Below are 57,084 nucleotides of genomic sequence, written 5' to 3' on the forward strand. Positions count from 1 at the left end.
TAAAAAAGGAATATAATTTCACATTTGACCTTTCAAAATATCCCTCCATTATCATTAAGGAAATCAAAAATCTGGACGCTGTGGGATTGCAGTTTGATGCCGAAAACATTTCTATTCACGGTATTCCAACACAGGCAAATACAACTCAAATTGAAATTGTTTTCTTTAATAAAAATGATGAAAATTTACAGGAAGATATTAAAATAATTCCCTTTATTGTAAACGCCGATCCAAAGGATTTATGGCTTAACAAACCCAGCCCTAAAGACAGCAGATTTCCGAAAGAAGATAATGTTACTTTTAAGTCGGAATTTTTAGATAAAAAAATTGTTATCGCTTCTAAAAGAGGTAGGTCACATGCTCATGAAGGTACTTTCCGCGATGATGATTTTTTAATGAAAAACTTACCAGATGATTGGGCAATTGTAGCTGTAGCAGATGGCGCAGGTTCGGCAAGATTTGCGCGTGCAGGATCTCAGTTTGCAACAGAATTTATTGTTAAAACTTTTGACGATGAATCTCTTTTAAATAAATTATCAGATGCTGTCACTGTTTATTTTTCCAAAGAAACCAAGGAAAATTTAAATGAAGAAACTGAAATAATCGACGAAGACTCAAATAATTCTGAAAATTCTTTAAGTTCAAATCCTGCAGGCGATGAAAAAATAAAAAGCAAAAGTCTTATCATCAATTCTCTTTATCACAATGTAAAAAATCTTCACAGCGGGCTTTCTCAACTGGCAACTGAAGAAAATGCATCATTAAAAGATTTTCATACAACGTTGATTTTCACTTTGGTGAAAAAATTTGATTTTGGATATGTTGTTTTAAGTTTTGGTGTTGGAGACTGCCCTATCAATGTTTTGGACAAAGAAAATTCCAGTGTAAAACTTCTGAATTTTCTGGATGTTGGCGAAAGCAGTGGCGCAACGCGTTTCATTACAATGCCGGAAATTTTCGGTAAAACTGATATGGTTAACCGCTTTAAAATCAACTGTTTTAAAGATTTTTCTAAACTTTTATTAATGACAGACGGCATTTACGATCCAAAATTTGTTGTAGAAAGCAAACTGGAAAATCTGGAAACCTGGAAGAATTTTTTACGAGATTTAAATGGTGAAAATGAGGACGAGACCAAAGTTGATTTCGTGGATGATTCAGATATTGAAAACCAGCTGTCAGCCTGGATGGATTTTTGGAGTAAAGGCAATCACGACGACAGGACTTTAGCCGTAATTTATTAAAAGTATGAGTGTAGTAAAGGTAAAATCAATCATAGATTCCTCAAAAACATATGAATATGTTGACGATGGAAATCCGAAAAAAGGCGGTGTAAAAGATGTTTATTTTTCACCAGACAGAAAATATGTGGTGGCATTTTTCAGAGATCCGCTGGACTTTAATCAGAAAGACAGAATCAAAAGAATCGTATCTCTATACCTCGAAAATATAAAGAAAGGCAACAGTGCAGATTATTTTTTAGATGAAATTTTCAGGTGGCCTTACGATGCGGTTGAGCTCAATGGCAAAACCGGCGTGATTGTACCTATTTACAATGCAAAATTTTTCTTTAAAAAAGGATACAAATCCAACGAACTGATAAAAGGTGGCGAAAAAGTTGGGAAATGGTTTACCACACCATCTTTCCGAGACAGTCAATATCCTTTATCGTTAGATAAAACCGAACTTGGGGATTGGCTCAGTTATTTTCAGATTGCCATTAATATTTCCAGGGGTGTGAAAAAAATGCACCAGATGGGTTTGGCTCATTCTGATTTATCCTACAACAATGTTCTGGTAGATCCGGTGACAAAATCTGCTGCAATTATCGACATCGACGGCTTGGTTGTTCCCGGTTTATTTCCTCCTGAAGTGATTGGTACAGCCGATTTTATCGCTCCTGAAGTTTTAAAAACAAAACATCTAAAATTACAGGATCCCGGCAGAATTTTGCCTAACCAAAAAACAGATTTACATGCTTTAGCCATTCTTATTTACATGTATTTGCTGAGAAGACATCCCCTTCGTGGCGGAAAAATCTGGGATTTGGAATCCGAAAAAGACGAAGTTTTGTCAATGGGTGAAAAAGCCTTGTTTGTGGAACATCCCACAGATCCAACCAACCGAGTGAAAGCAGATCATCTGAAAGTCTGGAATAAATTTTGGGGTGATCCGTCTAAAATTCCGTATACTGTAACCGGCCCGTACCTGAGTGAATTGTTTAAAAAAGCTTTTATAGACGGTCTGCACAATCCTATACTTCGCCCAATTGCCAATGAATGGGAAACGGCTCTGCTGAAAACAGTTGATTTAATTCAGCCCTGCAGCAACCCGAACTGTGATGAAAAATGGTATGTTTTCGACAATACTTCCAAACCAAAATGCCCTTTCTGCGGAACTCCTCACAAAGGAACTTTGCCTGTGATTGATCTGTACTATAAATTTAAAGACAATGTCTGGAAACCTGAAAATCACAGATTAATGGTGTATCATAATCAGTATCTTTTCAAATGGCATGTATCAAAAAAAGTGATGAGAAACGAAAGTCTGACTGCAATTGATAAAAAACCGGTTGGATATTTTATTTTTTACCAAAATAAATGGGTGCTTGTAAACCAAAATCTTCAGGCAATGAAGGATATCACTGAAGACAAATTAATTCCCGTGAACTCAATGGTAGAGCTAACTGACGGTAAGAAAATCATGCTTTCTGATGAGGAAGGTGGCCGGTTGATGTACATAACATTGACGAATAAATAAAAAAAAATTCAAAAAACAGCCAAAACTACGGCATCACGTAAAATAATTTAAAAAAGCCTTATTACCTTTGTCAGAGAAGATTCTGAGAATCTGAAAACACAATACATATAAATAAAAGCACAAGTGATGAAAAAATTCCGGTTCATTATGAGCCGGAATTTTAATTTTATACATCATGAAGAATATACTTTTAATTTCATTTGTTGCCATCCTGAATCTGAATGGAACTTCAGTAATAAAATCTGATGTTTACCTTTGCGACAGTCCTGGCGGAAAGAAATACCATTATAACAAGAGCTGCCGTGGATTATCCAACTGCAAACATGAGATTATTAAGGTGAGTCTCAAAAAAGCGCAGAATTTAGGGAAAACGCTTTGTGGATTTGAAGATTAATTTATCCTAAAAACTCCTCCAAAGAAACTGTTTTCTGTTCGCCAGCTTCCAGATTTTTAAAGGTAACCGTTCCATTCTTAATTTCTTCTTCGCCCAAAAAAACAAGATTCCTGATTCCTTTCTTTTCCGCGTAAGTAAATTGTTTGTTGATTTTTGCATTTTCAGGATAAAGCTCTGCCGAAATTCCTTTTTCTCTTAACTGAATGATTAATTTTAAAGCTTCGATGGTTTCTTCACCTCCAAAATTAGCGAAGAGATATTCTACGTTGGACGTAGCATCTTCAGGGAAAAGATTCAACTCTTCCATCACTAAATATATTCTGTCCAGACCAAAAGAAATTCCAATTCCTGGAATATTTTTCACGCCAAAAACTTCGGTTAGGTTATCATAGCGACCGCCACCACCGATAGAACCCATTTGTGCTTCATCAGCTTTCACTTCGAAAATTGCTCCGGTATAATAATCTAAACCACGGGCTAAGGTGATATCAAAAACCAAATTCTTAATGTCAATTCCTAAATTTAAAGACTGAGTAATGACAAATTCCAGTTCCTCTACACCTTTCAAACCGATTTCGTTTCCGACAAATTTTTCTTTTAACTGACGAAGATTTTCCAAAGCATCATTAGATTGTGTGAAAAGAAAATCCAGTTTATCAATCGATTCCTGAGAAATATTTCTCTCCAAAAGTTCTTTTACTACTCCATCTTTGCCGATTTTATCAAGCTTGTCGAGAGCGACAGTAAAGTCAATCAGTTTATCTGTAATTCCGGCGTATTCTGCCAAACCGGAAAGGATTTTTCTATTATTAATATGAATTGTAACGGAAACTTTTAATTCAGCAAAAGATTTTAGATACAATTGCACCAATTCAACTTCCTGCCAAAGACTTTCACTTCCGACAACATCCGCATCGCACTGATAAAACTCTCTGAATCTCCCTTTCTGAGGACGATCAGCTCTCCAAACCGGCTGAATCTGATAACGTTTGTACGGGAAAGTCAATTTCCCGTGATTCATGGCTACAAATCTTGCGAAAGGAACTGTTAAATCATAACGAAGAGCTTTGTCTGTAAGACTTTCGGCACTGAATGGCTTGTCTAAAGCTTTCTGAAAATCAGTCATCATCTGAGTTTTTTTCTCGTCTTTCGCTTCGTTGATGCTTGAATTTAAAATTTTAAAAATCAAACGGTCACCTTCTTCCCCATATTTCCCTGTTAAAGTAGACAGATTCTCAAAACTTGGCGTCTCCAAAGGCTGAAAACCAAAAAGTTCGAAATTTTTCTGTAATATATTGATGATGTATTTTCTTCTTGAAACTTCCAGTGAAGTAAAATCTCTCGTTCCTTTTGCTAAGCTTGGCTTCATATTTTATAAGTAATGAATAATGTGTAATGAGTAATTGCCTGCAAAAATAAGCAATTGAAAGGACTTTTAAATCAATAAAAAAGCCACAGAACGTTCCGTGGCTTCCTAACAATTTATTTTCATCATTTAATTTTCAGAATCATACGCTTTCCAGAATTTCTATAATTTCTTCTCCGTAATTTTCTATTTTATGTTTTCCGAAACCTTTGATATCAAGGAGTTCCTGTTTCTTTGAAGGCTTGTATTTGGCAACAGAAGTCAATTCTTTATTGGTTGCAATAAAATAAGTGGGCAGATTCTGTTCTCTGGCTTTTTCTGATCTCCACATCTTCAGAGCCTCAAAGATTTTGATTTCACTGTCTGTTAAGACATCATCTTCAGCAGAATATTTCTGGGATTTTGTTTCTTTCACAAAATTTGCGGTTTCCGGAAACCTTCTGTAGTACAGAATTACTGACCAGGACTGATCTTCTGTCACGAAAGCCGTTTCAAATTTCACTACTTCATTTTCGACAAGAAAATGATCTACTTTTTGCTGATCGCCCATGAGAAATTCTTCTGCAATTCTCACTTTAAAAACTTTAATATGCATGGCTGAAATATTTTAAATTTAACCCTGTCTGTTGCCTAAAAGCACCAGCTCATCCACTCTTATTTCTGTGATGAATCTTTTGTTTCCGTCTTTATCGTCATACGATTTGTACACTATTTTCCCTTCCACCGAAATCTCTTTTCCTTTCTGTACATATTTTTCCATAATATCAGCCAGCTTACCGTTGGCAACAAGATTGTGCCATTGCGTTTCTTCTACTTTCTCACCTTTTGCGTTGGTGTAGTAATCATTCGTTGCTAAAGATACCTTTGCGATTTTTCCTTTTTCGAAGTTTACGATTTCAACTTCTTTTCCTGTGTAACCGATCAATGTTACTCGATTTCTTAGTGACATAATTTTGTATTTTATTTTGGTTAACTTATTCAGATAAGAGAGCTTCACTTTGTTTCTCAAATCTCTGTTGCAAAGATTCATCATGTTTGGAAATTTATTCGGTATTAAACTGTTTAAATTCGTTTGTAGTCGTTTGAAAACGGATATAATATTGAAAATCAAAATATTATATAAATAAAATAATTTTTATAATCTTTGATTTATTGCGTAAATTTAGCCGTTATCAGAAAACATAAACCAATAATCCGCAAAAAATATGTGCGAAATAAGCAATCAACTCAAATTTTGTACTTGTCTCGACGAAAAGAGCATTGAAAACATTAACTTTCAGAAAAAGCTAGAAAAATTATATAAAAAACAACTTCCTAAATCCAAAGAACCTTTTAGTTGGATTCTCTACGAATATAAAGGAAGTGAGGATAGTGGAATGATGGGTTTGTTAAATATGCCAAGTGAGAAAATTGGTTTTAGCCTATCAGAGGGATTTGTTTTAGATGAAATTAATAATAAAAACTGTTTTGACTTTGACTATAGGCCAAAGGAAGGTGATAATTTGCAAATAAATTTTCAGAGAAATAAATATTGGACAGAATTTTTGTCTTTTATTTTCAGAAATGGTAACTGGGAAGCTGATAGTTATTATACATTTACTGAAATAATTGAACCGAAAAACTACGGAATATTAAAGGTAAACAAATAATGTCTTCTGCTAAAAATGATTTTGTGACAGTGGGCGAATCCCGAAAGGTGGGACAAGATTTGCAAAGCTCAACGGTATTTCTTGTATTAAACTTTTGTAAGAAATTAAAAATCCCCACTTCAATTTCCCCGTATTCGGCAATACCCAAAACGTTCACAGCAGTATTAAATAAAAACCTCAAAATGAAAAATAGACTTTTACTTACCTTGCTTTTGTTTGGACAAATCGCTTTTGGACAGACAGAAAAACACATCAAAGTTTCAGGAACAAAATGTAGTTTGGTTCCACCATCTGGTTTTGTAGTAGCAACAAATTTCAGCGGTTTTCAAAATACTGAAACCGGAGCTTCGATAATGATTAACGAACTTCCCGCACCTTATCAATCTCTTATAGATGGTTTTACAGCTGAAGCTTTAAAATCAAGAGGGATGAACTTGATAAAGAAACACCCTATTAACTTCAACGGCTCTGAAGCTACTTTACTAGATCTTACTCAGTTAGCAAATGGAACAAATTACATAAAACAAATGCTTGTTTTTGGTGACACAAAAGGCACTGTTTTAATAAATGGCATTTATCCGGAAGCATCAAAAGCAATTGAAGAAAAGATTAAAGATGCATTGCTTTCAACTGTTTGTAACAATTCCCAAAACGACAATCCACTTGAGGCAGCAACTTTTACGATTGATATCAAAGACACAGATTTCAAACTGATAAAATATATGTCAGGCAGTTTACTTTATTCTACTGACGGAATAATGCCAACTGAAAAACCGACCTTAATTGTTGGTAATTCACTTGCAAAAGTTCCAACTCAAAATCAAAAGAAATATGCAGAAGAACGACTTAAAAAACTTCCGAGAGGCGAGCATAATACCATCAAAGAAATTAAAGAAATAATTATTGACAATTTAAAAGGATATGAAATTGTTGCCTACGGAAAAACTAAAGATGACAAAGTAGAATTAGTTTATCTGGTGATGCTCTTTAATGAAAATGGTGACTATTACATTATTGTTGGACAATCCAGGGAAGACTTTGAAAAATATTTGGAAAGCTTTAAAAAAATTGCAAAAACGTTTAGGCGTAAGTAAACAAAACTGATAACATCTTAATGACAGACCTGATTCCCACAATAAACAAAACTATTAAGTATGGACTTCAACCAAACTTTAGTTTGGCCGACAGAGAAAAACTGCTGCAAAAGCATCTTGTGAAAATTTACAGCCTGTATTTCGACATTAATTGCACGTTTGACGAAACAGAATACTCTGAAATTAATGAAGTTGATTATTCTGACATAAGAAAAAATGTAACAAGTAATTTTCCAGAATTAGGTTTTTACAAAACTATTCCCAACATTAACGACCTTTACAATTTCACTGATTACGCTACTGGGGACGCATTAGACGACCTTTCAGACATTATTCTACATCTTTTAGAAGTAAAATGGAGAATAGAAAATAATAGTTTAGCAAATGGTTTGTGGTATTTTGAGTTGATTTTTCGTGGTCATACTCAACAGCATATTCTTGATTTATTAAACTATTTGAAACAAAAAAAGGGATAAAAATTTGATGTTAGAATAGTTGAGTGGAACGGCAAAGTTTAACAATGGTTTTATTAATTTGCAAAATATAAAGTTCATCAGACGTAGAAAGCGCTTGCTAAACGAAAAATAAAAGTTCATTGTTAGGTTTTTCGAAGAAATCTTATTATAATTAAACATTTCAGCAAAAAACTTATCGGATTCAGCAATTTTCAATAGATTAGAAAAACATCTCAGATATTAATAAAATGCAATCAACAGGGTCAAACTTGAAACTATGAAGTACAAATTTATAACAATTTCATTCACCTTCCTATTGTGCCAGATCAATGTATTGGCTCAGGATATTAAGGTTAAAAGCAGTTTTGATTATGTTGTCAGAAGTGAGGAAGGAGACTTAAATAATGACGGAAGAAAGGATAAAATTACAGTAGAAATGGATACTGTTGACAGTACACGTCCTCTACGACTGCAGATTTTTCTTTCAAAACCAAACGGAAAATTGGCTTTAGCGGTATCTTCTACGCAGATTATTGAAGCTCAGTATCCTCCGGAAAAAAAGGGAAAGTACAATGGATATCAAATTCCTGATTTTAGAATTGAAAATGGAAATCTTTTAATGTGGAGCGAGATAAAAAGCGGAAATATAACCTATGAATTCAGATATCAAAAAGGGAATTTTGAATTAATAAGTGTAGAAAAGCTTACCAATAATTCGACACAGGGATATATTGATGAAAATACCGTATTTACTGAAACTAAATTTAATCTTGTCACCGGACTAAAAATCGAAAAGGACGATACCAATTCGGAAAAAATACTGAAAAATAATATCCGGAAAAAAACAGTTTTGATCAGACCTTTACCTAAAATACAGGATTTTAAGTATTCTGATAAAGACCGATTTTAACAATAGTGTTGTACCGGGAATCTGCAAAGATTCAAATAACTGAGTTCAAAGAATTCTGAATTATTTCGGAGAATGGTTTAAATTCCGACGTCACTTTTCACTTTAATTCTATCAGGAATCTCTATTTTTGCAATTCAAAAAAAATCTTGTAAAAGCATTATAACCTCACACCATCGAAAACATGACGACAGGAAAATTTGTAATATCTCTGGACTTCGAATTGATGTGGGGCATGAGAGATATAGAAAATACAGCAACTTATGGTCAGAATATTCTTGGCGTACACAGGGTAATTCCCAAATTGCTGAGTGTCTTCCGGCAGTACGGTATAAAAGCCACATTTTCCACCGTCGGATTTTTGTTTTTTGAGAAAAAAGAGGATTTAATCGCCTCAATTCCATCACTTACCCCAACCTATCATGATCAGAATCTTTCACCTTATCTGGGTTATATCGATGAAATAGGACAAAATTATTCCAGTGATCAGTTTCATTTTGCTCCAGACCTGATCAGGGAAATTCAAAAATATCCTGAACAGGAAATTGGCACTCACACATTTTCTCATTATTACTGTCTGGAATCCGGGCAGACGCCCGAAGCATTTAATGAAGATCTGAAAAGTGCTGTTAACATCGCAAAACTTTATAATGTAAATTTGACTTCTCTGGTTTTTCCCCGGAATCAGTTTAATGATAAATATCTGGAGTTATGTGCAGAACATGGTATTCTTTGCTACCGTGGCAACGAACGGTCATGGATTTACAAAGCCACAAACCGAGAAAATCAAAATCTATTTCGCCGTGGTATGAGATTGTTGGACGCATACTTCAATATTTCAGGGCACAACTGTTATTCAGATCAGGATCTTAAAGGTAAATTACCTGTAGACATTCCATCTTCAAGATTTCTCAGACCGTTTTCAAAAAAGATCCAATTTTTGGAAGGGTTAAGACTTAGAAGAATAAAAACGGGAATGACGCATGCTGCAAAAAACAATCTGACGTATCATTTATGGTGGCATCCGCACAATTTTGGTTTAGATCAGGATAAGAATTTTAAATTTTTGGAAGAAATTATGAAACATTATCAATATTTACATTCTGAATATGATTTTCAAAGTTACACCATGACCGCTTTGGCTAAATTAATTCTTAATGAAAAGTAAAAAAATAGTTTTATTAGCAGGAAAAGGTATTTCTACCAACATTGTTTTTAATTCCCTTAATCAGAATTTTGCAGTTGTAACTGCAATAGTTGAAGAGCCTGAAAACCGAAAAATATTTTTAAAAAGACGGTTAAAAAAGCTCGGGTTTGCAACGGTTTTGGGTCAGGTTTTATTTCAGATTTTAATATCAAAACCTCTTTCAGTTTTATCTAAAAAAAGACATCAGGAAATCATCAGCCAATTGGGATTAAATGTTTCCGAAATTCCGGCTGAAAAAATGGTTACGGTAAAGTCTGTAAATTCTAAAACGACACTAGAATTATTACATGAGATAAATCCAGACCTTGTCATCGTCAACGGGACGCGGATAATTTCTAAAAAGGTTTTGTCGTCCATCAATTGTAAATTCATCAACACCCACGCAGGCATTACCCCAAAATATCGCGGTGTACATGGTACTTACTGGGCTCTTGTCAACAATGATCTGGAAAACAGCGGTGTAACAGTTCATTTTGTAGATGAAGGAATTGATACCGGAAATATAATCTATCAAAGTGCTGTTGTTCCTACAGAAAAAGATAATTTCTCTACTTATCCTTTGCTTCAGCTTGCAGAAGGTTTAAGAATTTTGAACCGCGCCATTCAGGATTTTTTGGAAGATAAGCTTGTTGTACAAAAAGAAAAACAACTGGAAAGTCTTCTCTGGTACCATCCAACCTTGTGGAAATATGCGTATCACAGGATATTTAAAGGTGTAAAATAATGTATTTGTTTATCTGAATTCATCTGTAAAAGACTCACAATAAAATTCATTTTGTTTAAAATCTCTTCTGAAATTAGCATGCTGCGTTGCCGTAAAATAATCACAGAAAATCTGATACATTGCAGAATCTTTATGCGTTGCCCGAAGTCCCAGCTGAAAATAAATTTCTAAAATCTGATGCGACAGTTTCTCAACTAAATCGGTTCCGAAACTGTGAATTTCAGTTTGCTTTTCGGGAGGAACTGTTTCAAAATCATTTAGGATATTTTCAATTTCATTAGCAAAATCAATTGTTTTTTCCAGCTCATTACTTATCATTTTGTTAAATGAATCCAAGAGAAGATTAGGCCGTATTATAATTGCTTCCTCAGAAAAATGTGACGCTATACCAAGATAATTGACGAGCAAAGTTAAATCTGCAAAAATCCTGAACGGAATTTTATCTAAAACATCATCAGTAAAAAAATCATCGTACACAAAACTGTATTCTTCCGAAACTTCAACATTTTCTACTTTAAATGAAAACGTTCCCGTAGCCTTCATCCCCATCGATTTCCAGTTCGGGATAATTTCAACTTCATTTTTAGAAATTACAAATGACCGGATGATCTCAGAACCAAATTTATCCAGCAGAGGAATTCCTTTTTCAGTCAGTTTTGCATTCAAGGTAAAATGACTTAAATGTGGTGCTCCCGTTGCAAAATGCCAAAGTCCGTTGATGATAAAGGTTCCGTCATTCTGTTTTTCTGCAGTCCCGCCAATCATACCACTTCCTCCGAAACAGGTTTTTGAATTTGAAAAAAGTGTTGTTGCAATTTCTGGTTTTAAATTTCTTGAGAAAAAATTAGCTCCCGAACACAAAGTCAGCATCCAGCCCAGACTTCCATCTATTTTAGACCAATCGAAAAGGATTTGTAAACCCTGATTTAAACGAAAACCCAATCCACCGTATTTCTTGGGAACCCAAATCTGAAGCAACCGTTGATCATGAATGAGATTCATAATTTGTGGCGAAACTTCAGACGCTCCCAACATTTCATTTTTAATTTCTTCAGGCGTAATCATGACTCTGTTTTCGTTTTGAATGGATGTCTTTGTCATTTGGATTTATGGCTTTTTATTTTTTTAATCTCCCGCTGATTAAGCAGATTCTGCAAATAATAAATCTGAACCATCTGTTGAAACTTCGTGAAGATTTAAAATCAAGCGACTTTTAAAGACTTAGATTTAATAATTTTTCTCCATTCTATATAACCCGAAATCGCTACGATGAACAGGAAAGCTGTCAAACCCGCATACAGATACAACTCTTTATGAATCAACAAAGGAATTGCGATGATGTTGCTCACATTCAGTAAAATCCAGTTTTCAATTTTCCGACGGGCCATCAGCCACATTCCAGCCCATGCAAAAGCACTGACCAGTGAATCTAAAACCGGAACGTCGGAATCGGTAAAACGTGTAAGAAAAATGTAAAAAAGACTGAATGTTCCGACCACAATTCCTGCGGTGATCAGTTTTTCCTGATTAGTTGTTTCAGAAATCTTTGTTTCAGACTGCTGCTTTCCGAATTTCCAGTAAAGCCAGCCGTAAATGCTCATCACCAGATAATAGAGATTGAGTGTAAACTCTGCATACAGTTTAGACTGCATCATTACATACAGCGTGAGTGAAATTCCGGCGATACCGAAAAGATAATTGTTTGAATTGTTTTTTCGGGCCAGTAAAACCTGAAAAATTGAAAAGAAGACCCCGAACCATTCAGGCCAGGTTGTCTTAAGTAAAATTTCCTGCATCAAATTAACTTGTATAAATTAAATGATGAGATGATAAATCAAAAAATCCCTACGTCGGCATTATCCGAATCAGGTGTGGAAAAATTTCCCGGGTATCATCTCAGCCGCAATCTTGCAGCACCCCATTGATGGCGCAAATGTGAGGATTTTTTTTGAAAAATGAAAGGTTTCTATGAGCGATATTTGCATTTCACGCAAATCTTAACAGTTCGTTTGTCATTCTGAAAGAATCTAAGTAACGATGTCGGGATGCTTTCAGCATGACAAAAAGCTGTGTTTACATTCCTCTACTTTCTGAAAGTATTTCCTGTAGATTTACAGCAAAAGATTCTCGCAGTCGTTTACAAACGGATAATTTTTGTATATTTAAATCATAATATCAGAAACTGTGAAGAAAACGTTGCGAAGAACTTACCGTGTATCAAAATATGTAATTTACAGGGAAACGCTCGTCGATTACAAAGAACATTTCTGGTCTTTTCTCGGTGCTTTTTTCGGTATTGGAATTATCGCTTTTCTGCAGTCACAATATCTTTTGGAACAGGAAAATATCTTTCTCATCGGTTCGTTTGGTGCCTCCAGTGTTTTGATTTACGGAGCAATTCAAAGTCCATTGGCGCAACCGAGAAATCTTGTCGGAGGCCATGTGATTTCAGCATTGGCCGGAGTGACAATTTACCAAATTGTTCCGGATATTTTATGGCTTTCCGCACCTTTGGCAGTTGCGTTTTCAATAATTTTAATGCAATACACCAAAACGCTTCATCCACCAGGCGGGGCAACAGCATTGATTGCAGTTACTTCTCCGGGGAAAATTGCTGATTTAGGCTATTGGTATGTGCTTTCCCCAGTTCTGTCGGGTTGCATTATTTTACTTATTGTCGCCTTGATTTTTAATAATCTCACCAAAAACAGAGCTTATCCTACAAGTACAAAGTGGAAACAACTTTTGAATAAAAAACACAAACACAATCTGAAAAATTAATTATTATGGAATGCCTTGAATGTGGCGAAAGAATCATTGGACGGTCCGACAAAAAATTCTGCAATGACGCCTGCAGAAACGCCTTCAACAATAAGCAGAATAAAGATTCCAGCAATCTGATGCGGAATGTAAACAACAAGCTGCGTCGCAATTACCGGATCTTGAGCGAGACCAATATTGAAGGAAAAACCAAAATAGCCAAAACGAAATTGACTGGCTTAGGATTTGATTTTAATTATTTTACACAGATTAAAGTTTATAAAAACGGTTCTGAATACAAATTTGTTTATGACCAGGGATATAAACTTTTGGATGATGATTATATTTTGATCGTTAAGAATTAAAAAAAATATCCAAAATCAATACATGAAAGAAGTCGTAGTAATCACCGGAGCCGGCGGATCGGTCGCAAAAGTTTTAGCAAAAAAACTTGAAAACGAATATACTGTTCGGTTCTTAACACGCACCAAAAGACATGAAAATGATTTTGAATGGAATATTGAAAAAGGAACGGTCGATGAGAGAGTTTTTGATAATGTAAGCCATATTATTCATCTTGCCGGAGCCAATATTTCAGAAAAAAGATGGACAGACGAGCGCAAAAAAGAAATCATTTCCAGCCGTGTGGATTCTGCCCAATTGATCCTGAAAACTTTACAGGAAAAAAATATAAAACTTAAATCGTTTATTTCAGCTTCAGCCGTTGGAATTTACGGAGCGATTACGTCCGAAAAAATATTTAAGGAAGAAGACGAAAAAGGTAAAGACTTTCTCAGCGAAGTTGTCATTCTGTGGGAAAAGGCTGCTGATGAATTTTTAGAAAAAAATGTTGCTGAAAGAGTGGTAAAAGTTCGGATTTCCATTGTTCTTTCTGAGAAAGAAGGTGCCCTGAAAAAAATGGCTGTTCCTGTGAAATTCGGAATTGGCTCTCCGCTTGGAACGGGAAGACAGTACATTCCGTGGATTCACATCGACGACCTCAGCTCAGTATTTGAATTTGCATTGAAGAACGAAAACGTAAAGGGTGCTTACAATGCATCTGCGCCACAACATACCGATAACGAGAATTTCACAAAGGAAATTGCGGAAGTTTTAGATAAACCGATGTTTATGCCCAATGTTCCGGGATTTGTAATGAAACTGATCTTTGGAGAACTCTCTGTGGCGTTACTTGAAGGTTCGCGGACATCATCAGAAAAATTGCAGAATGAAGGATTTCAGTTTAAATTTCCGGGTCTAAAAAATGCTTTGGAAGACTTATTAAAACGCAATTAATTACAATTGAAAGATTAAAAAATTTATGCAAAATACAACCATAAAAGTTGAGAAAACTGAGATCCTTTCGGATAACTGGTACACTTTAAAAAAGATCACTTTTACCGTTCAGAAAAAGGACGGAACCACCGAAACCCAAAGCAGAGAAGCCTACGACAGAGGAAATGGAGCCGTGATTTTATTGTATAATACCAGTACAAAAAACGTAATTTTGACCAGACAATTCCGAATGCCCACTTTTATTAGCGGAAATGCGGACGGGATGATGATCGAAGCCTGTGCAGGATTGCTGGATGATGACCATCCTGAAGAATGCATTATCCGTGAAACTGAGGAAGAAACAGGTTACAGAATCACCAAAGCAGAAAAAGTTATTGAAGCCTATATGTCGCCCGGATCTGTAACAGAAATTCTTCACTTTTTCATCGCCGAATATGCTGAAAATATGAAGATCAATGAAGGAGGCGGACTGGAAGATGAAGGTGAAGATATTGAAGTTTTGGAAATCGGAATCGACAAAGCGCTGCAGATGATTGAATCGGGTGAAATAAAAGATGCGAAAACCATTATGCTGCTTCAGCATGTCAGGCTTAAAAATTTAGTGTAGATTTATTTTAAAATTAAAAATATGAAATTGCAATTTTCTTTAATACTTTATCTTTTATTTTCTGCCGTTGCATTTGGTCAGAAAAAAGAAGTATTAAGTTCAAAGGATCAACATGCTGTAGAGCATTTTAAAACGGAATACAAAAAGAAAAATTATAAAAAATTCGAAGGAAAAACAGTCCCAACTGCCAACCAGATTCTTTTTGATGATAAGTTAGTTTTTATTGACAAATCTGATAAAATGACCGCTTCTGTCATGTTGCAAGGTTTGATCTACCCGCAATTGCTTACAGATTATCAGATGCAGAAATTTCTGGATGAAACTACAGACAGAACTCAAAAAAGATTTTTAAAACTTCAGAAAGATCCCAAAGCTTCATTTGACGTGAATAATATTTTGGTGAAAATTACTGAGCTTCCTTTTTTAAATCCAACTGACAAGGTAAGGAGATTTAGATTGACCACGAAAAACAAAAATCTTCCAAATTCAATTAATTATTTTATTGAACTTACAAATTCTAAAGCTGTTAAAAATATGAATTTTGAGGAGTTTGTGAAAGATGCAAAGCTGACGTATCTGGATCAGGAATAGAAAGATATTGTAACGATAAAGTCAATGAATTATTTGGAAAAGAAAGGTCAGAGAAGAACTCTTTCTATTTTTGCTGCCATTTTATTGGTAAATTTGAGTACTATTTATCTGTATCATTCGCCCCGACCGGAAATTGACCTTCAAAAATTAATCTCACAGATCATCCGCTTTTTCCTGACCGCAGGACTTCTGTATTTAGTTTATATTGGTAAAAACTGGGCGAGGATTCTGTCAATAATCTTATTTGCAATAGCTGTTATTTTGGCACTCTTCTTCATATTTTCATCAAATTTCACTCCTGTCCAGGAAATTCCGTTTTACGTAATGATTTTTATCTACTTAGATGCAATTTATCATTTTGGGTTTTCCGAAAATTTTAAAGCATTTATCGGGTATCAGAAAAGAGTTAAGAATGAAAATAAATAGTATCGACCATCTTGTTTTAACCGTCGGTGATGTTGATAAAACAATAGAATTTTACACTGACATTTTAGGTTTCGAAGTTGTAACATTTGGAGACAACAGAAAAGCTCTGACTTTCGGAAATCAAAAAATCAACCTTCATCAAAAAGGAAAAGAATTTGAACCGAAAGCTGAACACCCAACTTCTGGCTCAGCAGATTTATGTTTCATTGCAGAAACAAATATTGAGGAAATTGTAGAAGAACTAAAAGTAAAAAACGTTGAAATCGTCGAGGGAATCGTTGAGAGAACCGCGGCTCTGGGAAAAATCAAATCGGTATATTTCAGAGATCCCGATTTCAATTTGATTGAGGTGAGTAATTATTTTTGATATTCACTTTCCTAAATACTCAATCCATGCGTATTCTTCACCTCCGCCATTACAAAAGTGCTGTGCGTGCTTCCGATAGAATCTACTGATCCCAGTTTATTGAAAACAAAATCCTGATAATGTTTCATANCCGTACCTGAACTTTCAGCAGAAAATCAAAATCACCTGAGATGTTGTAGCATTCGGCAACTTCATCAATTTTATATCTTGAGTTGAGCGGTAAATGTTTAATTTTATTATTTTTACGGAAAGGATACAAATCAAATGACTCCAATAGAAAAATATCTTGAACATTTGGACAACATATTCCAGCAAGAACCTGAATTTTATAATAATGAAAGTTTAACTGAAGGAATTAAAGGTGTAACATCAATTGTTTACAAAAATATTCCGGACGAAGGCTTCATAACAGCCATAACTTATGGCCTTTCATTGGTTACCCATCCTGATTGGAAATCTGGCAGACCTGAATTGTGCATCTCCGTGGAATCTGAAAATCTTGATTGGGGAATTGTTGCAGGTTTTATAGCCAATCAGCTGAGAGGACAATGTCCTTTTAGTTATGGAGAAGTAATTGATTTTGGAGAGCAAATAAGCGAAGATTCTGAAATGGATGCATTTTTAATATTTGCACCGAGCACTTTATCAAAAGAAGATTATTCGGATGTTGATATTGGGGCAGATTACAAAATTAATATTGCTGGACTTTATCCCATTTATTCATCAGAAATTGCTGTTTACAATGAAATAGGGCTTGAAGAATTTTGGTTTCATCCAGATTTTGACAATTATAGCACTACGAGAAAAAAAATAGAAGGTTGAATAAATTAGTAATTCTTCCACATTTCTTCATAATCCTATCACTTTCCTAAATACTCAATCCATGCGTATTCTTCACCTCCGCCATCACAAAAGTACTGTGTGTGCTTCCGATAGAATCTACTGATCCCAGTTTATTGAAAACAAAATCCTGATAATGTTTCATANGCGCACCTGAACTTTCAGCAGGAAATCAAAATCGCCTGAGATGTTGTAGCATTCGGCGACTTCATCAATTTTCAAAATATCTTCCACAAACTGATTTCCTACCGAACGGTCATGAATTTTCAGTTTGATCTGACAGAAAACCGTAAAACCACGGTTGAGTTTTTCAGCTTCCAGAACAGCTGCGTAATGTTTGATAAAGCCGTCCTGTTCGAGTCTCTTTACTCTCTCAAAAACTGGCGATGTCGAGAGATTTACTTCGGCTGCAAGTTCTTTGACGGTCAGTTTTGCGTTTTTTTGAAGGATTCTCAGGAGCTGAATATCCTTCTCATCTAATCTTTCCACGGAATAATATTCTTTTTAACACTATAATTTTCAAATGTAAAGAATATTAATCTGATTTAAATAATTTAAACCAAACAATATCCTTTATTTTCCAATTTTAACCAATCAATTCACTTAATAATTATCTTTACCAAAGAAATTGTTCTTTCACATACTTCATCAAACGGAAAGGTTTTATATAAAATAAATGAAAAGGGAATCGTGTGAAAATCACGAGCTGTCGCGCAACTGTAAGTAATATCCCAAAAGTTTCTGTCCACGAATATCCACTGTGAAAACGGGAAGGATGACAGAAACTGTTACAAGTCAGGAGACCTGCCTTTACCGAATGATCAGTGCTCTCGCGGTTGGAGTTTTTGGATTGATAGATGGTATTGAATATATTGAGTTTAAATTTAAACGCAAAGATTTTTTATTGTAAACGCAAAATTTTAGGGAGCAAAAAGTTGCGATTTAATCGCTGATGAAGCTCATTTATAAACACAAGCTTTATCAAATCAATTTATTGATTCGGTCTTTGTCTGCTTAAATATTTTTAAGTTTAAGTTAAAACTTTGCCTTTAAAAAGCATAAGATTAAAAAACCAATTAAAGAAATCTCCTCTATTCAAAGTATCTAAATTCTCAAAAACTCCTACTAACAAAGCATTTCGAAGCATCTGAAGAACTTTTAAAATCATTAATTATTAAAAGTTTAAAAGAAAATGCAAACACACATTCTTGGCTATCCGCGTATTGGTAGCAACAGAGAACTCAAAAAAGCCTGCGAGCAGTATTGGTCGGGCAAAATTGTTTTGGACGAATTACTGGAAGTCGGAAAAACCATTACTCAAAACAACTGGAAATTACAGCAGGATACAGGAATAGACTGGATTCCCTGCAACGATTTTTCATATTATGATCAGGTTTTGGATATGACTCTTACAGTCGGAGCGATTCCGGAGCGTTATCAGGAAATTGCTTTCAAAAAATCTGAAACTGATCTGTATTTTGCGATGGCAAGAGGCTTTCAGAAAGAAGGTTTGGATATTACGGCAATGGAAATGACCAAATGGTTTGACACCAATTATCACTACATCGTTCCCGAGTTTCAAAAGAATCAGGAGTTCAAATTATTCTCCCACAAAATCATTCAGGAATTCATCAGTGCCAGACAGGCTGGAATCAATGCAAAGCCCGTAATCATCGGTTTACTGACTTATTTATTATTAGGTAAAGAAAAAGAGGAAGGTTTTGATAAATTAGATTTAGCACAGAATTTATTGCCGGTTTATATCCAGATTTTAAAAGAACTTGAAAATCACGGTGCGGAATATATTCAGTTTGATGAGCCGTTTTTAGCTTTAGATTTAAATGAAAAAGCCAAAGAAACGAATCAGTTCATCTATGCTGAAATCAGAAAAGAGTTCCCGAATCTTAAATTCATCGTGGCAACTTATTTCGAAGGTTTAAAAGACAATCTTTCATTAGCGACTTCCCTGCCGATCGATGTTCTGCATATTGACCTGGTGCGTTCGCCTGAACAGTTGGATGAAGTTTTAAATTCAATTCCAAATACTTTAAGTCTTTCGCTGGGAATCGTTGACGGAAGAAATATCTGGAAAAATGATTTCACACAATCTTTGCATTTCATTAAAAAAGCAGTTGAGAAAATCGGCTCGGACAGAGTTTTTATTGCACCTTCCTGTTCATTGCTCCACTCTCCTTTCGATTTGGATTCAGAGAAAAACGAAGATATTCTTTCTCCTGAGATTAAACAGTGGATGGCTTTTGCCAAACAGAAAGTTTATGAAATCGTAAACTTGAAAAAATTAGCGTCAGAAAATCCGGATTACAATACTTTGCAGAAATTAGCCGAAAATAAAAAGGCAATTGAAAACCGTAAAACATCTTCATTAATTCACAATCAGGACGTGAAAAACCGTGTTACTGTGACGACAGAAGAAGATGCGCAGAGAAATTCTCCATTTAACATAAGAAAAGAAACTCAGCAAAAAGTATTGCAGCTTCCTCTATTTCCAACGACAACGATTGGCTCGTTTCCGCAGACAAAAGAAGTGAGAACGTGGCGTTCGAAATTTAAAAAAGGAGAATTAAATGCCGAACAGTACGATACTTTACTGAAACAGGAAACCGAAAGAACCATCCGTTGGCAGGAAGAAATCGGAATCGATGTGTTGGTTCACGGAGAGTTTGAGCGAAACGATATGGTGGAATATTTCGGCGAACAATTGGCGGGATTTGCATTTACTCAAAACGGTTGGGTTCAAAGTTACGGAAGCCGTTGTGTGAAACCACCTGTGATTTTCGGAGATGTTCACAGACCGAATCCGATGACGGTGTACTGGTCTGAGTACGCTCAGTCTTTGACTCAAAAATGGGTAAAAGGAATGTTGACGGGACCTGTAACGATTCTTCAATGGTCATTTGTGCGTGACGACCAGCCACGTTCGGTAACCTGTAAACAGATTGCTTTGGCGATTCGTGATGAAGTGAATGATCTGGAAAAAGCAGGAATCAGAATTATTCAGATTGATGAACCTGCGATTCGTGAAGGTCTTCCGTTGAGAACATCAGACTGGCAGAATTATCTGAAATGGGCGGTTGAAGCTTTCAGAATTTCGGCAAGCGGTGTGGAAGATGCCACGCAGATTCATACCCACATGTGTTATTCAGAATTCAATGATATCATCCAGAATATCGCCGACATGGATGCCGATGTCATTACAATTGAATGCTCCAGAAGTCAGATGGAACTGCTGAATGCTTTTGCAGATTTCAAATATCCAAATGAGATTGGTCCTGGAGTTTATGATATTCACTCGCCAAGAGTTCCGTCAAAAGATGAAATGGTGGAATTGCTGAAAAAAGCACAAGCCGTCATTCCGGCGCAGCAACTTTGGGTAAATCCTGACTGTGGTTTAAAAACCCGTCATTGGGAAGAAACGGAAAAAGCACTGATTGCAATGGTAGAAGCTTCGAGGGAAGCATCTGAAACTTTTGAAAAAGAAAGAAATTTAGTTCAGTAAATTACTAAGGCAGGAGTTTAAAAAACTCCTGCCTTTTTTAAACTTAAAAATCTTATTTTATCTTAATCACCACCTTTCCTTTTGCACGGCCACTTTCAACATATTTTACGGCTTCATTGGTATTTTCAAATGGAAAAACTTTATCGATGACAGGTTTTATCTTACTTGCTTCTATCAGTTTTGTAATTTCTGCCAACTGTTTTCCATCAGCTTTCATAAAGAGAAAAGAATAATTCACATTTTTTTTCTCTGCAATTTTTCTGATTTTACTGCTCATCAGTTTTATTGCAAATTTTACATACCATGGAAGATTAAATTCTTTTGCAAACACAGGCGTTGGCGGACCGGAAATGGAAATTATTTTACCGCCGGGTTTTACAACATGAAAAGATTTCTCAAGCGTTTTGGGATCCTGACTGTTCAAGACCATATCGTAACCGCTCAACAGATCTTCGAAATTCTGTTTTTTATAATCAATCAGAACATCGGCACCAAGATCTTTTAAAAACTCATAACTTTTTTCACTGGCTGTGGTTGCTACCGTCGCTCCCAAATGTTTTGCCAACTGAATGGCGAAGCTTCCCACTCCACCCGATCCGGCCTGTATGAAAACTTTCTGACCTTTCTCAATATTGGCTCCTTCAACCAAAGCCTGCCAAGCCGTCAACCCAACCAAAGGAATGGAAGCTGCCTCCTCCATCGTCAGGTTTTTTGGTTTTAATGCAACATCTTTTTCATCGATCGAAATAAATTCCGAAAAAGTTCCGATGTGAAAATCTGCAGGTCTGGCGTAAATTTCATCACCCACATTAAAGCTTTTCACTTTTGAACCGACTTTTATGATGACGCCTGCCACATCGTGACCGAGGATCAACGGCAATTTGTACGGGACAATCAATTTGAACTCGCCACTTTTTAATTTTGAGTCTAAAAGATTAACACTGGCAGCGTGAATCTCCACCAGAACTTCATTTTCTTTCAATACCGGTTCCGGAACATCCACCAATTGCAGGTCACTGTCTTTTTTGTAACGGCTGATACTAAATGCTTTCATGTTTTCAGTTTTGTTTTAAAATTTGTTCCTGATTTTTTGGATTGACCAACCCGAACGTTAATTTAGGGAAAAATCGGTTCAGATAATACACCAACTTCGCATCACCGATTCTGATGGTGAACTGATCTTTTTTTAATCCATTGATCAAACCTTTTACCAATTCTTCAGTTGTGATTTTTTTATCTTTTCTGGCAGCAGTCATTTCTGTATTAACGACCGGAGGAAGCAATTCAAATATTTTTACTTTGCTGTTGCTTATTCGCAGATGTTCTCTGAGTGATTTTGTATAAAACGCCAAAGCCGTTTTGGATGCTGAATAGGTTGCTTCAACCAATGACGGAACATAACTCAGAATCGAAGTCGTATTAATAATCGCTGTTTCTTTTCTGGACTGAAGCATATTCAGGAAAATATTATTCAGCCGGATGACGCCCAAATAATTGATTTCCATTTCGTAAGCAGCGTTTTCCAGATGCTTTTCGTTGGGAACTCTTAAGTTTATAGGAGCAGATCCCACACCAGCATTGTTATACAGAATATCAATACCGCCAAGCTGAGAAACTTTCTCAAAAAGCTCCCGCGCATCTTGTGCCACCGAAACATCACTTTTGATCACCGTAAGATTGGGATACTGTCTTTTAGCCAAATCTAATCTCTGCTGATTCCGGCCTGTGATGATGACTTTAGCTCCGATTTCTGAAAACTGCTTTGCTGCTTCCAGACCAATGCCGGAAGCTCCTCCAGTAATTAAAATTGTTTTTCCTTTTAGTTCCATGATTGAATGTTTTTGAAGTTCACGTAATCCGTCAGTAAACTTAAATTGTATCTAAAAATTTCATCCAAATTATTTTCCCCGTCCCTAAAGGGTGTAATTTCGATGAAATTTTCAAAAGAGAATTTTTCTCAGTAGATTAAGCTAATTCTTTTGCGAAAAACTGTTTGGTATCACCTACCGGAACATCAAACTGATTTTTTTCCAGTGCCAAAAAGAACTCATCCGCAACTTCCGAAGCCGGAATTCCGTTAGCTCCACCGATTTCTGCTGAAAATTCTGTATTGACTAATGGTGGGTAAACTTCATAAATCTGAATATTTTCCCGGTCTTCATAAGTCTTTCTCAGAGCCTGGGTGTAGCTGTGCAGAGCTGCTTTCGTCGCGCCGTAAGTCGGCAACATTTTGTGACTTCCAAAGACTGCAATCGAAGAAATATTGACTACCGCTGAATCTGTTTTCTGAAGCAGATGAGGAAGTAAAAGCTCAGTAAAATGAATGACGCTGAAATAGTTGGTGTTCATTTCGATCGCTGCTTTTTCGTGTGCATTTTGGGTTTCGTTCAGCAAATAGGTAAACGCTGCTCCTGCATTATTGATGATGATGTTGACTTCGGGATGATTGTTTTTTAAATCTTCTGCGATTCTTAATCTGTCTGCCTCAATTGAAAGATCGCCCTGAATAGCTACCGCATTATCCAATTGTTGTACTGCATTCTGAAGACGTTCTTCATTTCTTCCGTTGATAATTATTCTGTTGCCTTCCGCATTCAGTTTTTTTGCGATGGCTAAACCGATTCCGGCACTTCCGCCGCTGATGAAGACTGTATTTCTTTTTGTTTTCATTTTTTTGTTTTGTTTGAATGTTGTGTATTGTGGTTATGGTAGGGTTTGCGACAGGGATTGCAGCGGCATCCTTTTGTGAAACAAAAGATACAGCGGAAAGCCCGGCCGTTCGCCCAAATTATTTTAATTGTTTAGAGTCGGATAATCGGTGTAGCCCTTTTCGCCCGGCGTGTAAAAAGTCGCCTGATCCGGTTGATTGAGTGGCGCATCAGTCTTGAAACGCTCTACCAGATCGGGATTAGATATAAAAGGAGTTCCGAAAGAAACCAAATCTGCATCGCCATCCTGTAACACCTTTGTGGCAGTTTCTTTGTTGAAGCCTCTATTGATAATGATGGTTCCGTTGTAGATTCTACGGAAATGTTTTACGACTTCCTGAATAGCATTTGAATTTCCTGAAACGTCTGTAAAAGGCTCTATCAAATGTAAATATGCCAAATCATAATCATTGAGACGGTTGACTATGTAATTGTAAAGTTCAATGGTTTCGTCATCTACTAAGATTCCCATAATTCCATTGAGAGAAGGGTTTAAACGAAGTCCAACCTTGTTTAAATCTGCAACTTCTTTGATGGCATCGAGAATTTCGAAAAGAATTCTTGCTCTGTTTTCTACCGAACCACCATATTCATCGTTGCGGAGATTGGAATTTTTGCTGAAAAACTGCTGAAGCAGATAACCATTCGCCCCGTGAAGTTCTGCTCCATCAAAACCGGCTTTAAGAGCATTGAGTGCAGACTGCTTGAAATCATTCACGGTCTGTTTGATATCAGCAGTAGTCATCGGTTGAGGCTCTTCGCTCGTCTGAAAACCTGTAGCCGTAAAAATCTGTTGCTGAGGATTGACGTTTGACGGAGCCAAAGGCTTTTGACCGTTGTGCAAATCAGGATGAGAGTATGCGCCTGTATGCCAAAGCTGGGCGAAAATTTTCCCTCCTTCCCGATGAACTGCTTCTGTAGTCAATTTCCAGCCTTCGATTTGTGCTGAACTGTATATTGCGGGAACATTGATGACACCAACTGCTTCCGGACTGATGAAGGTGCCTTCTGTAATAATCAAACCGGCGGAAGCTCTCTGTTGGTAGTACTTTGCTGTAAGTTCGGTCGCTTTATTTTCTGGATTATCTGAACGGCTTCTGGTCATCGGTGCCATCACGATACGGTTTTTCAGATCTAAGTTTTTACTCTTGTAAGCATCAAAAAGAATGTTTTCCATTGTATTTTAAATTTAATTCGGTAAATTTGCTTGCGTTTTGCAAGTACAAATCTATAACATTACTTTCAAAATGCAAGTGTTTTTATTTAATTATTTAAAAATAATTTTATGCCGAGTTCAAAAAAGAGATCAGATTGCCCCATCAGCAGCTCATTAGACGTGTGGGGAGACAAATGGTCACTGCTCATTGTGAGAGATCTGATGTTTAAAAAACAAAGTACTTACGGAGAATTTCTAAAATCTGACGAGAAAATAGCGACCAATATTCTAGCTTCAAGACTTTTAATGCTTGAAGAAAACGGAATCATCAGCAAACAGGATCACCCAAACAGTAAAGCAAAAGTATTATATAAGCTCACAGAAAAAGGCATTAATCTGCTTCCTTTGCTGATAGAAATTAATCTGTGGGCGGAAAAATATTCTGAAATTCCCGAGAGCCAGAAGATGATTTTGAATGAGGTGAAGAAGGATAAGGTTGGTTTTATTGAGGAGAAAATCGGGGAGATGATGAGGGATATTTAGGCATTTATTTTTCGCTGAAAAATTGTAGATTAGCATTAATTCTAAATATTAATGACAGACTTAAATAAATTGTATTTATATCGAATGACCCATATTGAAAATATTCCACATATACTTCAATACGGAATTACACATAAAAATTCTAATAATTATAATAATAATTATGTTCCGATCGGTGATAATTCTATCATTTCAACAAGAAATCATTTTAAACTAAATTCAGGTAAGACGATTGGGGATTACATTCCGTTCTATTTTGCAACCAGAACACCGATGCTTTATGTTATTCAGAAAGGATTTAATGGTGTTTTACCAACAAAGCCTGAGGAAATAATTTATTGTGTGACATCTATACAACAAATTCTAAACTCTGATTTAAATTTCATCTTTACCGATGGACATGCAAATAATCATCTTACATCCGAATTTTCTAAAAATCAAATTAGTAATGCTGAAAATATTTTAGATTTTAACGCAATAAGTTCTAGAGATTGGATTGATGAAAATGATTTAGACAAGAAAAGGAAAAAAGAAGCTGAATTTTTATTGGAGAACGATTTGCCGCTGGACAGTATTTTAGGCTATATTTGTTTTAATAAAAATGCTCAAGAAAAATTAATATCTTTTGGGATTGAAACANAAAAAAATTGTAATCAAACCTCAACATTACTTTTGAAATGATACAGTATAAAATAGGAAATTTATTAGATAGTGATGCAGACGCATTAGTAAATACTGTGAATACCGATGGTGTTATGGGAAAGGGTATAGCTTTGCAATTTAAAAATCAATTTCCGAATAATTACAAGCAATATTTTAAAGCTTGTAAAAATAATGAAATCGGAATTGGTAGGCTTTTCGTTTTTGAAGAGGAAACACTTTTAAAAGGCAAAAAGATTATAATTAATTTCCCTACTAAAACCAGTTGGAGAAAACCTTCAGAATATGTATATATTAAGGAAGGATTAGTTGACTTGGTAAAGATTATAAAAGAAAAAAAAATAAAATCAATAGCTATTCCACCTCTGGGAGCTGGAAACGGTGGTCTTAATTGGAATATTGTCAAAGAAATCCTCCAAACCTATTTACAAAATGTTGATTGTGACATACAAATTTTTGAGCCAAATACAAAAGTTATAGAAGTTTTAAAGAAAGAAAGAACTTCTTTAACTCCAGCTCGCGCAATGCTGTTGTATGTTTTGTTTGATTTGGTGAAAAATGGTGAATTTTTATCAGAATTTTCGGCAGAAAAAGTTGCTTATTTTTTACAAAAATTTGGTGCTAAAAATATTTTTAAATTAGAGTATAAACAAAATTTCTATGGTCCATATTCAGGTAAGGTAAAACATGTTTTATATCATCTTAATGGAAGTTATATCATAGGTTACAGTTCCAAAGATAAAAAACCCTTTGAAGAATTAGGATTAATATTAGATACTGAAAAAGATGTTTTAGAATATCTTAACAAAGATGAAAATTTGGTGTATAAAAAAATTGCTGATAACACAAAAATATTTTTATCTGGATTCTATTCAAATTTCGCTTTAGAACTGTTATCTACTGTTGATTACATTAAAGACACAGAGAATATAAATGACGTTGACGGGATTATTTGTAAAATGGAACAATGGAATAGTAGAAAAATTACTTTATTTTCAACAAAGCCTAATTTCATCAAGATTGCTTTGAAAAATATTAATAGTGCAGCCTATGCGTAAGTTTACATAAGGTGATTTTAAAACCCTTTATTTTCATATTCACACAAAAATTATCACTCAAATAAATTAATAATCAAAAACTTACGGTTTTTAAAATTAAAAAGCCTAATTTTGCACCCCGAAATAAGGATTGTACGTTATGAAAAAAATAGGTGATTACAGAAAACTTCTTGAGGTAGACAATACCGCTACTTTGAAAGATTTAAAAACAGTTTACAGAAATGTGATGAAAGATACGCATCCTGATAAATTTGTGAATAATGAAGAAGGGAAACTGGAAGCGGAAGAAAAAAGCAAATCTGTGATTGAAGCCTATCACTTTTTGGTAAGCATCAACCCTGAAACACAGGAAAAATATAAAGAAGAATACACAGAAACGATTACCACTTCTATCATCACTGATTTTTATCTTGAAAAATCAATCTTGAAAGTTCAGCATTTGAATGGTAAAATGTTTGAATACATCGGAGTTCCGAGAAATACCTACATCAAAATGTTGAACGCTGATTCTCCAAGCCGTTTTGCAAGAAGACATATCTATGGAAATTTCATCTACAGAAAGTCTGGTGAAGTAATGGCGGATTAATCTTTTGATTTAAAAATATACACTAAGCTTTCGGTTGATTCCGGAAGCTTTTTTTTTGACATTTGTAGGTTTCAGTTATTGTAATACGTCAAGATTTCACAAACCTTCACATTCTATTTTTCTTCCCGTAGGGATCTAAACAGAGTTTTTCTAAGATGCTGTGGTGAAAGATTCGAGCCGGGATCCCCGCGGGATGACAAACTTGCAGGTAAGATTCTGATTAGATTTTATTAATTTTCTGCTGCTTCACAGAGAAAAACTTAGACAAAAAAAAGCCGCATCAAAAAAATGATGCGGCTTTCAGGTTAATTAAGATTGTTATATTAATCTACGTGTTTCGGAGTATATCCGTCTTCACTCAGTTCTTTTTCTTCGTAGTCCGCTCTCATTTCAGCATCATAGTCTACCGGTTCTCCTTTACCCATTCTTCTCAATAATGAATCGAAAAGTGAATAAACCACCGGTACGATAATCAATGTCAGGAATAAAGATGAGGTCAAACCACCGATGATTACCCAAGCCAAACCGTTGTTCATCTCCGCTCCTGCTCCTTTTGCAATCGCAATCGGGATCATACCGAAGATCATCGCAATCGTTGTCATTAAGATCGGACGGAGACGCGCGTGGTTAGCCTGAATCAAAGCGTCGTGCGTGTTTGCTCCGGCTGCTTTTCTCATATTGGCGAAATCGACAATCATAATCGCGTTTTTCGCTACCAAACCAATCAACATGATCATCCCCAACATCGTAAAGATGTTTAATGAATTTCCGGTGATGGCCAAAATAACCATAACCCCGATCAATGCCAATGGAATTGAGAACAATACCACAAACGGATAAACGAACGAGTCATACAGTGAAACCATTACCAGATAAACCAATACAATAGCCGCCAGTAAGGCAATTCCTAAAGTACCGAAACCTTCAGTCTGGTTTTCCATGTCACCACTCCAGATGTACGTTACACCGGCTGGTTTTGTTTTTTCGTTATCCATAAACTGAGCAGACCATTCGTTGGCAACATCCCCTACAGGACGACCTACAACTTTAGATTTTACCTTTACGGAAGGCGCTTTATCTCTACGCTCCAGCAAACTTGGTCCTGAACCCATTTTCACATCTGCAAACTGACTCAGTCTGATCTGTTCTCCCGCAGGGTTTGTGAACATTAGGTTTCTTACGTCATCAATCGACTGTCTGTTGGCATCACCAAAACGGATATTGATATCATATTCATATTCTCCGGCTCTGAATTTCCCGTCTGTATTTCCACTGAATGCAGTTTGCATCGTCTGTCCTACACTTGAAAGATTCAAACCTAAAGAAGCCATTTTATCTCTGTCGATATTCACCTGAACTTCCGGGTTTCCAGAGTCGGTTGATAATTCAGCATCCACAGATCCCGGAACTTTTTTAAGTAAGGCTAAAATTCTGTTCGCTTCCTTATTTGCCGTTGCGTTATCCTGAGCTGTTACCACCATTTCGATTGGTGCATTGTCTGCTCCCATTAATCCGATTGGTGCTGTTTTAAATTCAACTCCGGTGAATTTTTCTTCTAAAGCTCTTTTGATTTTTGCTGATTTAATATCTGTGCTTTCGTCACGTTCCGCTTTATCCACCAAAATTACCTGAATTTCCGACTGATACAGGGTTGCCTGTGCACCACCGAAACCTGATGACTGCTGACCTACTGTGGTAATCATGTCTACAACATCTTTATCATTTCTAAGGTATTTTTCAACCTCCAAAGTTAACTGGTTGGTTTTTTCTACAGAAGCATCTTTTGGTAATTCCATCTGAACAAGGAACTGACCTCTGTCCATTTTAGGGAAGAATTCACCTCCGATAAATCCGAATATCACCAACATAAAAGATGAAATCAAAATAATAAAGGTTATTACAACCACCATTATTCTTCTTAATCCCGTTTTCAGCGCCCACTCCAGGATTCCTGAAATCCAGTGCGTGAATTTGTCCAATTGCTTTTCAAACCAAAGAATAAATTTCTCGAAAGGATTTTTTCCTGTAAGATGTACCAGTTTCCCGAATCTTGAAGATAACCAAGGGATAATGGTAAATGAAGCCAATAATGAGAACATAGTCGCAATAACTACGGTGACACAGAATTGCGCAAGGATATCAGAAACTAATCCTGAACTCATCGCAATCGGTAAGAATACCACCACGATTACCATCGTAATTGCTGTTACGGTAAATCCAATTTCTGAAGCTCCATCGTAAGCTGCACGGATTCTGCTTTTTCCCATCTCCATGTGACGGTAAACGTTCTCCAGTACTACAATCGCATCATCCACAAGAATACCTACTACCAGTGAAAGTCCAAGTAAACTCATTAAGTTTAAAGTATATCCCATCAGATACATTCCAATCACCGTTGCAATCAACGATACCGGAATGGAAACCATTACAATGAATGCGTTTCTGATGTTGTGAAGGAATAATAACATTACCACTGCCACCAAGATAATTGCTAAAAACAAATCGAAAATTACGTGATCTGCAGCTTCCAAAGTAAAGTCTGTAGAGTCATCTACAATACTCACTTTTACATCCTGAGCTTTATAGTTGTTCTGAACCTGAGCAATAGTTGACTGAACCAATTCTGAAACTGCCACCGCATTCGCATCAGACTGTTTCTTCACCTGCATCAAAATCGTAGGATTCTGGTTGAATCTTGCTACTTTCTCAATATCTTTCTGAGTATCAAATACTGTTGCGATATCAGATAAACGAACCTGTGCTCCGTTTTTATTGGATACAACCAAGTTGTTCATTTCAGCGATATCTCTGTATTTCCCTGAAAGCCTGATGGTAGATCTTGAAGTTCTTGTCTTCAAAGCTCCCGTAGGGAAATCTAAGTTAGAAGAAAGAATTGCCTGCTGAATATCTCCGATCGAAAGACCGTAACCCTGCATTTTCTTTTCATCTAAACTTACCTGAATTTCTCTTTCCTGTCCACCGACAAGGTCAACCTGAGCCACACCGTTTACACGGGAAAAGATAGGCTCAATTTTTTTATCTAAAAGATCATAAAGCTCTTTGTTATTCAGTTTATTACTGGTAATACTCAACGTCATGATCGGTAAATCATCAAGTGAGAATTTTTGTAATGACGGCGGATCTGCATCCTCCGGTAGGTCTGCCAAAATAGCATTTACCTTTCTCTGAGCATCGTTCAACGCATAGTTTACGTCAGCTCCCGTGTTCAGCTGAACCATAATCACCGATAAACTTTCGTAGGAAGATGATTCTACCTTTTTTACGTTTTCCAAAGAACCTACGGCATCTTCAATCTTACGCGTCACCGAAGTTTCCACCTCAGAAGGCGAAGCTCCCGGATACACCGTAGAAATCGTTACCATATTGGTTTCAAACTTCGGAATCAATTCGTACCCCATCATGGAGTAGCTTAACAAACCTCCCAGCGTCAGAATCGTAAACAATACGATAACGAGGGACGGTCTTTTAATGGATATTTCTGCTAACTTCATTCTTCTGTTACTTTACGATATTGATTTTTGAACCGTTATCAAGGTTGATCTGTCCGCTGGTAATCACCTGCTCGCCACCGTTCAGTCCGCTGATGATCTGTACTTTATCACCATACACTTTACCTGTTTTCACAGTGATCATTTTAGCAGTTCCGTTCTGAACGATAAAGATCTGACCTGAGCTTACACCATTTGCAAAAGCTTCTGCAGGAATTGTAAGCATATTTTGGGTTTCGGCACCGTTGTTCGTTTTAAACAGAGCTGTTCCATACATACCTGCTTTCAGATTTCCTCTGTTTGGAACTTCAATTTCTACAGGGAAATTAAGAGAAGCATCACTTTTTGGAGCGATAAATGTGATTCTTCCGCTGAAAGTTTCGTCAGGTAAGACATTTACATTGATAGAAACTTCCTGACCCAGCTGAATTCTTCCAATCTGGCTTTCATCCACCAAAACTGAAAGTTTTAATGAATTGATATTTACAATTTCAAATAAAGCAGTTCCAGGTGCAACAACAGCTCCCGGCTCTACCATTTTTTTGTTGATAGTACCGCTGATTCCTGCTCTGATGCTGGTATCATCCACTCTAACGCTTTGAGCTCTTACTGCAGCCTGCATATTTTTCAACTGTAATCTTGAATTATCCAGCTGCTGTTTTGTAACACCTCCTGTTTTGAAAGCATTTTCATAACGCTGATTGTCTGCAATAGCATTCTGTAAGTTATTCTGAGCCTGAGTAACGTCTACTTCAATAGCATCTCTTTTAATCGTTGCCAAAACCTGTCCCGCTCCTACTCTGGAACCTTCTTTTACGAAAACGCTTACCACTCTTCCTGAAATATCTGCAGACTGATTCATCTCCTGTTTCGGGATGAAAGTTCCGTTGGCAGAATAATCTGTATCAATGTTTGACCTTGTAGCTGTAATGACATTAACGTTGATTTTGTCAACCTGTTTTGCCACTTCTTTTACTTCAGTTTCCTGTTTCTTTTTGTTGTCGGCAATTTTCCAGGCAGCTAAGCCTACAAGTACAGCAGCGACGATGATATATATTAAAGTTTTTTTCATTTTAATAATGATTATTTTTTAATGTAAATGGAATCTTTTTTTAATAAAAGACTTCACAATAGTTTATTAGGGGTTTTGTAAAGTATTAAGTTCTCCTTTGGCTTTGATTAATTTGATTTCTGCCTGTTTGTAGTCTAATAATGCATTAGCATAATTCTGTTTTGCCTGAGTTAATGCATTTTCAGTATCCAGTACTTCTGTCAATGTTGCCAAACCGTATTGGTAATTTGCCTGTGTATCTTTCTGAACTTTTTCGGCAAGACCAACATTATTCTGCATACTCTCAATGTTGATCAATGAATTTTCCATATTGGTAATTGCATTTTTATAATCAAGACTTAATGAAAGCTGCGTGTTTTCGATATCCAGATCTAAATCGTCGATATCAATCTGCGCCTGAGCAATTTTAGATTTAGTAGCACCACCAGTGAAAATCGGGATGTTGATATTTAAACCAATCGCTGAGAAATCACTCCAGAGTACACCATTCTGCAAACCGTTGGTTAAAGGAAACTTCGCTCCTGTCGCACCCCAACCGTAGTTGGCAACAAGATTAACCGTTGGATACAGATAAGCTTCTGTTGCTTTTTTATTGAAAACCAAAAGTTCTCTGTTTTTCTGAAGCACTTTTACTTCAGAACGACTGTTTAAATCTACATTTGAAGCAAGAAGTTCCGGTCTTGGATCAATTGATTTTTCTTCAAGGGTAATTTCAGTTTCAATTGGAATTCCCATGTAGAATTTCAATGAATTTTTAGAAAGCTCAACACTGTTGATCAAAGTCTGTTTGTTGGAACCGATATTGGTCAGTTGAACATTGGTTCTGTCTAAATCTATCTGTTTTGCCAAACCGTTATCTACTAAGCTCTTGATAACATTTCTTACTTTTTCGGTATTTGCGTAGCTTTGGTTTACTGTTTCAAGATTTTCTTCCTGCACAAAAACCTGATAATAGGCTGTTGCAACATTTTCAATCAACTGCTCGTTGGTTAACTGAGCATTAAGAATATAAAATTCTCTCGTCGATTTTGCTGCTTTCAAACCTGTGAAAACTCTCTGATCAAAAATAGCCTGCTGAACCTGTGCAGTTGAAGTGGTTTGCCAAGGCTGTCCCAGTTTAGCGCGGATTCTTTCACCACCAAATTCCAGTAACGATTCCTGGATAATCGGATTGTAAGTAAGACCTGACGTAATGCTGATCTGCGGTAACGCTCCGGCTCTCGCCTCGGCTATCTTGTATTCAGCTTTTTTAATCTGCAAAGCTGCTTTTTTGGCTTCTGCTTTATTTTGCAAAGCCTGCTTAATGGCTTCCTGCAAAGATACCTGTTGCTGTGCAAAGGCAGATGTAGAGCCGAAAATCATAAATGCTGCAGCTATCCCAATTTTTAGCTTTTTTGCAGTTATAAGTTTTCTATTCATAATTTATTACTTCGTTTATTTTTTGTTTTCTTTGTTAAAATCTTTATTCCTAAAGGACGGGTGAAATTTTAAAATACTTTAATCTTTTTTAATTATTTCTTAAATAGGATATTCAGAATGATGTCTTTCCGGTCCGCAATCAAAAGATCGAATTCTTTTTCGTCGAGCATCATATTTTCCAGAAACAACGGGCGCACCGCACTTGGAAATATGAGAAGTGAAATCATATTGAGTACAAACTGTACCGGTGCCATTTTTTCAATATTTCCCAGTTCCATTTCTGCTTCAATCTCGCTGTACATCTTTTTTAAATCTTTCTCTTCCACATCTCTTTTATGACAGCTTCCTTTGTTGATTTGGGAAACGATATAGGTTTCCAGATATGGATATTTCAGGCTTGTCTGAAGGCTTCCGTCGATAAAATTGGCAATTTTCTCTTTGAAGGGAAGATCTGAATTCATGATTAGCTCAGATTTTTCTTTTTCAACTTTATGCGCTTCATCAAAAATAATCTGGATCAAATTATCTCTCGATCTGAAATAGTAGTTGATTAAGGTTCTGTTGACACCCGCCTCATCCGCAATCTCCTGTGTAGTTGCGTTAAATTTCCCCTGCACGAAGAATAAATTCTTTGCAGTATCCTTGATTAATTCCTGGGTTTGGTCTTTCTTTTCTTGTTTTGACATTTTTGTTAAACAATTTTGTGCAAATATATATCAAACAATTGTTTTGACAAAATTGTTAAACAAAATAATTGATATGATAATAATCATTTAACGCAGCAGTATCACGTATTAATGATTTATTAATTTCTTTATAGCCTTTGTTTAATTATATTTGCGAAAAACTTTTTAACGATGAAAAAAATATTGGTAACATTTATGCTGGTAATCTCATTTGCCCTGAATGCGCAATGTAATAATTGTGCTAAAAATTTTGGTGGATGGATTTACGACGACACAGTTGGAATGAAAAAGACGAATGATGGTTTTTTGTTTGTTTATCATTACGATGACTCGTACACCTATTCAAAATTGCGAAAATATGATTTCAACTGTAATCTTCTGTGGGAAAAAACAGAAGTGATACACTCACTTACTGTAGATGACTATGGAAACATATATACGCTTGGAACTGACGGGTATCACATGAATTATGTTAATAAATTAACTAAATATAATTCTAACGGAACCATGATATGGCAAAAGCAATTTACTGGTGAAGTTGGAAGGCTGGCGAAAAATATTTTGATTCATCAAAACACGCTTATTGTTACAGGCGTTTACAGATACAATTTAAGTTTTGGTACAATAAACTTTATAAACAATAGCGGACTTACATCTCCTTATGCCCGAGGATTTCTTGCAAAATATGATACCGATGGGAATTTTTTTAATGCAATCCAATTGGGACAAAACATTGAGCTATTTAAAGATACTGCAATTGATAATAATGGGAATATTTATGTATCAAAAGTTGATGCTAATTTTACGTTCAGCAAAATCGAAAAATATGATTCTAACCTGCAATTGATACTATCTAAAGAAATTTCAAATAATACAGGAGTATATTGGGCTTATTGCCCAACTAATTTACATTATAATAAATTAAACAATAAGATGTATGTTTATGGTAGCTTCTCAATTGCCACTAAAATAGACAATGTAAATTTTTCTACAGGAAATCCAAACAACGGTATCATACAAAGTATAATTTCGGAATTTGATGTTAATACTTTAAATATGACACGATACTTACAGTATTATAATAATTCAATGCTGCAAATTCCTCACGAACATAATAATAACCCACACACTTTAAATAACGTATATTTTACAGAATCTAGTGATTATCTTTATGGTTTCGGTAGCTTTTCTAAAGATATGACTTTAGGAAACACAACTATTTCCTCATCAAGCTCTACATATGCAGGATACACTTATCATCATGAAGATTTGGTTTTATTTAGAATTAACCTTCTCACATTTCAACCTGAAGTTTTGTTTAAATCCAATTCGGCAACCCAACCATTTCAAACATGGGTGCCAAATGCTGCAGACGAAATCTTTATACACAATAACGAGGTTTATGTTTCTGCAAATTTTTCAGCCAAACCGATCGAAATGAATGGTTCATTAATAACTAATAATAGTGGTAATGGAAATACTGATGTATTATTTTATAAATATACCGGTAATTCTCAAAATTCAGTTTCTTCAAATTCACCAGTGTGTCCAAGTAAAAATATTTTACTGAATGCTACTGGAGGAACTACTTACAGCTGGACAGGTCCAAATGGATTTACCTCAAATCAACAAAATCCTGTAATTTCTAATGCTAATATTTCCAGCAATGGAATATATTACTGCACAATTTCTGGTTCAACTACAGGATGCAATGGTACTTTTCCTGTAAACGTAATTGTTGGAGACAATCTTGCTCCCGTTCCTAATCAGGCGACTTTACCTACGGTGACAGGAGATTGCAACACGACGATTTCCAATTTCCCGACAGCTACAGACAACTGCGCAGGAACAATTACTGCAACCACAACAGATCCTTTGTCATATTATACACCAGGAACTTATACTATTCATTGGTCATACAACGACGGAAACGGAAATATTTCCACTCAAAATCAAAATGTAACTGTCAGTTTGCCTGCAGCTCCAACGACAATCAATACACAGCAGGTTTTTTGTGCAAGCGATCAGCCAACTTTGTCAGACGTGCAAATCAGCGGACAAAATGTTGTCTGGACAGATGTCACAGGAACTGTAATTATCGCAAACGATCCTCCTCTCGTCAATGGAGAAACCTATTATGCGTACTCTACTGTTAACGGTTGCCAAAGTAACACAATTTCGATTCAGGTTACCGTAAACAACACACCTCTTCCTACTGCAAATACAAATCAGGATTTCTGTGCTTCCGCAAATCCAACACTGGCAAATCTTATCGTCAACGGAACAGCTTTAATTTTTTATGATGCTGCAGGAAACGTTTTACCTCTTACTATTCCACTCATCAATGGTCAGATTTATTATGTAACTCAGACGCTCAATGCCTGTAAATCAGATAAGCTTGCGATTACGGTTACACTCTCTCAGAATAATGTTCCTGCAACAAATTACAGAGAGACCTTATGCAACGTTACGACTGCGATGATGATGACTGTCAATCTCAATTCGTACCAATCTAATATGATTGCGAATCCTGCGAATTATATTTTCACTTACACCAATCAGGCCGGAAACCCAATTTTAAATCCTTCATCTTATATTTTAAATCCTGGTTCAAATATTATTAATGTTAAAGTAGCAACAGCCGATGGTTGTTTTAAAAATGTAATTCTTGAATTGGTTTTAAATCCTAAACCTTCCGTCACGCTTCCCGAAGATTTTCATATCTGCGAGGGAAAATCTGTCGTACTTGACGCAGGAAGTGGTTTTGTAACCTACCTGTGGAATACCGGAGCAACTACTCAGACCATCACTGTTTCAACGGCAGGAACTTACTCTGTGAAAGTCACCAACAGTTTTGGATGTGAAAATACAGACAACATTGTGTTGAGTTATTCTACTCTTTCACAGATTACAGCTGTAAATATTACAGGCAATACTGCGGCGGTGATAGTTTCTCCGTCAGGAATTTATGAATATTCTCTAGACAATGCTTCATGGCAGGATTCCAATATTTTCACACAACTGGAAATGGGTGAATATACAGTATATGTAAGAACGAAAGACGGCTGTTTTATCGGACAGAAACCTTTTTCCATTTTTAATATTCCGAATGCGATCAGCCCCAATGGCGATAATGTGAATGACATTTGGAAAATTGCAGGACTTCAAAATTATAAAGGCTCAGAAGTAAGCGTTTACGACAGAAAAGGAGCCTTGGTTTTCAGACAGATTATCAATAAAACACCTTTGGAGTGGAATGGAAAGATCAATGGAGCACCGGTTCCTACAGGAAATTACTGGTACACGATTAAAGTTTCAGACGGCAGGAATTACAGCGGATGGCTTTTGATTAAAAACAGAAATTAATTTTAAATTCTAAACAAAACGGGCCGTTTCATTTAAGAAACCGCCCGTTTTTATTTTATAAATATTATTTAAACCAACCTTATTTTATCTTCCATAATATCTACGATTTTATCTTTATACAAACCGCCAAGCGCTTTTTTAAAGTTCTTTTTGCTCATTTGCAATTCGTCTTTAATTTCTTCAGGTGTGGACTTGTCTGAAAGGTGAAGCAGACCGAAATTTTCTTCAAGCTTATCTAAAATTTTCTGCTTAAACTCATCAATATTTTCAAAACCCTGAGGTTGCAGTGAAATATCGATTTTTCCATCTTCCCGGATTTCTTTAATGAAACCACTCTCTTCGGATAAAGGATATAATTTTTTGAAAACATCAGAGGCGTAAATCAGCCCGATATATTTTTTATTGATGACAACGTTCCAGCCCAGTTCGCTTTCATTCATCATAATTAAATCTACCTTATCTCCTTTTTGGAAAGGTAAATTTTCATACTGAGGATTTCGTTTGAACTTTGTAGTTCCGGTAATTAAATCCAGATCTTCATCTACATAAAGATTCACAAGATATCTCTTTCCTTCAAGAATTTTAGTTTTCTGCTGCTTGTAGGGAATGAAAAGATCTTTGATGATTCCCCAGTCCATAAATGCACCTGTCGGAAGACTTTCTACACAGCTCATCACGGCAAATTCGCCCACTTCAGCCAATGGAATTTCTGTTGTAGCTTTCAGTTTGTTGTCATCCTGAAAAACAAAAACCTCAATTTCGTCGCCCACTTCTTTTTCTTCACGGATAAAAACTTTAGATAAAAAGGCAGTTTTGCCGGATTCTGATTCAAGCATCCATCCTGAATGATTTTTTTCTGAAATTTTTAAAGTCTGGGTTTTTCCGAGTTGCATTTAAGATAAATTTAGTTGGCAAAGGTAAGGAAAATAAGTCGGAGATTTTTTGGGTTGGAGAGTTGGAGGGTTTTTAGAGTTGGAACGTCGGACGATTGTAAGGTTTTGGGATCAACTTATTTTAAATCTAATCCTGATAATTTTTCAAATGATTAATTAAATTTTCAGATTCCTTTAGATAATCTGTTTTTTCGTCATTATCAGATTTCTCTACACTTTTTATCAGTTTATCTTTCTCATAATAATATCTTGATTCTGATAAAAGTTTAGGATTTTTCAAATAACCATTTTCATCAAGTGTCTGATATTTCTTTGAATAAATAAAAGCTAATTCTCCGTTATCCGAAAAGAAATATTCTGTAACGATGTTCCAGGCTGAAAGACCTACAAAATGTTCCATTTTTCTAAGTTTTCCATTTTTGTAGAACCCTTTTAACTTAATTCCGTTATCTGTGACCTCAGATTGATCCATAAAATAGGAATACGGAACTGTTATAATTTTAAAATCTTTGGTTTGATTAATTTGCTGAACTATCTTTTTGACAAGCTCAATATTCTGCCCGAAGAGCAATCCTGAAAAAATAACCATCGAAAGAAGTATTAGCTTTTTCACCATCAAATATTTGCAACAAAATACAAAAAAAAGAGAAGCCGAAACTTCCCTTTTTATATTTGCGCCAAATCTGGCTCTTTTTACTTTTTCTCTGGCTCTTACATATGCAAAGCTCTCTTCCCTGTAGCATCCAAAGCAGCTTCTTTCACCGCTTCAGCGTACGTTGGGTGCGCGTGAGAACTTCTCGCAATATCTTCAGCACTTGCACGGAATTCCATAGCGATAACACCTTCAGCAACCAAGTCGGCAGCTCTTGCTCCAATCATGTGAAAACCTAAAACTTCGTCTGTTTTTTCGTCAGCAATGATTTTTACCAAACCGTCGATATCACCACTTGCACGGCTTCTACCTAACGCTCTCATTGGGAAAGTTCCGATTTTGTACGCAACTCCTTCTTCTTTCAGTTGCTCTTCAGTTTTACCAACTCCGGCAACTTCCGGCCATGTGTAAACCACCCCTGGAATTAAATTATAATTGATGTGAGGTTTTTGTCCCGACAAAGTTTCAGCAACAAAAACTCCTTCTTCTTCCGCTTTGTGAGCCAACATTGCGCCTTTGATAACATCACCGATCGCATAAATATTTGCAACGTTTGTCTGTAAGTGGTCGTTTGTTTTTACTCTTCCTCTTTCGTCTAATTCAACACCTGCTTTCTCCAAACCAAGTCCGTCTGTGTAAGGTCTTCTTCCTACAGAAACCAGACAGTAATCTCCTTCAACTGTAACTTCTTCTCCTTTTTTATCTTTTGCAGTGATCTTTACAGAATCTCCGTTTCTTTCAACCGCGGAAACTGCTGTGGAAAGCATAAATTTCATTCCCTGCTTCTTCAGAACTTTAGTCAATTCCTTGCTTAAAGCTCCATCCATTGTAGGAATGATTTTATCCATAAATTCAACCACCGTTACCTGAGCACCAAGTCTCAAATACACTGAACCTAATTCAAGACCGATAACTCCGCCACCGATTACTACCAAATGCTTAGGAATTTCTTTTAAATTTAAAGCTTCAGTAGAAGTAATCACTCTTTCTTTATCTAAAGTGATGAAAGGCAAAGATGATGGCTTAGAGCCAGTTGCAATAATTGTATATTTAGATTCGATGGTTTCCGTAGAACCGTCGTTTTTCGTTACTTTAATCTGAGTTGCAGATTCAAAGCTTCCAAGACCTTCAAAAACAGTTATTTTGTTTTTGTCCATCAGGAAATTGATTCCTTTTGTAGTCTGCTCTACCACTTCATTTTTTCTCGCAATCATTCTTGCGATGTCAGCCTGTGGCTCATTAATGATAATTCCGTGGCTTTCGAAATTGTGTTTTGCATTTTCGAAATGCTCAGAGCTGTCTAGAAGCGCTTTTGAAGGGATACATCCAACGTTAAGACAGGTTCCGCCTAAAGTTGAATACTTTTCAATAATTGCTACTTTGAAACCTAATTGTGCAGCACGAATTGCAGCTACATAACCTCCGGGACCAGAACCTATTACGGTAACATCGAATTGACTCATTATATATTTTAATTTATTTATTATCTGATGATTAATTCTTACAAATTTACTGATTAATTTAAAAGGAACAAAGTGAGTTTTGTCAAGTTTTTCTGTAAGATGAAGGATGTTGGATGATGGGTGCGGGATGTTTAAATGATTGAGAATATTTTTGTTTTAGATCTTCCTACATTTAATTTTTATCTTCCAGCTATTTTTCTAATTCCAGATTCACTTTTCCTTCTCCAAAAACTTCTTTACTTCCAAAAAAGTTTCCGCCACAAATGTACCATGGTAGATTTTCTAAATATTCTATTGCATTTTCAGATTTCATTTCTGCCACTTCTTTTTTTGCAATTATTCCTTTAAACCATCTGTTTAAATCTGAAGAATTTTCAAATTCGACAGTATATTTAAGCCAGATTCTCTGGCAAAGTCTGCACTGAATAATGCTTACTTCGGCATTCCTGTCATCAGTCAGATCTTTTCCTACGATTGAAGTTCTGTATTCGGATTCAATTAAATCGTGTTTTTCGCAGGCACAACCTAATTTTGGGAGTTTTTTCATGAATGAAATAATGATTTTAAATTTTAGAATTTCAAATGTAAGAAAATCAAAGAGATTTAATTTACTATGAAACCTTTAAAATAACTTTTACAATCAGCGCTGTAAGCTCTTACTTCTTCTCTGAAATCACTCTTCCATTCAAAATTGTCATCCCCTAAAAAGGTGTATGAGATATAAAAACTGTAACCAGATAATAAAAGCAAAAAAAGCTGTATCAATAAATACGTTTTTACAATGAATTTTTTATTTTTTATTAATCTTAACAGATAAAAATCAATGATTAAAAGTAGGAAGGTAATCACTAAACCATTTAACAAAATCCCCGAAATATAAAAAACTTCAGCCAATGAACTTGCCAAAGAATCACTTTTATATATAAATGGGAATGCATAATATTTGGGGAAAATGTCACCTGTGCAACTGCATTCAAAAACAAAATTAAACCAAGTGAATTTAAGAAGAAAGAAGCCTAATGAAAATATATAAAAAGAAATAACTTTTAGAAAAAACTTCACAAGCCTATTTTTTATGCATTAAATCCAACAGAACCTTTTCATATCGGTCTAAAATAATTTCTTTCGAAAACCGTGATTTTATAGAATTTTTAACAGCTTCATGATCATAAGAACGATGTAAAATCTGCATAATTTTCTGGGAAAAATCTTCGTGATTTTCAATATCAGAAACCTCACCGTTGGTTTCGTGCTGAATGATTTCGTTGATTCCACCAGGACAGTTATTGGCTAAAGAATAAGTTCCGCAGGCTCCTGCTTCAAGTAAAACATTCGGAAAACCTTCGTATCTTGAGGATAGAATAAACAGATCTGCATATTTCAAAAACTCATACGGATTCTCCTGTCTGCCATGAAAAACGACATTTTTTAAGCCTAAAAATTCTTTCATCTGATGCAGAATTTCACGATCTTTTCCGTCTCCCAAAATGTGCAGCAGAATTTTTTCATTTTTTAATCTTGAAAAAACCTTCAGTAAATTATCAAAACCCTTTCTCGCAGAAAGATTCCCAATCGCAACAACGTTTTTATAGTTGTATTTATAACATTCAGGCTTGCGCGAGATGGCTAATTTTCCGTCTATAAAATCAAAATCAACAGGATTATTGATCTTAACAATTTTAGACCGGTTAACTTTAAAATTTCTGACTAAATCGTGCATCATATCATCACTCTGTGCGATAATCTGCTGATAATTATTGTAAAAGTGGTAGAAAAATTTAATTTCCTTTTTAGTCACATGTTGCGAAACAACATTGGTTTCTCTCGCAATAAATTTTGTTTTGGGAAAAAGTTTGATAAACATCGACAGATACGCATTTACCTCTCCATATCCCGAAAAAACAATATCCGGCTTCCGGCGGTAAATCTCTTTTAGAATCGGCTTCAGAGAATGGCGGATTCTTTCGGTGTTGATATCAATAATTTCAACGTCTTTCTTTAAAATATTCAGATAACCACCCTCTTTGCGCAACAGCAAAATCTTCGGTTCAAAACGATCTCTTGAGAGATGATTTGCAATGGTGGTAACGATTCTTTCTGCACCTCCGGTCTCTAAATCCGGCAGAATAAATATGACAGAAATTTTCTTGTTCATTATACAGTTGGTTGAAAAACCTTCCGGTTTAAAAATGTTTTCTCTTAAGTAGAATTATTTTAATCCGTAATATTTAAATTACATCAATTCAGGAAATTCATGAGAATGATTGTTCAGAATATGATTAATTAAAAACTGATCACCTTTCTGATCATAAAAGATAAACCAGGAAGTCCGGTGATTGGCTTTGTATTTAATGCATTTTTTACCAAATTTCTGAAGTGATTTCGGCGTATCCCTGCCGATTGGTTTATAAATATTATAGTCTACAAAATCATAAATTTTCTCAGCGTACAACTGGCAAACAAGTTCAAAACCAAAATATTCTTTCACGTATAAAACTCTTATCAGCTCCTCAATCGACTGATGAAATTCCCGCGAATAAATAATCATTTTCCCCAAGACAATTTAGAAATAAATTCCCTGGTTTTTTCTCGGGAGTCCACCGAATTTAGACCCCTAGAAAATCTTTCATCGAAATCATCTTTCGCCAAATATTCAGTTTGGGATTCTGAAAGTGTATCTGCAGTAGCCCTTTTTTCTTTCAGCTCAAGCAATTCTGCAATTACCTCGAGATCATCAAGCTTATTTATCCAATGGATTAAGTCTGTTTTTGATTGTATAATGGGATTTTCCATTTTAATTTTATTTAAAAATCAATTGGCAACATCGCTGATAAATTTAATTCTCAGCATTCTCACTTCTTCGTCAGAAAGTTCATCACCAAATTCGTCCAGCAAAACTTTCATGCTGTCACTTTCAGATTCATTCATAAATTCCATGAACTCGTCCACCATATCTTCATCGAAATTTTCTTCGATGTAGTAATCAATATTTAATTTTGTTCCCTGATAGACAATACGCTCCATCTCTTTCAAAAGATCATTCATTGAAAGATTTTTAGCTCTTGCAATATCTTCAAGATCTATTTTTTTATCAGTATTCTGGATAATGAAAACTTTATGGCTGGATTTGTTGGCCACGTTTTTCAAAACCATATCCTGAGTGCGTTCTATATTATTGTCCTCAACATATTTTGAAATAAAATCTGCAAACTCTTTACCGTATTTCTTTGCTTTTCCTTCACCAACTCCATAGATTTTAGCAATTTCTTCCACAGTGACAGGATATTGTACTGTCATATCTTCCAGACTCGGATCCATAAAGACCGTATAAGGCGGAATACCATGTTTCTTAGCAACTTTTTTCCGGAGTTCCTTTAAAAGTACAAACAGGTTTTGATCCAAACCTCCACCAGCCTGCTGCTGCACCTGATCACTTTCTGCTTTGGTTTGAGAAAGATCAAATTCACGGTCTTCAGCAATCATAAATGAACCGTCAAACTCGCCTTTAAGAATATTTTTTCCTTTCTCTGCAATTTTTAAAACGCCGTAAGTTTCAATATCTTTCTGAAGGAAATTCTGTACTGTTGCCTGTCTTAAAATGGTTTTCCAGTAATTTTCTTTTTCATCCTTACCAAATCCAAAATGAGTTGTCTGCTCAAGTTTATACGATTTTGTAACCGCATTTTCTTTTCCTACAATCGTTGAGATCAAATCCTTAGATTTAAATTTTTCTCCCGTATCATTGATCAGATGCATGACTTTTTTAAAATCTTCTGTTGCATCTTTCAGTTTCGGAGGGTTTGATGCGTTGTCACACATTTTCGCTCCGTCTCCTTTTATAGGATCAAAACTTTCGCCGAAATAATACAGAATATATTGCCTTCTGCTCATCGAAGTTTCTGCATATCCAACCACTTCATTCAGCAGCTGCAGACCGATTTCCCTTTCGGAAACAGCTTTTTGTGCTAAAAATTTCTCAAGTTTCTCAATATCTTTCGGATCATAGAATGCCAGGCAGTGACCTTCACCACCGTCTCTTCCTGCCCTTCCGGTTTCCTGATAATAACTTTCAAGAGATTTTGGGAAGTCATAATGAATAACAAAACGTACATCCGGTTTATCGATCCCCATCCCAAAAGCAATGGTGGCAACGATTACATCCGCTTCTTCCATCAGAAATTTATCCTGATTGGCAACTCTTATCTTCTGGTCAAGGCCTGCATGATAAGGAAGTGCGTTGATACCGTTAACCTGAAGGAGCTGGGCAAATTCTTCCACTTTTCTCCGGCTAAGACAGTAAACAATTCCTGATTTTCCTTTGTGCTGGTTGATGAATTTTACAATTTCTTTATCAACATTCACTTTCGGTCGTACTTCGTAATAAAGATTGGGTCTGTTGAAGCTTTCCTTATAAACGATAGCCGACGTCATTCCCAAAGTCTTCTGAATGTCATCCTGCACTTTTGGAGTAGCGGTGGCCGTTAAAGCAATTACCGGAACATCAGCAATCTTATCAATTATTGTTTTTAAATTTCTGTATTCAGGTCTGAAATCGTGACCCCATTCTGATATACAGTGCGCTTCATCAATGGCAACAAAAGAAATTTTCACTTCCTTGAAAAAGTCAAGATAATCTTCTTTAATCAATGATTCCGGCGCCACATAAAGGAGCTTTGTTTTTCCGGCTTTAATATCGTCAAAAACCTTTTTGGTCTGAGTTTTGTTAAGTGATGAATTCAAAACGTGGGCAACTCCTTCATCTGATGAGAGTCCGTTCACGGCATCCACCTGATTTTTCATCAGGGCGATAAGCGGTGAAACAACAATGGCTGTACCTTCAGAAATAAGGGCAGGAAGCTGATAGCAAAGTGATTTACCTCCACCCGTAGGCATAAGGACAAAAACATCCTTGCCGTTCAGTAAATCTTCTATGATTTGCTCCTGCTGACCTTTGAAGGTAGAAAACCCAAAGTATTTTTTTAATTCGCCCGATATATTGGCTTTTTTTGCGCTCATCTAATTTTGTATTGCTAAATTTGCATCTATCCCAAAGTTATAAAAATTCTGCTTAAAATAAAAGCGAACGAATTTATAAAAATAAAATTTATAGTAAATATAAATAGATTCAGCATCTATTTTCCACATGTAATATACGACAAAAATGTATACAAACGACATTATTTCGAACGCAAAAAAAACCCTTGAAATAGAAATTTCCGAACTTGAAAAACTCAGAGACAGAATTGATGAAGATTTTGAAAAAGCTGTAAAAGTAATTCATGCTGCGACTGGAAAACTCATTGTCGTTGGTATCGGAAAATCGGCTCATGTTGCCAATAAAATGGTGGCCACGCTGAATTCTACCGGAACGCCTTCTCAGTTTCTGCATGCATCGGAAGCTATACATGGAGATTTGGGCGTGATTCAGAAGCAGGATGTTGTTTTGTGCATCTCAAATTCAGGCAATTCTCCTGAGATTGTGAGTTTGGTTCCTTATCTGAAAGACTATTCTTCTTCTTTAATAGGAATGACGGGAAATAAAAACAGTAAACTTGCTGAATTTTCAGACATGATCTTAGACACGCATGTTGATGTTGAAGCCTGCCCTATTAAACTGGCGCCAACAAGTTCTACCACGGTGCAAATGGCGTTAGGTGATGCTTTGGCTGTGAGTTTAATGGAACTGAATAATTTCAAGGCTAATGATTTTGCCAAATTCCATCCGGGTGGAAGTTTAGGTAAAAATTTGATTTCAAAAGTTGATGACTTTGTTTCTTCACAGAAGCCTCAGGTGTCTGAAAACGACAGTCTGAAAGACGTAATTATTTCAATAAGCAGCTCAAGACATGGAATTACAGTCGTAGCAGACCAGGAAAACATCATCGGTGTGATTACAGATGGCGATCTGCGTCGAATGTTGATGAATGAAATTAATATTTCTCAGGTTTCAGCCAGGGATATCATGTCATTAAATCCCAAAACGGTAGAAAGAAATTCGCTGGCAAAAGATGCGATGAAAATTCTGAAAGATAACAATATCGGTCAGCTGGTGGTTACCGAGAAGGGAAAATATTTCGGGATTATAGATTTACATAAATTATTGGACGAGGGGATTAATTAAGTTGAGGCTAAGATTGAGACTGAGACTGAACTTAAGATAGGTAAAACAAATTTCATATATTCAATATGAGATTTTGAATCTTAAATTATAAATCTTGAATTTCAAATTATACTGCACTGAACACCCGCTTTTTTTCCTAAATTTGAAAAACTTAAAAAAATATTTGTGAGCGAAGGTAAAGACATGTCATTTTGGGGACATATTGGCGAACTGAGAGGGCATCTCATCCGATCAATCATAGCGATTATTATCGCAGCATTTGTAATAGGTTATAACATTGAATGGGTGATGGATCATGTTTTTTTTGGTCCTACCAGAAATGATTTTCCAACATTCAGAGCGGCCAACTATTTTTCCCGAATGGTTTTGGGTGAAGACAGTATACATCTGCCAAAAGACTTTCCTGTGCGTGTACAGAGGCTCTATCAGCAATTTAATGTAATGATTGCAGTTTCGATGTTTGGAGGAGTAGTAATTGCATTTCCTTATATTGTCTGGGAACTCTGGAGATTTATTGGCCCGGCTTTACATCCCAATGAAAGAAAAAACTCAATCTTCATCATCAACGCAGTTTGGATGCTGTTTTTGTCTGGGGTTCTTTGTGGTTACTATTTAATTTTACCTTTCGCCGTTAACTTTGGAGTGATTTTCAAAATTTCAAACATTATCATTCCGCTTTACGATTTGAGTGATTATACAACTTTATTTCTGCAGGTTGTTTTGGGAATGGGTGTTGTATTTTTATTCCCGATATTAATCTACTTCTTAACTTCTATAGGAATTTTAACACCAATGTTTATGCGGACTTACCGTCGTCACGCCATCGTATTGATTATGGTAGTTGCCGCAATTATTACGCCTGCAGATGTTCTGAGTATGATGATGGCAGCTCTTCCATTGCTTGCATTATACGAATTCAGTATTATTGCATCTGGGTACACTTATAAAAAAGTTCAAAAGGCAAACGCTGGTCTTAACAAAGAAAACTAAGCTAAGTTAGATTTAATATAAAGCAGTTTTAAGAAATTAAAGCTGCTTTTTGTTTCACATTGGTGATAATTGTTACATCTCAAATGTTTTTACGACTAAACAAAAATTTATTCTTTATTTTTGAATTACATACATAACCTATGAAAAAAATCACTTTCTCGCTGCTTTTTGCTTCATCACTGGCTTTCGGGCAGTTTTTTGAGCGTGGCAAAACCTTTACAAAACAGGATACGCTTAAAGGTTCAGATACCAAATTCAGAAATTTTTGGGATGTAAAAAGGTACGATCTTTCAGTTGAGCCGGATTTTGAATCAAAAAGTATTAAAGGCAACAATAAGATCAGTTTTCAAATTACAAAAGATATTTCAAATCCTGTTTTTCAGATCGATTTGCAGAAACCGATGAAAGCCGAGAAAATTGAATGCAGTTTTCCCACTGTAGATGGTTTTAAACAGGACGGTGATTTCATCTTTATTTCTGCGAAAAAGAATTTTAAAAAAGGAGAAAAATTCACCATTGACGTAACCTATTCCGGAAAACCGACGGTTGCAAAAAATGCTCCCTGGGACGGGGGCTGGGTTTTCGCAAAAGATGAGAAAGGAAATCCCTGGATGAGCGTTGCTGATGAAGGAATTGGTGCTTCGGTCTGGCTTCCGACGAAAGATATCTGGAGCGATGAGCCTGATCAGGGAATTACAATGAAAGTTATCACTCCGAAAGACCTTGTTGGGATCGGAAACGGAAGACTGATCAGCAAAAAAGAGGAAGGTAACAAAACGGCTTACACCTGGGAAGTTAAAAATCCGATCAACGCTTATTCCATTATTCCTAACATTGGAAAATATGTGAATTTTAAAGATACTTACAACGGCGAAAAAGGAAAGCTTGATTTGGATTATTGGGTGATTGATTATAATTTAGAAAAAGCCAAAAAACAGTTCGCTCAGGTAAAGCCTATGCTTGAAGCTTTTGAATATTGGTTCGGACCCTATCCATTTTATGAAGATTCTTACAAACTGGTAGATTCTCCCTATTTAGGAATGGAACATCAAAGCAATATTGCCTACGGAAACCAGTATATGAATGGCTATCTGGGCAGTGATTACTCAGGAACCGGTGTTGGTTTGAACTGGGATTATATCATCGTTCACGAAAGTGGTCACGAATGGTTTGCCAACAATATTACTGCGAAAGATCAGGCAGACATGTGGGTTCACGAAGGTTTTACAATGTATTCGGAAGTGCTTTTCACGGAAAAATATATGGATAAAAAGTCGGCAGACATCTATGCACAGGGAGTTCAGCGTTCGATCAGCAATGATGTGCCAATTATTGGGAAATACGGTGTCAGAAATGAAGGCAGCGGAGATATGTACCCAAAAGGAGCGAGTATGCTTCACACGATCCGTCAGGTGATTGATAATGATGAGAAATTCAGACAGATTCTGAGAGGTTTAAATAAAGATTTTAACCACCAGACAGTTACCACAGAGCAAATTGAAAAATACATTTCAGATAAATCGGGAATTGATTTTTCATCAGTTTTCAATCAGTATTTAAGAACAACGGATGTTCCTGTTCTGGAATATTCTCAAAAAGGAAATGAACTGAAATTTAAATACAGCAAAGTTGTTAAAAATTTTAAACTTCCTCTGAAAGTGAATGATGAATGGATAAAACCTACGGAAGAATGGCAGACTGTGAAGTTGAAAAATGGGAATTCTGTTGAATTTAATAAGAATAATTATATTTATTTCAGAGATACGAATTAGGTTGAGGCTAGGTTAAGGTTAAGGCTAATTTTATGTCTGATATTGAGGTTAACTGAAATATAGTATCTGATAAATTTTAAAACAAAACCGGTCATTTGGTTTTGTTTTTTTTATTTTATTTAACATTTCGCTCTGTAACAAAGCGCATTTTAAAGCAACTATTTAAACAAAATAAATCAGCATGAAAAAAATTGCAGTCAGCCTAGGACTTTTATCCGCGATAGGATTTAATGCACAGTCTGTAAAGACACAGATTGACCTTGTCAATGTAAAAGACGATAAAGTAAATGTAAGCCTCGAATTTCCTAAAATGAAATCAGGCGACGTGAAATTCCATTTTCCTAAAACCGTTCCCGGAACGTATTCTACAGATGATTACGGAAGATTTATAGAAGGCATAAAATTCCTCGACAACAAAGGAAAAGAACTGAAGTTCACAAAGGTGAATGATAATTCCTATACTTTAAAGAATGCACAGAATTTAACCAAAGTTACCTACCTTGTCAACGACAGCTTCGATGATGAAATGGACAGCAGTAAGCACAAAGCGGTTTTTTCACCATCAGGAACAGACATTGAAGAAGGAAAAGTTTATCTTGTCAACACCCACGGTTTCGTTGGTTACATCGAAAATATGCAGGATGTACCCTACCAGTTAATTGTAAAAAAACCGAAGGATTTCTACGGAACGACAGCACTTGTAGATCAGGACAAATCTGACGATACAGATACTTTTACCCTGGCAAATTATGCTAAGCTTACAGATTCTCCATTGATGTACACCAAACCTGATTACGTTACATTCAATGCGGGAGGAATGGAACTGGTTTTGGGCGTTTATTCTCCGACAGGAAAGTATAAAGCTGCAGATTTTAAAGAAAATTTAGAGAAAATGGTGATTGCTCAGAAGAAATTTTTGGGTGATATGAATACCAATAAAAAATATGCAATCATGCTGTATCTTGCAGGTGCAGACGGCCCGCAGATCAAAGGTTTCGGAGCTTTGGAACATCACGAATCCACGAGTGTCGTTTTACCTGAAATGATGCCGAAGGAAGCGATTGACCAGACGATTACTGATGTTGTTTCACACGAATTTTTCCATACAGTAAATCCTTTAAAAGTGCATTCTGAAGAAATTCACTATTTCGATTATGCAGACCCGAAAATGTCTCAGCATTTGTGGATGTATGAAGGAGGAACGGAGTATTTTGCAAACCTTTTCCAGATTCAGGAAGGTCTGATTACCAGAGACGAATTTCTGAAAAGAATGAACGATAAAATTACCAATTCAAAGAATTACAACGACACGATGCCGTTTACAGTGATGAGCAAAAACATCCTGAAGGACGAGTACAAAGATCAGTACAGAAACGTTTATGAAAAAGGAGCTTTGCTCGCCATGTGTCTTGATATTGAGTTGAGAAAACTTTCCAACGGCGAAATGGGTTACCGGGATATGATCAGAAAACTGTCTCATAGATTTGGTGAAAACAAACCGTTTAAAGATGACAAACTTATTGACGAGCTTGTAGAAGTGACAGGATATCCGCAAGTGAGAGATTTCTACAATAAATACATTGCAGGAAGCGAACCAACACCTTATGAAAAATACCTCAGTCAGGTAGGTGTGGAACTGAAAAAACAGGATACGCCGCCAATTTTCTGGTTCGTAAAAGATCCGAATCAAACCGGATACAATGACAAAAACAATACATTTATTTTTGACGAAAGCTCTGCCCTTTCTCCTTTTGCAAAATCTGTCGGATTTAAAATCACCGATGAAGTGGTTGCCTTGGATGGGAAAACCATCAACATTCAGAATATCCAGGAGTTCATCAACTATGCGAAAAGCGTAAAAGACGGACAGAATGTGACGCTTACCGTGTTGAGAAACAAAGACGGTAAATCTGAAAAAATAGATTTAAAAGGAAAAGCCATTCTCGATAAAATGACAATTGAATCCTTAGGATTTAAAGCCAATACTACAGCTGCTGAGAAAAAACTTCAGGATCAGTGGATTACCGGAAAGAAATAAAGATAAAATTTAAAAAAAATTCCGCAGTTTAAATTAAACTGCGGAATTTTTTTTGAAGATAAGATCGCATTAAAACTCTAATACTCTCAAACTCTTAAACTTTCAAAACCTCCAACTCATTTACTTCTGCAAGTCTGGTTCTATGGGATTGTTATTTTTCTTAAAACCTTCTTTGGCTTTCTTCTCCATTTCCCGGAAAACCTGATTGGGATCTGAAATTTCTCTACCATCGGACGTTTTTGTTTTAAAAATAACACGGTTATTGTCCGTATTTTTCAGCATCATTTCGCGCATATTCTTGGTAGGATCGTTCACGTAGGCTTTCCAGACTTTTTTGAACTGATCTTCTGTGATTTCAATCTCCTTGCCACCCATTCCAAAAACCCGGATTTCAGATGGAAGGTTAAGTTCAGTTTCCTGCACGACCGCCTTGATCTTTTTATTTCCAGCCAAAGTCATTGCGTGGGTTCCTGTAGAATCCTCAATCTTCACAATCAGCCCCGGCAAACCATAAAATTTATACGGTCCGTCCTGAAACGGAAGTTCTGTCGTAAACCAGGCTGTCCACTCCCTTCCACCGAAGCTCGTTGTTGCTTTTTGGGTATTGTATTCCCCGATTTTCTGCTTTTCATTGCTTATCTTCCACTCGGGTTTGCTGTCTTCCAGAATTTTGTACTGGTCGCTGGATATTTTACGGAAAAGATAAGTCTTGAAATCCGGATAATCTTTCGTCACTTTAAATGTAATCTGTCCCGGATTTTCAGTTTTTTTAATATTGATACTGCCAGAATTCATCTGAATCTGCTTTTCAATGTCAGCTCTCTGAGTAGAATCTGCCACAAAAGTCGCATGGCTGTAATAGGAAGACCCTTTTGAATCTATATCCAGAACCATCATTTCAGTTTTCACATCAGTTTTGTCATTGATATCGGAGATGAATTTATAATCGTAGAAAAACCGGTTGGTTTGAGCCTGAGCAGATAAAATGGTCAGAATAAAACCCGAAGTAAGAAGTTTTTTCATTCTAAAAATAAATTATTTCGTTTCAATACGTACTTCGCCAGATCTTTTTCCGTCAGTGTTATTTTTCTTAACAGTTACGCTTTTAATCTTATTAGAATCCAGCTTTTTAAAGTCTGCTTCTGTTACCTCCTTACCATTGATGAAATAGGTCACATTTTCATTATCAGAAAGAATTAAGCTATTTCCTTTCGAAATATTTACGCCCACATTCGGAACTCTCATTGCTGTAATTCTTCCGTTTACCGGAGGAAAAGGCGCGGATATACTTTTCACAGACCTGATCACCATTGGATTTTTACCATCCAGCATTCTTCTTTCTGCTTCAATTTTTGCACGTTCGCCTTCCAGTTTAGCCCTTTTGGCATTCAGTTTTGCAGCTTCTTTTTCGAGTTTGGCTCTGCGTTTGGCATTTTCAGGGCTTTCTTTTTTGTCAAGGAAAACTTCACTTCCCGGCATCCAGCTCGTATCTATATTTTGTTCGTTTTTATATACCTTTACTTTAGCACCTTTAGGAAAATCAATAGAATTTCCATTATGTCTGTAAATTTTCACATTGGTTCCTTCAGGAAAACTCAGTTTTTCGCCATCTATTTCAATTTTTGAAAGATCAGGCATTTCGATGTTCATCGTTTTAAGACGTTCAAGCTCATTTTTCCAAGCTTCAGAATTAAATACTTTCATGAGTTTTTCACTATCAACATCCGGAATATGAAGACTGAATTCCTTTGAATTAACTGCCTGACTTATTTCTCCAGAAAGCTTCTCGATTTCCTGTAGACTTGCTTTGAATTCCTGTGAATCCGGTTTTAAAGCTTTCAGATTTTTAGATTCATTCTCAATTTTTGTGCTTAGTTCAGAGATTTTCTTTTCAGCAAGAACTTCTTTTTTTAATCTTGGCGGAGTTATATTTTCGTTGAAAACTATTTTCTCTTTTGGAACGATAGTATCTTTTTTAATTTCTGAAACTGCTTTTTCAATTTCAATATTGGTCTTTTTTATTTCTGTATTTTTCGCATTAACTAAATAAGCAAAAGCAACGGTAAATACGATGGGTAAAGCTAAAATTCTTCTTGTGTAACCGAATTTTGTATTGGGTTTTTGTAACATCTGTAATCTTTTTTTAAGGTTTGAATTTAGAAACGGACTCGCCGCCGGAAGTACCGTTCCCGAAAAATGACTGGTCAGAAGCATCTGCGCAAATGCTTTGGTGTCTTTTTTCTCAACAGCCTTGTTGTCGGCAAGATATTCGTGTATAAGACTGATTTCTTTTTTAATTAAATAGAAAAACGGATTGAACCAGAAAACTGCTGTGATCACTTCAGCAAAGATCTTGTCGATGCTGTGTTTCTGCTCAATGTGCACCATTTCGTGCTTCAGGATCTGTCTCCCGACATCAGAATCCAGGGTGATGGAATCTTTCCAGAAAAGGTTTCTGAAATAGGAAAAAGGCGCGTCTGTAAGGTTCGTCTGATAAAAGTTGATGCCTTTGATCTGTTCTTTTCTGAAACTGCTTTTTAATTTCTCAATTTTATAAATTCCTGTAAGAATTTTAGCTATAAAAAGGAGAGAAACCAATCCCAGAGCCGAAAAAATAATTCTAAAATAAATGTGGTCATTATTAATGTTTTTTTGGTTTTTAAAACTCTGCACCTGCTCAAAAAGAAGGTAAATCCGGTCGCTCACTTCAATGGTAAAATCCTCAACTTTTAATAGTGGTAAAAATATAGAAACCAGCATTGTAGCCAAAAGGTAAAACCTGTTGTAATGATGAAAGGTCTTGTCTTTTAAAGACAACTGATAGTAAAGAAACATTACACCGGAACATGTAAAAAGTTTCAGAATATAGATGAAGAGATTTTCCATATCAGCTTTTGTTTTTCAGTTCGTTAAGGAGCATTTCAAGGTCTTCCACGCTCATTTCGCTTTCTTCTACAAGGAACGAAACGGCACTTTTGTAGGAACCTTTAAAGTAATTTTTTACCAGACTCTTCATTGTCTTTCCGGAATACTGGTCTTTTGAAATCAAAGCAAAATATTCATGCTGTCTGCCAATCACTTTATAATCAACAAAATCTTTGTCTTTCAATACCTTTAAGATAGTGGAAACGGTATTCGTATGAGGCTTGGGCTCGGGGAAAAGTTCGAGTATATCTTTCAGGAAGCCCTTTTCGAGTTTCCAGAGATATTGCATAATCTGCTCTTCTGCTTTGGTAAGGTTCTGTATTTTCATTGTATATGATCAGTTTAGTATCACTAATAAATTAGTTATACAAATGTAGAAATAAAATCGCCGCATACAACTATTTTTATAGTGATAAGGATTGAAATTTATTTAAATAATTGATTTTCAATAGAATAATTTTGACATTTAACACAAATTAATAATCAGGCAAACTGATAAATATTCATTTATAATAATCAACTCATCACAAATTCTTAAAACCTGTTAAAATTTATTAAATAAAATGATGAGGAAATGAGAAAAAATAAGAAAAAATATTTATTTTAGTGGTCTCAAAAAATTTATAAAAATCTACATATGAAAAGATATACTCTACTGGCTGTAATTTTAATGTGTACATCATCTTTCACATTTGCGCAGTCATCGGTATTTGGATCGATTACTGAGGCAAAATCCAAGATTGAATCTACAGTGCCTGTTGTAATTGAATATTTAAAGAAAACAAGCGAAAAAGAGGGCGACCAGACCATTCTTACCAACGGAACAGAAGCATTAAGAAAAGAATACAACGAAGTTTCTCAGGAATTTGATTTATACAAAGGAAATCTTGCAAGCTGCATCGTCAATAAAAAGAAGAAAGTTGCAACAAAATGCCTGAATTATCACACACAATACTTTAGAAGTACATTAACAAAGTATGACAATTTTGTTTCATATCTTACAAAGAAAAACGGATTTTTGGGAGTTGATGATGAAGATGTAAAAATGGATCTGAAACCTACAGAAATTGCTACAACCATCGATAAAGATTTCACTTCTGCTGCAGGTGCAACTGCAAATATGAAAGGTGTTGAGAAAACAAGATATTTCGAAAATCTGAAAGCAGATGATCTAAAATTGAAACCTTTTAACTCTCTAGTAAACTAAACTGAATCAAAACGAATCCGCTTTTTCTGAAAGCGGATTTTTTTTGTCTTAATATTTAGACTGATTACTGTCTGAGAATTTTCTCCATCTTTTTCCCTTTGGCAAGTTCGTCGATTAATTTATCAAGATATCTCGCTTTTTTTGTCAGCGGATTTTCAATTTCTTCAATTTTGTAGCCACAGATAGTTCCGGTGATTAATTCCGCATCCGGGTTTAAAGTTGCTTTATCAAAGAAAGTTTCAAAAGTCACTTTCTCATCAATCATTTCCTGCAGTTTTGTCCCGTTAAATCCTGTCAGCCATTCGATCACCTGATGCAGTTCTTCTTTTGTTCTGCCCTTAGACTCAACTTTTGTAACGTAATGTGGATAAACAGATGCAAAGATCAGCTTGGCTATCTTTTCGTTATGCTTTTCAGTTTCTTTCATATTGAAATCTAGTTTTAACAAAAATAAATAATTTGTGATTTTGAAAAAAATGGAATAAAACTATATTTACAGAACATAAATGTTTAACCAGACGAACTGTTTATGTCACATTAAAAATTTTTCTAAAATTTTTATGCCTCTCTGTTTTAAAACAAAAAAATGAGAACCAAAACTGATTCTCATTTTATAATATTTGAGGCTTGCCAAGCTGATTAGCTCACGATATATTCAGTGATTACAGGCTGATCTTTTTCATTATCCCATTTCATTTTCCAGTCTTCTTTTACATCCATATCGATGTTTGCCTGCTTCATAGGAGCTATGTATCTTACATTGAAAGCAATATCAAACTCGTCTTCTGACGTTTCTGTAACCTTAATATCTGAAACATGGTGTGTGGTATTTCCCAGCATATTATTTTTTGATTCTGTGAACCAGTTGTTGAATCCTTCGTGACCCGTGAATTCGTCGTTTCCGGGGAATTTCATTTTTACATCTTCAGAAAGATACTGTGTAAAATAACTGTTCTCATCAAGCTGATCAAAACGGGTGAACCACGTTTTCATGAACGCTTCAATTTTTTCTGTTTTAGTCTGTTGTGAATTTTCCATAAGTTCTGAATTTGAATATGATTAAGTTGATTTTTAAATATTTTCGATTTAAAGCTAAAATCCTTGAGATTAAATTGAAATTTAGTCCCATTTATCGTTCTCAAATTTAAAGCTAAAATCAGTATTTATAAAATTTTGTGCTGAATAATTTTTAATTAAATAAAAAAGGAGAACTACTTTCGTAATTCTCCTTAAAATCTAGTAGCGGGAACCGGACTCGAACCGATGACCTTCGGGTTATGAGCCCGACGAGCTACCTACT

55 protein-coding genes, 4 pseudogenes and 2 riboswitches (1 of these 61 only partly in view) are annotated in these 57,084 nt (G+C 35.8%); of the genes and pseudogenes, 28 read left to right on the forward strand and 31 right to left on the reverse strand.

Annotation, left to right across the window (positions count from 1 at the left end):
• From ASG21_RS12830 to ASG21_RS12840, 3 genes are all read left to right on the forward strand, one after another.
• Nucleotides 1–1,244, forward strand: the 3' portion of a protein-coding gene (locus ASG21_RS12830) for a PP2C family serine/threonine-protein phosphatase (protein ID WP_056080697.1). 214 nt of this gene lie to the left of the window's left edge; only the last 1,244 of its 1,458 coding nucleotides appear in the window; its start codon lies off the left edge, out of view; it ends in the stop codon at nt 1,242–1,244.
• Between the two features lie 4 nt (nt 1,245–1,248).
• Nucleotides 1,249–2,760, forward strand: coding sequence for a kinase (locus ASG21_RS12835; protein WP_056080700.1), 1,512 nt, complete (start codon nt 1,249–1,251; stop codon nt 2,758–2,760).
• A 175-nt stretch (nt 2,761–2,935) separates the two neighbouring features.
• The gene (locus tag ASG21_RS12840) at nt 2,936–3,154 is read left to right on the forward strand and encodes a hypothetical protein (protein WP_056080702.1); all 219 of its coding nucleotides are present in this window, start codon (nt 2,936–2,938) and stop codon (nt 3,152–3,154) included.
• A 1-nt stretch (nt 3,155) separates the two neighbouring features.
• Here the strand turns inward: ASG21_RS12840 and hisS are convergent, their stop codons facing one another.
• From hisS to ssb, 3 genes are all read right to left on the reverse strand, one after another.
• On the reverse strand, nt 3,156–4,523 hold the full coding sequence (hisS, locus tag ASG21_RS12845) for a histidine--tRNA ligase (RefSeq protein ID WP_056080705.1): 1,368 nt from the start codon (nt 4,521–4,523) through the stop codon (nt 3,156–3,158).
• A 139-nt stretch (nt 4,524–4,662) separates the two neighbouring features.
• Entirely contained in the window at nt 4,663–5,115 is a 453-nt protein-coding gene (locus tag ASG21_RS12850; protein ID WP_056080709.1) for an HRDC domain-containing protein, read from the reverse strand.
• A gap of 18 nt (nt 5,116–5,133) precedes the next feature.
• Complete coding sequence (gene ssb / locus ASG21_RS12855) at nt 5,134–5,469, reverse strand: single-stranded DNA-binding protein (protein WP_056082386.1); 336 nt, start codon at nt 5,467–5,469, stop codon at nt 5,134–5,136.
• A 256-nt stretch (nt 5,470–5,725) separates the two neighbouring features.
• On the opposite strand from ssb, the gene ASG21_RS12860 reads away from it, so the two are divergent.
• From ASG21_RS12860 to ASG21_RS12885, 6 genes are all read left to right on the forward strand, one after another.
• Complete coding sequence (locus ASG21_RS12860) at nt 5,726–6,169, forward strand: hypothetical protein (protein ID WP_056080712.1); 444 nt, start codon at nt 5,726–5,728, stop codon at nt 6,167–6,169.
• Complete coding sequence (locus ASG21_RS12865) at nt 6,169–7,263, forward strand: hypothetical protein (RefSeq protein ID WP_056080715.1); 1,095 nt, start codon at nt 6,169–6,171, stop codon at nt 7,261–7,263. The genes ASG21_RS12860 and ASG21_RS12865 overlap by 1 nt, the downstream gene beginning before the upstream one ends.
• A 20-nt stretch (nt 7,264–7,283) precedes the next feature.
• Nucleotides 7,284–7,739, forward strand: coding sequence for a hypothetical protein (locus ASG21_RS12870; RefSeq protein WP_056080718.1), 456 nt, complete (start codon nt 7,284–7,286; stop codon nt 7,737–7,739).
• A gap of 256 nt (nt 7,740–7,995) precedes the next feature.
• A complete protein-coding gene (locus tag ASG21_RS12875) occupies nt 7,996–8,628 on the forward strand; it encodes a hypothetical protein (RefSeq protein WP_128414295.1) in 633 nt (210 codons plus the stop codon).
• Nucleotides 8,629–8,809: 181 nt separating this feature from the next.
• Complete coding sequence (locus tag ASG21_RS12880) at nt 8,810–9,793, forward strand: polysaccharide deacetylase family protein (protein WP_056080725.1); 984 nt, start codon at nt 8,810–8,812, stop codon at nt 9,791–9,793.
• On the forward strand, nt 9,783–10,556 hold the full coding sequence (locus tag ASG21_RS12885; protein WP_056080728.1) for a formyl transferase: 774 nt from the start codon (nt 9,783–9,785) through the stop codon (nt 10,554–10,556). The genes ASG21_RS12880 and ASG21_RS12885 overlap by 11 nt, the downstream gene beginning before the upstream one ends.
• A 9-nt stretch (nt 10,557–10,565) precedes the next feature.
• Here the strand turns inward: ASG21_RS12885 and ASG21_RS12890 are convergent, their stop codons facing one another.
• A complete protein-coding gene (locus ASG21_RS12890) occupies nt 10,566–11,657 on the reverse strand; it encodes a hypothetical protein (RefSeq protein ID WP_241773492.1) in 1,092 nt (363 codons plus the stop codon).
• A gap of 101 nt (nt 11,658–11,758) precedes the next feature.
• Nucleotides 11,759–12,355 carry a nicotinamide riboside transporter PnuC gene (gene pnuC / locus ASG21_RS12895; RefSeq protein ID WP_056080730.1) on the reverse strand — a complete coding sequence of 199 codons (597 nt, stop codon included), beginning with the start codon at nt 12,353–12,355 and terminating at the stop codon, nt 11,759–11,761.
• Nucleotides 12,356–12,381: 26 nt separating this feature from the next.
• A riboswitch (TPP riboswitch) is annotated at nt 12,382–12,487 on the reverse strand.
• A gap of 253 nt (nt 12,488–12,740) precedes the next feature.
• Here pnuC and ASG21_RS12900 point away from each other — a divergent pair.
• The 7 genes from ASG21_RS12900 to ASG21_RS12930 are packed head-to-tail and all read left to right on the forward strand — an operon-like array spanning nt 12,741 to nt 16,603.
• Nucleotides 12,741–13,337 (forward strand): HPP family protein, encoded by a 597-nt coding sequence (locus tag ASG21_RS12900; RefSeq protein ID WP_056080733.1) that lies wholly within the window; start codon nt 12,741–12,743, stop codon nt 13,335–13,337.
• Nucleotides 13,338–13,342: 5 nt separating this feature from the next.
• Entirely contained in the window at nt 13,343–13,681 is a 339-nt protein-coding gene (locus ASG21_RS12905) for a hypothetical protein (protein ID WP_056080738.1), read from the forward strand.
• 22 nt (nt 13,682–13,703) lie between these two features.
• Nucleotides 13,704–14,612 carry a TIGR01777 family oxidoreductase gene (locus ASG21_RS12910; RefSeq protein ID WP_056080741.1) on the forward strand — a complete coding sequence of 303 codons (909 nt, stop codon included), beginning with the start codon at nt 13,704–13,706 and terminating at the stop codon, nt 14,610–14,612.
• 25 nt (nt 14,613–14,637) lie between these two features.
• A complete protein-coding gene (nudK, locus tag ASG21_RS12915) occupies nt 14,638–15,219 on the forward strand; it encodes a GDP-mannose pyrophosphatase NudK (RefSeq protein ID WP_056080745.1) in 582 nt (193 codons plus the stop codon).
• 21 nt (nt 15,220–15,240) lie between these two features.
• Nucleotides 15,241–15,810, forward strand: coding sequence for a hypothetical protein (locus tag ASG21_RS12920; protein WP_056080749.1), 570 nt, complete (start codon nt 15,241–15,243; stop codon nt 15,808–15,810).
• 24 nt (nt 15,811–15,834) lie between these two features.
• The gene (locus ASG21_RS12925; protein WP_056080752.1) at nt 15,835–16,236 is read left to right on the forward strand and encodes a hypothetical protein; all 402 of its coding nucleotides are present in this window, start codon (nt 15,835–15,837) and stop codon (nt 16,234–16,236) included.
• Complete coding sequence (locus tag ASG21_RS12930) at nt 16,223–16,603, forward strand: VOC family protein (protein WP_056080756.1); 381 nt, start codon at nt 16,223–16,225, stop codon at nt 16,601–16,603. Before ASG21_RS12925 ends, ASG21_RS12930 begins: the two co-directional genes overlap by 14 nt.
• A gap of 11 nt (nt 16,604–16,614) precedes the next feature.
• On the opposite strand, the pseudogene ASG21_RS20610 reads toward ASG21_RS12930, so the two are convergent.
• Nucleotides 16,615–16,732 (reverse strand): annotated as a pseudogene (locus tag ASG21_RS20610) (Lrp/AsnC ligand binding domain-containing protein); the annotation flags it as partial.
• A gap of 1 nt (nt 16,733) precedes the next feature.
• A pseudogene (locus ASG21_RS20615) lies at nt 16,734–16,802 on the reverse strand (Lrp/AsnC ligand binding domain-containing protein); the annotation flags it as partial.
• 65 nt (nt 16,803–16,867) lie between these two features.
• Here ASG21_RS20615 and ASG21_RS12940 point away from each other — a divergent pair.
• The gene (locus tag ASG21_RS12940) at nt 16,868–17,425 is read left to right on the forward strand and encodes a suppressor of fused domain protein (RefSeq protein WP_056080759.1); all 558 of its coding nucleotides are present in this window, start codon (nt 16,868–16,870) and stop codon (nt 17,423–17,425) included.
• A gap of 46 nt (nt 17,426–17,471) precedes the next feature.
• On the opposite strand, the pseudogene ASG21_RS20620 reads toward ASG21_RS12940, so the two are convergent.
• Nucleotides 17,472–17,589 (reverse strand): annotated as a pseudogene (locus ASG21_RS20620) (Lrp/AsnC ligand binding domain-containing protein); the annotation flags it as partial.
• 1 nt (nt 17,590) lies between these two features.
• A pseudogene (locus ASG21_RS12945) lies at nt 17,591–17,932 on the reverse strand (Lrp/AsnC family transcriptional regulator); the annotation flags it as partial.
• A 152-nt stretch (nt 17,933–18,084) separates the two neighbouring features.
• Nucleotides 18,085–18,270: riboswitch (cobalamin riboswitch) on the forward strand.
• A gap of 365 nt (nt 18,271–18,635) precedes the next feature.
• Between ASG21_RS12945 and metE the strand changes: the two are divergent.
• The gene (gene metE / locus ASG21_RS12950; protein ID WP_056080764.1) at nt 18,636–20,960 is read left to right on the forward strand and encodes a 5-methyltetrahydropteroyltriglutamate--homocysteine S-methyltransferase; all 2,325 of its coding nucleotides are present in this window, start codon (nt 18,636–18,638) and stop codon (nt 20,958–20,960) included.
• 52 nt (nt 20,961–21,012) lie between these two features.
• On the opposite strand, the gene ASG21_RS12955 is transcribed toward metE, so the two are convergent.
• The 4 genes from ASG21_RS12955 to ASG21_RS12970 all read right to left on the reverse strand — a co-directional run bounded on the left by ASG21_RS12955 (nt 21,013) and on the right by ASG21_RS12970 (nt 24,845).
• Entirely contained in the window at nt 21,013–22,014 is a 1,002-nt protein-coding gene (locus ASG21_RS12955) for an NADP-dependent oxidoreductase (protein WP_056080767.1), read from the reverse strand.
• Nucleotides 22,015–22,018: 4 nt separating this feature from the next.
• A complete protein-coding gene (locus ASG21_RS12960) occupies nt 22,019–22,789 on the reverse strand; it encodes an SDR family NAD(P)-dependent oxidoreductase (protein ID WP_056080770.1) in 771 nt (256 codons plus the stop codon).
• Nucleotides 22,790–22,925: 136 nt separating this feature from the next.
• Nucleotides 22,926–23,630, reverse strand: a complete 705-nt coding sequence (locus ASG21_RS12965; RefSeq protein ID WP_056080772.1) for an SDR family NAD(P)-dependent oxidoreductase — start codon at nt 23,628–23,630, stop codon at nt 22,926–22,928.
• A 123-nt stretch (nt 23,631–23,753) separates the two neighbouring features.
• Nucleotides 23,754–24,845, reverse strand: a complete 1,092-nt coding sequence (locus ASG21_RS12970; protein WP_056080777.1) for an alkene reductase — start codon at nt 24,843–24,845, stop codon at nt 23,754–23,756.
• 108 nt (nt 24,846–24,953) lie between these two features.
• On the opposite strand from ASG21_RS12970, the gene ASG21_RS12975 reads away from it, so the two are divergent.
• The 4 genes from ASG21_RS12975 (at nt 24,954) to ASG21_RS12990 (ending at nt 27,671) form a co-directional block, all read left to right on the forward strand.
• Complete coding sequence (locus tag ASG21_RS12975; RefSeq protein ID WP_056080782.1) at nt 24,954–25,367, forward strand: helix-turn-helix domain-containing protein; 414 nt, start codon at nt 24,954–24,956, stop codon at nt 25,365–25,367.
• An 84-nt stretch (nt 25,368–25,451) separates the two neighbouring features.
• Nucleotides 25,452–26,006, forward strand: a 555-nt coding sequence (locus tag ASG21_RS12980) for a DUF4433 domain-containing protein (RefSeq protein WP_206743174.1), incomplete at its 3' end; no start/stop codon positions are given.
• A 38-nt stretch (nt 26,007–26,044) separates the two neighbouring features.
• Nucleotides 26,045–27,085, forward strand: a complete 1,041-nt coding sequence (locus ASG21_RS12985; RefSeq protein WP_056080789.1) for a macro domain-containing protein — start codon at nt 26,045–26,047, stop codon at nt 27,083–27,085.
• Between the two features lie 139 nt (nt 27,086–27,224).
• Nucleotides 27,225–27,671, forward strand: a complete 447-nt coding sequence (locus ASG21_RS12990) for a KTSC domain-containing protein (RefSeq protein WP_056080792.1) — start codon at nt 27,225–27,227, stop codon at nt 27,669–27,671.
• 323 nt (nt 27,672–27,994) lie between these two features.
• On the opposite strand, the gene ASG21_RS12995 is transcribed toward ASG21_RS12990, so the two are convergent.
• The 4 genes from ASG21_RS12995 to ASG21_RS13010 form a co-directional block, all read right to left on the reverse strand.
• Complete coding sequence (locus ASG21_RS12995; RefSeq protein WP_056080795.1) at nt 27,995–31,183, reverse strand: efflux RND transporter permease subunit; 3,189 nt, start codon at nt 31,181–31,183, stop codon at nt 27,995–27,997.
• 7 nt (nt 31,184–31,190) lie between these two features.
• Nucleotides 31,191–32,252: an efflux RND transporter periplasmic adaptor subunit gene (locus tag ASG21_RS13000; RefSeq protein WP_056080799.1), complete on the reverse strand. Its 1,062-nt coding sequence runs from the start codon at nt 32,250–32,252 to the stop codon at nt 31,191–31,193.
• Between the two features lie 66 nt (nt 32,253–32,318).
• Complete coding sequence (locus tag ASG21_RS13005; RefSeq protein ID WP_082482423.1) at nt 32,319–33,671, reverse strand: TolC family protein; 1,353 nt, start codon at nt 33,669–33,671, stop codon at nt 32,319–32,321.
• A gap of 92 nt (nt 33,672–33,763) precedes the next feature.
• Complete coding sequence (locus tag ASG21_RS13010) at nt 33,764–34,357, reverse strand: TetR/AcrR family transcriptional regulator (protein WP_056080802.1); 594 nt, start codon at nt 34,355–34,357, stop codon at nt 33,764–33,766.
• A 171-nt stretch (nt 34,358–34,528) separates the two neighbouring features.
• Between ASG21_RS13010 and ASG21_RS13015 the strand changes: the two genes are divergently transcribed.
• Nucleotides 34,529–37,723 (forward strand): T9SS type B sorting domain-containing protein, encoded by a 3,195-nt coding sequence (locus ASG21_RS13015; protein ID WP_056080804.1) that lies wholly within the window; start codon nt 34,529–34,531, stop codon nt 37,721–37,723.
• A 68-nt stretch (nt 37,724–37,791) separates the two neighbouring features.
• Here ASG21_RS13015 and ASG21_RS13020 read toward each other — a convergent pair whose 3' ends face one another.
• The 9 genes from ASG21_RS13020 to recQ all read right to left on the reverse strand — a co-directional run bounded on the left by ASG21_RS13020 (nt 37,792) and on the right by recQ (nt 45,747).
• Nucleotides 37,792–38,616, reverse strand: a complete 825-nt coding sequence (locus ASG21_RS13020) for a S1-like domain-containing RNA-binding protein (RefSeq protein WP_056080807.1) — start codon at nt 38,614–38,616, stop codon at nt 37,792–37,794.
• 127 nt (nt 38,617–38,743) lie between these two features.
• Nucleotides 38,744–39,229, reverse strand: a complete 486-nt coding sequence (locus ASG21_RS13025) for a hypothetical protein (protein WP_128414296.1) — start codon at nt 39,227–39,229, stop codon at nt 38,744–38,746.
• Between the two features lie 98 nt (nt 39,230–39,327).
• Nucleotides 39,328–40,731, reverse strand: coding sequence for a dihydrolipoyl dehydrogenase (lpdA, locus tag ASG21_RS13030; protein ID WP_056080812.1), 1,404 nt, complete (start codon nt 40,729–40,731; stop codon nt 39,328–39,330).
• Nucleotides 40,732–40,921: 190 nt separating this feature from the next.
• On the reverse strand, nt 40,922–41,278 hold the full coding sequence (locus tag ASG21_RS13035; protein ID WP_056080815.1) for a hypothetical protein: 357 nt from the start codon (nt 41,276–41,278) through the stop codon (nt 40,922–40,924).
• A gap of 56 nt (nt 41,279–41,334) precedes the next feature.
• On the reverse strand, nt 41,335–41,793 hold the full coding sequence (locus tag ASG21_RS13040; RefSeq protein WP_128414297.1) for a hypothetical protein: 459 nt from the start codon (nt 41,791–41,793) through the stop codon (nt 41,335–41,337).
• A 4-nt stretch (nt 41,794–41,797) separates the two neighbouring features.
• Nucleotides 41,798–42,886: a glycosyltransferase gene (locus ASG21_RS13045; protein WP_056080822.1), complete on the reverse strand. Its 1,089-nt coding sequence runs from the start codon at nt 42,884–42,886 to the stop codon at nt 41,798–41,800.
• 78 nt (nt 42,887–42,964) lie between these two features.
• Nucleotides 42,965–43,279, reverse strand: coding sequence for a hypothetical protein (locus ASG21_RS13050; protein ID WP_056080825.1), 315 nt, complete (start codon nt 43,277–43,279; stop codon nt 42,965–42,967).
• On the reverse strand, nt 43,276–43,524 hold the full coding sequence (locus ASG21_RS13055) for a hypothetical protein (RefSeq protein WP_056080828.1): 249 nt from the start codon (nt 43,522–43,524) through the stop codon (nt 43,276–43,278). Before ASG21_RS13055 ends, ASG21_RS13050 begins: the two co-directional genes overlap by 4 nt.
• Nucleotides 43,525–43,542: 18 nt before the next feature.
• The gene (gene recQ, locus ASG21_RS13060) at nt 43,543–45,747 is read right to left on the reverse strand and encodes a DNA helicase RecQ (protein ID WP_056080832.1); all 2,205 of its coding nucleotides are present in this window, start codon (nt 45,745–45,747) and stop codon (nt 43,543–43,545) included.
• 145 nt (nt 45,748–45,892) lie between these two features.
• Here recQ and ASG21_RS13065 point away from each other — a divergent pair, with 145 nt between their 5' ends.
• The 4 genes from ASG21_RS13065 (at nt 45,893) to ASG21_RS13080 (ending at nt 51,652) form a co-directional block, all read left to right on the forward strand.
• Nucleotides 45,893–46,852: a KpsF/GutQ family sugar-phosphate isomerase gene (locus ASG21_RS13065; RefSeq protein ID WP_056080835.1), complete on the forward strand. Its 960-nt coding sequence runs from the start codon at nt 45,893–45,895 to the stop codon at nt 46,850–46,852.
• Between the two features lie 165 nt (nt 46,853–47,017).
• The gene (gene tatC / locus ASG21_RS13070; protein WP_185113728.1) at nt 47,018–47,842 is read left to right on the forward strand and encodes a twin-arginine translocase subunit TatC; all 825 of its coding nucleotides are present in this window, start codon (nt 47,018–47,020) and stop codon (nt 47,840–47,842) included.
• Between the two features lie 140 nt (nt 47,843–47,982).
• Nucleotides 47,983–49,614 carry a M1 family metallopeptidase gene (locus tag ASG21_RS13075; RefSeq protein ID WP_056080841.1) on the forward strand — a complete coding sequence of 544 codons (1,632 nt, stop codon included), beginning with the start codon at nt 47,983–47,985 and terminating at the stop codon, nt 49,612–49,614.
• 181 nt (nt 49,615–49,795) lie between these two features.
• The gene (locus tag ASG21_RS13080; RefSeq protein ID WP_056080844.1) at nt 49,796–51,652 is read left to right on the forward strand and encodes a peptidase M61; all 1,857 of its coding nucleotides are present in this window, start codon (nt 49,796–49,798) and stop codon (nt 51,650–51,652) included.
• 120 nt (nt 51,653–51,772) lie between these two features.
• Here ASG21_RS13080 and ASG21_RS13085 read toward each other — a convergent pair whose 3' ends face one another.
• From ASG21_RS13085 to ASG21_RS13095, 3 genes are read right to left on the reverse strand one after another with little or no spacing between them, the layout of a single operon-like run.
• Nucleotides 51,773–52,675: a GLPGLI family protein gene (locus tag ASG21_RS13085; RefSeq protein WP_056080848.1), complete on the reverse strand. Its 903-nt coding sequence runs from the start codon at nt 52,673–52,675 to the stop codon at nt 51,773–51,775.
• 12 nt (nt 52,676–52,687) lie between these two features.
• Complete coding sequence (locus tag ASG21_RS13090) at nt 52,688–54,538, reverse strand: M56 family metallopeptidase (protein ID WP_056080851.1); 1,851 nt, start codon at nt 54,536–54,538, stop codon at nt 52,688–52,690.
• 1 nt (nt 54,539) lies between these two features.
• Nucleotides 54,540–54,905 (reverse strand): BlaI/MecI/CopY family transcriptional regulator, encoded by a 366-nt coding sequence (locus ASG21_RS13095; RefSeq protein ID WP_056080853.1) that lies wholly within the window; start codon nt 54,903–54,905, stop codon nt 54,540–54,542.
• A 309-nt stretch (nt 54,906–55,214) separates the two neighbouring features.
• On the opposite strand from ASG21_RS13095, the gene ASG21_RS13100 reads away from it, so the two are divergent.
• Complete coding sequence (locus ASG21_RS13100; RefSeq protein ID WP_056080856.1) at nt 55,215–55,784, forward strand: hypothetical protein; 570 nt, start codon at nt 55,215–55,217, stop codon at nt 55,782–55,784.
• A 64-nt stretch (nt 55,785–55,848) separates the two neighbouring features.
• Here the strand turns inward: ASG21_RS13100 and ASG21_RS13105 are convergent, their stop codons facing one another.
• Complete coding sequence (locus ASG21_RS13105; RefSeq protein WP_056080859.1) at nt 55,849–56,211, reverse strand: DUF2200 domain-containing protein; 363 nt, start codon at nt 56,209–56,211, stop codon at nt 55,849–55,851.
• A gap of 212 nt (nt 56,212–56,423) precedes the next feature.
• A complete protein-coding gene (locus tag ASG21_RS13110) occupies nt 56,424–56,822 on the reverse strand; it encodes a hypothetical protein (protein WP_056080863.1) in 399 nt (132 codons plus the stop codon).
• Nucleotides 56,823–57,084 lie beyond the last annotated feature (262 nt).

The sequence above is a fragment of the Chryseobacterium sp. Leaf394 genome (assembly GCF_001424105.1).
Classification (GTDB): domain Bacteria; phylum Bacteroidota; class Bacteroidia; order Flavobacteriales; family Weeksellaceae; genus Chryseobacterium.

Bases quoted from the DNA above. Each gene is read 5' to 3' on its own strand.
- ASG21_RS12835 (WP_056080700.1), top strand. From the start codon at position 1,249: ATGAGTGTAGTAAAGGTAAAATCAATCATAGATTCCTCAAAAACATAT.
- ASG21_RS12840 (WP_056080702.1), top strand. From the start codon at position 2,936: ATGAAGAATATACTTTTAATTTCATTTGTTGCCATCCTGAATCTGAAT.
- hisS (WP_056080705.1), bottom strand. From the start codon at position 4,523: ATGAAGCCAAGCTTAGCAAAAGGAACGAGAGATTTTACTTCACTGGAA.
- ASG21_RS12850 (WP_056080709.1), bottom strand. From the start codon at position 5,115: ATGCATATTAAAGTTTTTAAAGTGAGAATTGCAGAAGAATTTCTCATG.
- ssb (WP_056082386.1), bottom strand. From the start codon at position 5,469: ATGTCACTAAGAAATCGAGTAACATTGATCGGTTACACAGGAAAAGAA.
- ASG21_RS12860 (WP_056080712.1), top strand. From the start codon at position 5,726: ATGTGCGAAATAAGCAATCAACTCAAATTTTGTACTTGTCTCGACGAA.
- ASG21_RS12865 (WP_056080715.1), top strand. From the start codon at position 6,169: ATGTCTTCTGCTAAAAATGATTTTGTGACAGTGGGCGAATCCCGAAAG.
- ASG21_RS12870 (WP_056080718.1), top strand. From the start codon at position 7,284: ATGACAGACCTGATTCCCACAATAAACAAAACTATTAAGTATGGACTT.
- ASG21_RS12875 (WP_128414295.1), top strand. From the start codon at position 7,996: ATGAAGTACAAATTTATAACAATTTCATTCACCTTCCTATTGTGCCAG.
- ASG21_RS12880 (WP_056080725.1), top strand. From the start codon at position 8,810: ATGACGACAGGAAAATTTGTAATATCTCTGGACTTCGAATTGATGTGG.
- ASG21_RS12885 (WP_056080728.1), top strand. From the start codon at position 9,783: ATGAAAAGTAAAAAAATAGTTTTATTAGCAGGAAAAGGTATTTCTACC.
- ASG21_RS12890 (WP_241773492.1), bottom strand. From the start codon at position 11,657: ATGACAAAGACATCCATTCAAAACGAAAACAGAGTCATGATTACGCCT.
- ASG21_RS12905 (WP_056080738.1), top strand. From the start codon at position 13,343: ATGGAATGCCTTGAATGTGGCGAAAGAATCATTGGACGGTCCGACAAA.
- ASG21_RS12910 (WP_056080741.1), top strand. From the start codon at position 13,704: ATGAAAGAAGTCGTAGTAATCACCGGAGCCGGCGGATCGGTCGCAAAA.
- nudK (WP_056080745.1), top strand. From the start codon at position 14,638: ATGCAAAATACAACCATAAAAGTTGAGAAAACTGAGATCCTTTCGGAT.
- ASG21_RS12920 (WP_056080749.1), top strand. From the start codon at position 15,241: ATGAAATTGCAATTTTCTTTAATACTTTATCTTTTATTTTCTGCCGTT.
- ASG21_RS12925 (WP_056080752.1), top strand. From the start codon at position 15,835: ATGAATTATTTGGAAAAGAAAGGTCAGAGAAGAACTCTTTCTATTTTT.
- ASG21_RS12930 (WP_056080756.1), top strand. From the start codon at position 16,223: ATGAAAATAAATAGTATCGACCATCTTGTTTTAACCGTCGGTGATGTT.
- ASG21_RS12940 (WP_056080759.1), top strand. From the start codon at position 16,868: ATGACTCCAATAGAAAAATATCTTGAACATTTGGACAACATATTCCAG.
- metE (WP_056080764.1), top strand. From the start codon at position 18,636: ATGCAAACACACATTCTTGGCTATCCGCGTATTGGTAGCAACAGAGAA.
- ASG21_RS12955 (WP_056080767.1), bottom strand. From the start codon at position 22,014: ATGAAAGCATTTAGTATCAGCCGTTACAAAAAAGACAGTGACCTGCAA.
- ASG21_RS12960 (WP_056080770.1), bottom strand. From the start codon at position 22,789: ATGGAACTAAAAGGAAAAACAATTTTAATTACTGGAGGAGCTTCCGGC.
- ASG21_RS12965 (WP_056080772.1), bottom strand. From the start codon at position 23,630: ATGAAAACAAAAAGAAATACAGTCTTCATCAGCGGCGGAAGTGCCGGA.
- ASG21_RS12970 (WP_056080777.1), bottom strand. From the start codon at position 24,845: ATGGAAAACATTCTTTTTGATGCTTACAAGAGTAAAAACTTAGATCTG.
- ASG21_RS12975 (WP_056080782.1), top strand. From the start codon at position 24,954: ATGCCGAGTTCAAAAAAGAGATCAGATTGCCCCATCAGCAGCTCATTA.
- ASG21_RS12985 (WP_056080789.1), top strand. From the start codon at position 26,045: ATGATACAGTATAAAATAGGAAATTTATTAGATAGTGATGCAGACGCA.
- ASG21_RS12990 (WP_056080792.1), top strand. From the start codon at position 27,225: ATGAAAAAAATAGGTGATTACAGAAAACTTCTTGAGGTAGACAATACC.
- ASG21_RS12995 (WP_056080795.1), bottom strand. From the start codon at position 31,183: ATGAAGTTAGCAGAAATATCCATTAAAAGACCGTCCCTCGTTATCGTA.
- ASG21_RS13000 (WP_056080799.1), bottom strand. From the start codon at position 32,252: ATGAAAAAAACTTTAATATATATCATCGTCGCTGCTGTACTTGTAGGC.
- ASG21_RS13005 (WP_082482423.1), bottom strand. From the start codon at position 33,671: ATGAATAGAAAACTTATAACTGCAAAAAAGCTAAAAATTGGGATAGCT.
- ASG21_RS13010 (WP_056080802.1), bottom strand. From the start codon at position 34,357: ATGTCAAAACAAGAAAAGAAAGACCAAACCCAGGAATTAATCAAGGAT.
- ASG21_RS13015 (WP_056080804.1), top strand. From the start codon at position 34,529: ATGAAAAAAATATTGGTAACATTTATGCTGGTAATCTCATTTGCCCTG.
- ASG21_RS13020 (WP_056080807.1), bottom strand. From the start codon at position 38,616: ATGCAACTCGGAAAAACCCAGACTTTAAAAATTTCAGAAAAAAATCAT.
- lpdA (WP_056080812.1), bottom strand. From the start codon at position 40,731: ATGAGTCAATTCGATGTTACCGTAATAGGTTCTGGTCCCGGAGGTTAT.
- ASG21_RS13035 (WP_056080815.1), bottom strand. From the start codon at position 41,278: ATGAAAAAACTCCCAAAATTAGGTTGTGCCTGCGAAAAACACGATTTA.
- ASG21_RS13045 (WP_056080822.1), bottom strand. From the start codon at position 42,886: ATGAACAAGAAAATTTCTGTCATATTTATTCTGCCGGATTTAGAGACC.
- ASG21_RS13050 (WP_056080825.1), bottom strand. From the start codon at position 43,279: ATGATTATTTATTCGCGGGAATTTCATCAGTCGATTGAGGAGCTGATA.
- ASG21_RS13055 (WP_056080828.1), bottom strand. From the start codon at position 43,524: ATGGAAAATCCCATTATACAATCAAAAACAGACTTAATCCATTGGATA.
- recQ (WP_056080832.1), bottom strand. From the start codon at position 45,747: ATGAGCGCAAAAAAAGCCAATATATCGGGCGAATTAAAAAAATACTTT.
- ASG21_RS13065 (WP_056080835.1), top strand. From the start codon at position 45,893: ATGTATACAAACGACATTATTTCGAACGCAAAAAAAACCCTTGAAATA.
- ASG21_RS13075 (WP_056080841.1), top strand. From the start codon at position 47,983: ATGAAAAAAATCACTTTCTCGCTGCTTTTTGCTTCATCACTGGCTTTC.
- ASG21_RS13080 (WP_056080844.1), top strand. From the start codon at position 49,796: ATGAAAAAAATTGCAGTCAGCCTAGGACTTTTATCCGCGATAGGATTT.
- ASG21_RS13085 (WP_056080848.1), bottom strand. From the start codon at position 52,675: ATGAAAAAACTTCTTACTTCGGGTTTTATTCTGACCATTTTATCTGCT.
- ASG21_RS13090 (WP_056080851.1), bottom strand. From the start codon at position 54,538: ATGGAAAATCTCTTCATCTATATTCTGAAACTTTTTACATGTTCCGGT.
- ASG21_RS13095 (WP_056080853.1), bottom strand. From the start codon at position 54,905: ATGAAAATACAGAACCTTACCAAAGCAGAAGAGCAGATTATGCAATAT.
- ASG21_RS13100 (WP_056080856.1), top strand. From the start codon at position 55,215: ATGAAAAGATATACTCTACTGGCTGTAATTTTAATGTGTACATCATCT.
- ASG21_RS13105 (WP_056080859.1), bottom strand. From the start codon at position 56,211: ATGAAAGAAACTGAAAAGCATAACGAAAAGATAGCCAAGCTGATCTTT.
- ASG21_RS13110 (WP_056080863.1), bottom strand. From the start codon at position 56,822: ATGGAAAATTCACAACAGACTAAAACAGAAAAAATTGAAGCGTTCATG.